The sequence below is a fragment of the Vitiosangium sp. GDMCC 1.1324 genome (assembly GCF_003044305.1).
In the GTDB taxonomy this organism is placed as follows: domain Bacteria; phylum Myxococcota; class Myxococcia; order Myxococcales; family Myxococcaceae; genus Archangium.
The window spans coordinates 115343-172593 of sequence record NZ_PZOX01000007.1; the positions used below are offsets into that span (position 1 = coordinate 115343).

General features: G+C 67.4%; 48 protein-coding genes (1 of these 48 cut by a window edge). 23 read left to right on the forward strand and 25 right to left on the reverse strand.

The features are described from left to right. Positions 1 to 140, forward strand: partial view of a TerB family tellurite resistance protein gene (locus DAT35_RS21605; RefSeq protein WP_108069004.1) — the final stretch only. The gene continues 196 nt to the left of window position 1, outside the view; the window shows 140 of its 336 coding nt (coding positions 197-336); its start codon lies beyond the left edge, outside the window; the stop codon is at positions 138 to 140. Between the two features lie 22 nt (positions 141 to 162). Here the strand turns inward: DAT35_RS21605 and DAT35_RS62115 are convergent, their stop codons facing one another. Continuing rightward, positions 163 to 3972 (reverse strand): DUF2135 domain-containing protein, encoded by a 3810-nt coding sequence (locus tag DAT35_RS62115; RefSeq protein ID WP_304466064.1) that lies wholly within the window; start codon positions 3970 to 3972, stop codon positions 163 to 165. A 375-nt stretch (positions 3973 to 4347) separates the two neighbouring features. Between DAT35_RS62115 and DAT35_RS21615 the strand changes: the two genes are divergently transcribed. The 4 genes from DAT35_RS21615 (at position 4348) to DAT35_RS21630 (ending at position 6761) form a co-directional block, all read left to right on the forward strand. After that, positions 4348 to 4692 carry a hypothetical protein gene (locus DAT35_RS21615; protein WP_108069005.1) on the forward strand — a complete coding sequence of 115 codons (345 nt, stop codon included), beginning with the start codon at positions 4348 to 4350 and terminating at the stop codon, positions 4690 to 4692. A 210-nt stretch (positions 4693 to 4902) separates the two neighbouring features. Beyond that, entirely contained in the window at positions 4903 to 5367 is a 465-nt protein-coding gene (locus DAT35_RS21620; RefSeq protein WP_108069006.1) for a hypothetical protein, read from the forward strand. Then, on the forward strand, positions 5364 to 5849 hold the full coding sequence (locus DAT35_RS21625; RefSeq protein WP_108069007.1) for a hypothetical protein: 486 nt from the start codon (positions 5364 to 5366) through the stop codon (positions 5847 to 5849). Before DAT35_RS21620 ends, DAT35_RS21625 begins: the two co-directional genes overlap by 4 nt. A gap of 315 nt (positions 5850 to 6164) precedes the next feature. Then, complete coding sequence (locus tag DAT35_RS21630; protein WP_233261620.1) at positions 6165 to 6761, forward strand: dihydrofolate reductase family protein; 597 nt, start codon at positions 6165 to 6167, stop codon at positions 6759 to 6761. A gap of 151 nt (positions 6762 to 6912) precedes the next feature. Here DAT35_RS21630 and DAT35_RS21635 read toward each other — a convergent pair whose 3' ends face one another. Beyond that, positions 6913 to 7689, reverse strand: coding sequence for an alpha/beta hydrolase (locus tag DAT35_RS21635; protein ID WP_233261621.1), 777 nt, complete (start codon positions 7687 to 7689; stop codon positions 6913 to 6915). Between the two features lie 231 nt (positions 7690 to 7920). Here DAT35_RS21635 and DAT35_RS21640 point away from each other — a divergent pair, with 231 nt between their 5' ends. Beyond that, positions 7921 to 8652, forward strand: coding sequence for a class I SAM-dependent methyltransferase (locus tag DAT35_RS21640; RefSeq protein ID WP_108069009.1), 732 nt, complete (start codon positions 7921 to 7923; stop codon positions 8650 to 8652). Between the two features lie 64 nt (positions 8653 to 8716). Here the strand turns inward: DAT35_RS21640 and DAT35_RS21645 are convergent, their stop codons facing one another. From DAT35_RS21645 to DAT35_RS21660, 4 genes are all read right to left on the reverse strand, one after another. Continuing rightward, positions 8717 to 8911: a hypothetical protein gene (locus DAT35_RS21645; RefSeq protein ID WP_108069010.1), complete on the reverse strand. Its 195-nt coding sequence runs from the start codon at positions 8909 to 8911 to the stop codon at positions 8717 to 8719. Beyond that, a complete protein-coding gene (locus tag DAT35_RS21650; RefSeq protein ID WP_108069011.1) occupies positions 8880 to 10721 on the reverse strand; it encodes a hypothetical protein in 1842 nt (613 codons plus the stop codon). Before DAT35_RS21650 ends, DAT35_RS21645 begins: the two co-directional genes overlap by 32 nt. Before the next feature lie 21 nt (positions 10722 to 10742). Beyond that, positions 10743 to 11459 carry a class I SAM-dependent methyltransferase gene (locus DAT35_RS21655; protein ID WP_108069012.1) on the reverse strand — a complete coding sequence of 239 codons (717 nt, stop codon included), beginning with the start codon at positions 11457 to 11459 and terminating at the stop codon, positions 10743 to 10745. A gap of 120 nt (positions 11460 to 11579) precedes the next feature. Then, positions 11580 to 13061 carry a UbiA family prenyltransferase gene (locus tag DAT35_RS21660; RefSeq protein WP_369945961.1) on the reverse strand — a complete coding sequence of 494 codons (1482 nt, stop codon included), beginning with the start codon at positions 13059 to 13061 and terminating at the stop codon, positions 11580 to 11582. Positions 13062 to 13305: 244 nt separating this feature from the next. Between DAT35_RS21660 and DAT35_RS21665 the strand changes: the two genes are divergently transcribed. From DAT35_RS21665 to DAT35_RS21675, 3 genes are all read left to right on the forward strand, one after another. After that, complete coding sequence (locus tag DAT35_RS21665) at positions 13306 to 13584, forward strand: hypothetical protein (protein WP_158501817.1); 279 nt, start codon at positions 13306 to 13308, stop codon at positions 13582 to 13584. A 164-nt stretch (positions 13585 to 13748) separates the two neighbouring features. Then, positions 13749 to 15509 (forward strand): DUF4091 domain-containing protein, encoded by a 1761-nt coding sequence (locus DAT35_RS21670; RefSeq protein WP_108069014.1) that lies wholly within the window; start codon positions 13749 to 13751, stop codon positions 15507 to 15509. A 224-nt stretch (positions 15510 to 15733) separates the two neighbouring features. Next, on the forward strand, positions 15734 to 16249 hold the full coding sequence (locus DAT35_RS21675; protein WP_108069015.1) for a VOC family protein: 516 nt from the start codon (positions 15734 to 15736) through the stop codon (positions 16247 to 16249). 119 nt (positions 16250 to 16368) lie between these two features. On the opposite strand, the gene DAT35_RS21680 is transcribed toward DAT35_RS21675, so the two are convergent. Further along, positions 16369 to 16956: a hypothetical protein gene (locus DAT35_RS21680; RefSeq protein ID WP_108069016.1), complete on the reverse strand. Its 588-nt coding sequence runs from the start codon at positions 16954 to 16956 to the stop codon at positions 16369 to 16371. Positions 16957 to 17070: 114 nt separating this feature from the next. Beyond that, positions 17071 to 17676 (reverse strand): glutathione S-transferase family protein, encoded by a 606-nt coding sequence (locus tag DAT35_RS21685; protein WP_108069017.1) that lies wholly within the window; start codon positions 17674 to 17676, stop codon positions 17071 to 17073. A 103-nt stretch (positions 17677 to 17779) separates the two neighbouring features. Here DAT35_RS21685 and DAT35_RS21690 point away from each other — a divergent pair, with 103 nt between their 5' ends. Beyond that, positions 17780 to 18673 (forward strand): LysR family transcriptional regulator, encoded by an 894-nt coding sequence (locus DAT35_RS21690; RefSeq protein ID WP_108069018.1) that lies wholly within the window; start codon positions 17780 to 17782, stop codon positions 18671 to 18673. 3 nt (positions 18674 to 18676) lie between these two features. On the opposite strand, the gene DAT35_RS21695 is transcribed toward DAT35_RS21690, so the two are convergent. From DAT35_RS21695 to DAT35_RS21710, 4 genes are all read right to left on the reverse strand, one after another. Further along, positions 18677 to 19843 carry a serine hydrolase gene (locus DAT35_RS21695; protein WP_108069019.1) on the reverse strand — a complete coding sequence of 389 codons (1167 nt, stop codon included), beginning with the start codon at positions 19841 to 19843 and terminating at the stop codon, positions 18677 to 18679. 140 nt (positions 19844 to 19983) lie between these two features. Continuing rightward, positions 19984 to 20784, reverse strand: coding sequence for a LytTR family DNA-binding domain-containing protein (locus tag DAT35_RS21700; RefSeq protein ID WP_108069020.1), 801 nt, complete (start codon positions 20782 to 20784; stop codon positions 19984 to 19986). Beyond that, positions 20781 to 21920, reverse strand: coding sequence for a sensor histidine kinase (locus tag DAT35_RS21705; protein ID WP_108069021.1), 1140 nt, complete (start codon positions 21918 to 21920; stop codon positions 20781 to 20783). Before DAT35_RS21705 ends, DAT35_RS21700 begins: the two co-directional genes overlap by 4 nt. Positions 21921 to 22031: 111 nt before the next feature. Beyond that, on the reverse strand, positions 22032 to 22559 hold the full coding sequence (locus DAT35_RS21710; RefSeq protein ID WP_146209822.1) for a hypothetical protein: 528 nt from the start codon (positions 22557 to 22559) through the stop codon (positions 22032 to 22034). A gap of 227 nt (positions 22560 to 22786) precedes the next feature. Between DAT35_RS21710 and DAT35_RS21715 the strand changes: the two genes are divergently transcribed. Continuing rightward, on the forward strand, positions 22787 to 24319 hold the full coding sequence (locus tag DAT35_RS21715; protein WP_108069023.1) for a LysM peptidoglycan-binding domain-containing protein: 1533 nt from the start codon (positions 22787 to 22789) through the stop codon (positions 24317 to 24319). Between the two features lie 58 nt (positions 24320 to 24377). Here DAT35_RS21715 and DAT35_RS21720 read toward each other — a convergent pair whose 3' ends face one another. Next, complete coding sequence (locus tag DAT35_RS21720; protein WP_233261622.1) at positions 24378 to 25322, reverse strand: alpha/beta fold hydrolase; 945 nt, start codon at positions 25320 to 25322, stop codon at positions 24378 to 24380. A gap of 167 nt (positions 25323 to 25489) precedes the next feature. Here DAT35_RS21720 and DAT35_RS21725 point away from each other — a divergent pair, with 167 nt between their 5' ends. Continuing rightward, positions 25490 to 26380 (forward strand): helix-turn-helix domain-containing protein, encoded by an 891-nt coding sequence (locus DAT35_RS21725; protein WP_233261623.1) that lies wholly within the window; start codon positions 25490 to 25492, stop codon positions 26378 to 26380. A gap of 50 nt (positions 26381 to 26430) precedes the next feature. On the opposite strand, the gene DAT35_RS21730 is transcribed toward DAT35_RS21725, so the two are convergent. Together DAT35_RS21730 and DAT35_RS21735 are read right to left on the reverse strand one after the other, a co-directional pair. Continuing rightward, positions 26431 to 28704 (reverse strand): CocE/NonD family hydrolase, encoded by a 2274-nt coding sequence (locus tag DAT35_RS21730; protein WP_108069025.1) that lies wholly within the window; start codon positions 28702 to 28704, stop codon positions 26431 to 26433. 276 nt (positions 28705 to 28980) lie between these two features. Next, positions 28981 to 31227, reverse strand: a complete 2247-nt coding sequence (locus DAT35_RS21735; RefSeq protein ID WP_108069026.1) for a DPP IV N-terminal domain-containing protein — start codon at positions 31225 to 31227, stop codon at positions 28981 to 28983. A gap of 76 nt (positions 31228 to 31303) precedes the next feature. Between DAT35_RS21735 and DAT35_RS21740 the strand changes: the two genes are divergently transcribed. Further along, the gene (locus tag DAT35_RS21740) at positions 31304 to 32203 is read left to right on the forward strand and encodes a LysR family transcriptional regulator (RefSeq protein ID WP_108069027.1); all 900 of its coding nucleotides are present in this window, start codon (positions 31304 to 31306) and stop codon (positions 32201 to 32203) included. 47 nt (positions 32204 to 32250) lie between these two features. Here the strand turns inward: DAT35_RS21740 and DAT35_RS21745 are convergent, their stop codons facing one another. After that, the gene (locus DAT35_RS21745; protein ID WP_108069028.1) at positions 32251 to 35193 is read right to left on the reverse strand and encodes a hypothetical protein; all 2943 of its coding nucleotides are present in this window, start codon (positions 35191 to 35193) and stop codon (positions 32251 to 32253) included. A 158-nt stretch (positions 35194 to 35351) separates the two neighbouring features. On the opposite strand from DAT35_RS21745, the gene DAT35_RS21750 reads away from it, so the two are divergent. From DAT35_RS21750 to DAT35_RS21760, 3 genes are read left to right on the forward strand one after another with little or no spacing between them, the layout of a single operon-like run. Continuing rightward, positions 35352 to 36827, forward strand: a complete 1476-nt coding sequence (locus DAT35_RS21750; RefSeq protein ID WP_233261657.1) for a sensor histidine kinase — start codon at positions 35352 to 35354, stop codon at positions 36825 to 36827. A 4-nt stretch (positions 36828 to 36831) separates the two neighbouring features. Continuing rightward, positions 36832 to 37488, forward strand: coding sequence for a response regulator transcription factor (locus tag DAT35_RS21755; protein WP_108069030.1), 657 nt, complete (start codon positions 36832 to 36834; stop codon positions 37486 to 37488). A gap of 60 nt (positions 37489 to 37548) precedes the next feature. Continuing rightward, on the forward strand, positions 37549 to 38643 hold the full coding sequence (locus DAT35_RS21760; protein ID WP_146209824.1) for a pre-peptidase C-terminal domain-containing protein: 1095 nt from the start codon (positions 37549 to 37551) through the stop codon (positions 38641 to 38643). Between the two features lie 46 nt (positions 38644 to 38689). Here the strand turns inward: DAT35_RS21760 and DAT35_RS21765 are convergent, their stop codons facing one another. After that, entirely contained in the window at positions 38690 to 39328 is a 639-nt protein-coding gene (locus DAT35_RS21765; RefSeq protein ID WP_108069032.1) for a hypothetical protein, read from the reverse strand. A 258-nt stretch (positions 39329 to 39586) separates the two neighbouring features. Between DAT35_RS21765 and DAT35_RS21770 the strand changes: the two genes are divergently transcribed. After that, positions 39587 to 40825: a hypothetical protein gene (locus tag DAT35_RS21770; protein WP_158501818.1), complete on the forward strand. Its 1239-nt coding sequence runs from the start codon at positions 39587 to 39589 to the stop codon at positions 40823 to 40825. A 217-nt stretch (positions 40826 to 41042) separates the two neighbouring features. Next, on the forward strand, positions 41043 to 44156 hold the full coding sequence (locus DAT35_RS21775) for a sensor histidine kinase (protein ID WP_108069034.1): 3114 nt from the start codon (positions 41043 to 41045) through the stop codon (positions 44154 to 44156). Between the two features lie 54 nt (positions 44157 to 44210). Here the strand turns inward: DAT35_RS21775 and DAT35_RS59055 are convergent, their stop codons facing one another. After that, the gene (locus DAT35_RS59055) at positions 44211 to 45173 is read right to left on the reverse strand and encodes a lipase family protein (RefSeq protein WP_158501819.1); all 963 of its coding nucleotides are present in this window, start codon (positions 45171 to 45173) and stop codon (positions 44211 to 44213) included. Between the two features lie 297 nt (positions 45174 to 45470). Between DAT35_RS59055 and DAT35_RS59060 the strand changes: the two genes are divergently transcribed. Continuing rightward, complete coding sequence (locus tag DAT35_RS59060; RefSeq protein WP_158501820.1) at positions 45471 to 45755, forward strand: hypothetical protein; 285 nt, start codon at positions 45471 to 45473, stop codon at positions 45753 to 45755. A gap of 158 nt (positions 45756 to 45913) precedes the next feature. Here the strand turns inward: DAT35_RS59060 and DAT35_RS21785 are convergent, their stop codons facing one another. Both DAT35_RS21785 and DAT35_RS21790 read right to left on the reverse strand, forming a co-directional pair. Beyond that, positions 45914 to 47164, reverse strand: coding sequence for a cytochrome c family protein (locus DAT35_RS21785; protein ID WP_108069036.1), 1251 nt, complete (start codon positions 47162 to 47164; stop codon positions 45914 to 45916). Positions 47165 to 47185: 21 nt separating this feature from the next. Continuing rightward, entirely contained in the window at positions 47186 to 47764 is a 579-nt protein-coding gene (locus tag DAT35_RS21790; protein WP_108069037.1) for a hypothetical protein, read from the reverse strand. Between the two features lie 180 nt (positions 47765 to 47944). On the opposite strand from DAT35_RS21790, the gene DAT35_RS21795 reads away from it, so the two are divergent. Both DAT35_RS21795 and DAT35_RS60840 read left to right on the forward strand, forming a co-directional pair. Next, positions 47945 to 49030 carry a PEP/pyruvate-binding domain-containing protein gene (locus DAT35_RS21795; RefSeq protein ID WP_233261624.1) on the forward strand — a complete coding sequence of 362 codons (1086 nt, stop codon included), beginning with the start codon at positions 47945 to 47947 and terminating at the stop codon, positions 49028 to 49030. 27 nt (positions 49031 to 49057) lie between these two features. Further along, complete coding sequence (locus tag DAT35_RS60840; RefSeq protein WP_233261625.1) at positions 49058 to 49198, forward strand: PEP-utilizing enzyme; 141 nt, start codon at positions 49058 to 49060, stop codon at positions 49196 to 49198. A gap of 248 nt (positions 49199 to 49446) precedes the next feature. On the opposite strand, the gene DAT35_RS21800 is transcribed toward DAT35_RS60840, so the two are convergent. The 3 genes from DAT35_RS21800 to DAT35_RS21810 are packed head-to-tail and all read right to left on the reverse strand — an operon-like array spanning position 49447 to position 52244. Beyond that, entirely contained in the window at positions 49447 to 50301 is an 855-nt protein-coding gene (locus DAT35_RS21800; RefSeq protein ID WP_146209825.1) for a hypothetical protein, read from the reverse strand. Between the two features lie 47 nt (positions 50302 to 50348). Beyond that, entirely contained in the window at positions 50349 to 50603 is a 255-nt protein-coding gene (locus DAT35_RS21805) for a hypothetical protein (protein ID WP_108069039.1), read from the reverse strand. 33 nt (positions 50604 to 50636) lie between these two features. Beyond that, positions 50637 to 52244: a phosphatidylserine/phosphatidylglycerophosphate/cardiolipin synthase family protein gene (locus tag DAT35_RS21810; protein WP_158501821.1), complete on the reverse strand. Its 1608-nt coding sequence runs from the start codon at positions 52242 to 52244 to the stop codon at positions 50637 to 50639. A gap of 130 nt (positions 52245 to 52374) precedes the next feature. On the opposite strand from DAT35_RS21810, the gene DAT35_RS21815 reads away from it, so the two are divergent. Beyond that, a complete protein-coding gene (locus DAT35_RS21815) occupies positions 52375 to 53700 on the forward strand; it encodes an NAD(P)/FAD-dependent oxidoreductase (protein WP_108069040.1) in 1326 nt (441 codons plus the stop codon). Positions 53701 to 54012: 312 nt separating this feature from the next. Here the strand turns inward: DAT35_RS21815 and DAT35_RS21820 are convergent, their stop codons facing one another. Then, positions 54013 to 54330, reverse strand: a complete 318-nt coding sequence (locus DAT35_RS21820) for a hypothetical protein (RefSeq protein ID WP_108069041.1) — start codon at positions 54328 to 54330, stop codon at positions 54013 to 54015. Positions 54331 to 54781: 451 nt separating this feature from the next. Between DAT35_RS21820 and DAT35_RS60845 the strand changes: the two genes are divergently transcribed. Next, positions 54782 to 56113: a hypothetical protein gene (locus DAT35_RS60845; protein WP_233261626.1), complete on the forward strand. Its 1332-nt coding sequence runs from the start codon at positions 54782 to 54784 to the stop codon at positions 56111 to 56113. A gap of 400 nt (positions 56114 to 56513) precedes the next feature. On the opposite strand, the gene DAT35_RS21835 is transcribed toward DAT35_RS60845, so the two are convergent. Next, positions 56514 to 56948 (reverse strand): GFA family protein, encoded by a 435-nt coding sequence (locus tag DAT35_RS21835; RefSeq protein WP_108069043.1) that lies wholly within the window; start codon positions 56946 to 56948, stop codon positions 56514 to 56516. Between the last annotated feature and the right edge of the window lie 303 nt (positions 56949 to 57251).

Genomic DNA, 57251 nt, shown 5'->3' on the forward strand with positions numbered 1-57251 from the left:
CGGATCTGGCGCTCCTGCGGGACCGCGCGGACGAGGTCTTCGAGGCGGCCCGGGCGCTCATCGCGTGCGATGGCCAGCTCCGGGCCGCCGAGACGGAGATGCTCGAGGAGCTGCGCATCATCCTGAGCCCCTCGCACTGAGCCGCGGGGGCCCGCGTCACGCTCACTCCTGCGTCTTCGCCACGGGCGTGGGAGCTGGCAACAGCTCCTCGCGCCGCAGCAACAGCCGTGCGTCCTTGTTGGGCAGGATGCGCACCTGGAAGCGCCGTTTGTAGTCGTCCTCCTTGGCGAAGGCGTCCCGGTCCGTCACCAGGAGCAGGGCCGTGGGGACCACGTACCGCTGCGAGTTGTTGCCGTAGTAGTGCACCAGCACGAAGTACGTGCCCGGCGCCGCCCGGCGTGCATGGTACAGCTCCGGCCCCAGTCCATCCGTGATGTCCCAGTGGAGCTGTCCGCCCAGGGACGTCTGCTTGTGCTGGTAGAAGCACTTCTCGCCGTTGGGTTCCATCACCCACAGGTCGATGTCCGTCCCGTCCGAGTTCCAGTGCGTGGTGAGCTGGTAGTCGATGGGACTCAACTTCTCGGCATTCCGCAGCTCGCGCAGCCGGGCCTCCAGCACCGCCGTCTCCTGCGCCAGCCGGGGGTGCTTCTGCAGCGCCGCCAGCATCCGGCCGTAGTGGTACACCGCCACCGTCTTCGTCTGCTCGTCGTGGCGCTTCCACGCGCGGGCCAGGACGATCTCCCAGTTGCGAGCCGCCTCCGCGGGCCGCCCCGCCGCGTCCAGCGCCAGGGCCTCCTCCAGGTAGGCCTGGGGCTCGAAGGGACGGTTGAGCCGCACATGCTCGAAGAGCTCCGTGGCGGCCGGGAACTGGCCGAGCGCCAGCAGCCCATAGCCCACCAGCCGCAGCGCCTCCGCGTCCTTCGGGCGCAGCTCCACCGGGGACGAGAGCGCCCGCACCGCGCCCCACGTGTCTCCCGAGAAGGCCCGCTTGCGCGCCACCGCCTCATACACCATCACGTCATCCTTGTTGGTGCGCCGCGCCTGCCGGTACGCCAGCTCCGCCTGCAGCCGCTCCTCGCCTCCCGCGTAGGGCTCGTCCCGCAGCGCCTGCGCCTTCATCCGCGAGCCCAGCTCCGCCTGCTTCGCTCCCAGTACCCGCAGCACCTCGCGGCCCGTGTCTGGCACGCCCTCCAGTGACAGCCCCAGCAGCTCGTCGCGCCGCTGGTCCTGCTGCTGCCGCCGCAGCGAGTCCAGGTCGGCGAGGTCCATCTGCTCGTCGCGCACCGCGTAGCGCACGTAGTCTCCCTCCGACTCCAGCACCAGCATGGAGGCTCGTGCGTTGGCCAGCCGGTAGTGCTGGCTGAGCGCCACCACCATCCGGTCCAGCTTCACGTCATCCAGCGCCACCAGTCGCGACACGAAGAGCTCCGCCCACGCTCGCGGGGCGAAGGCGCTGTCCTGCTCGCGCGGCAGCGGCACCGTCAGCGTGCGCTCCTCGCCCGCGGCCTGCGTCACCACCTCCAGCTCGGCCTTGCCCTCGCCCACCAATCGTCCGGCCACCTGTAGCTCCTGGCCGGGGAAGACGAGGCGCGGCCGTCCCGCCACCACCAGGTCCTTCACCTGCGCGCCCTTCACCCCCACCCGGGACAGCACCACCGAGGCCGCCCGGTGCGCCCGTGCCGCCGCATCCACCTCGGAGCCGGACAGTACGCTCACCACCCGGCCTCCGCCCGCCCGAGCCAGCGCGTCGAAGAGGTCCAGGTTCACCGCCGCTTCGCCGAAGCGGTAGCTCACCCAGCGCAGTGTCTCCGAGGCCGGGTGGCGCGAGATGAGCGCGTCTACGTTGCTCTGTCCCCACGTGACGTTTCCGTCCGAGAGCAGGAAGGCCGTCACGCGCCCGCCGCCCGCCGCCGGCTTCAGCCAGTCGCGCCCGGCCCGCTCCAGCTCCGTGAGCATGCCGTCCACGTTGGAGGCGCCCTCGAGGAAGACGTGCTCCAGCTCGGCGAATGTCTCCTGGCGGGACTCGGGCGTGTTGCGCCGGAAGCCCGGGCCGTGCAGCCAGCGCGGCCTCACATCGAAGAGGAGCACCGCGTACTCGGTGAGGCTCTCGTCCTTCTCCAGCAGCGCGCGCAGCAGGGACGCCTGAAGGGCCCACGCGTTGCCTTCCTCCACCGACAGCGAGGTGTCCACCACCAGCACCGCGCGCCCCGTGGGCGCTCCCTCGGTGCCGGCGGTGAGCCGCTCTGGCAACCGCACCCGCGTGTAGAAGGCCTGTCCTGGGAGGCCCGCCGGGTCCGTGCCCACCAGCATGTCCGCCTCGGCGCTCCGGGGCTTGAGCGCCACGTCCAGCGCACCGTCCCCTTGCAGCTTCGGCCAGTCCCACGTCTGCCATGTGCCGAGCGTGCGCGACGGGCCCGCCTCGGGACCCACCGTTACCTCGTCCGCCTGCCTCGGATCCACGTGCACGCGCGCCGATACCTTCAGCGTCTTGCCCGCTCCCGGCGGCAGGGGCCACGTGTAGCGCAGGTGCTGGCCGTCGAAGAGGAGCGTCTGCTCGTAGGCGACCACGACCCGCTTGAGGGACTTCGGCGGCAGCGGGAAGACGCGTGCACTGAAGGTCGACGCGCCCGCCCACTCCAGCAACGCCGGATCCACATTGCGGCGCACCACGTCCTCGTACACCTCGCGGGCGCGCTTCTGTTCGACGACGCGGGCCTCCTGAGGCTCGCCCCACGAGCGCTTCGCACCCGGTGGGCTTGGCGGGGCCGCCGCCACCAGTTCCTCCGGTTTCCCCGAGTCCCCCAGAGGGGGCAGCAGCTCCGAGGACTGGAAGAGCGAGGGCGAGTCCACTGCGACCGCTCCCGAATACAGCGCGAAGCCCGCCACCGTCGCTCCGCCCGGCAGTGGATAGTAGAAGGTGCCTTCCAACGCGCGGGAGGTGTTGTTCTCGAAGAGGTAGTCCACCACTGTGCGAGCGCGGGCGCCCTGGATGTACGTCACCACGCGCACGGCGCGGGCCACCAGTGGCTGGTAGCGGCCCTGCTCGTCCTGCACCAGCACCTTGGCCATGCGCGGCGCGGACTCCACCTTGGGCAGCACCGGCCGCGGCGGCTTGTCTGCCTTTGGCTTGTCCTCGGGCTTCTCCGGGGACGCGGCGTCCATCCGCGCGATGCTCTCACCCTGGGGTGGACCGCCCGCGGTGGATCGCTCCGAGGAGTTGCCCTTGATGATCTGGATGATCTCCCGCCGCTTCATCTCCAGCACCCGGGGACGCTCCTCGAGCTCCGTCGGGTCGGGGTCCCCCTGCACGTAGGCCTGGGGCATCACCTTCTTCCGGGGAGAAGGCGCCGCTTCCTTGGGTGCACCATCGTCCAACGAAGTGGCCGCCCCGGAACTGCCCGGTGGTTGCTGGCGGAAGAAGTTGCTTCCGCGCAGCTCATCGAGCTCGGCCTGGGCGAGCGCCTTCGCCGCAGGCGACACGCCCCTGGGGGCGGGTGCAGGCGCGGGAGCGGGTGGAGGCGGGGGAGGAGGAATCTCCGCGGGAGCGGGGGCCGATGTCTCCTGCGCCACGCGGCCCTCCATTTCCTCGGAGCCCAGGGACTCGTCCACCTCCTCCTCCCCGAACGTCCTGAGGTCGGGATGGGCTGGCCGTGGCCCATCGGGCCGCTGTCCTCCTATTGGCTGACCGTTGGGCCAGTTCGCCTGCTGCACGAGCCGGAGCAGCTCGTTCTCGGAGATGGCTTGAGGGTCGGCCACGGCGTCGCGCAACGCCGGGATGTCCACTGTCCCCGGGTCTGGCACGCCCGGTGCGGTGGTGGGGGCGGTGAGCCCGGCGCGGGCGAAGGGGGCCGGGTCTCCCTTGGGGACCTCGGGGGCCTGGGCCTTTTCGTCGGCCGGTGAGCTGCGCTTGCAGCCCGTCACAGTCAGGGCCGCGAGGAGGAGTCCGGTGAACAGGGCACGCGGGAGGGACATGGTGCCGCAGGTTAATTCACTCTCGGTCTGGCTGTGATGAGGGGGGCATCCACCGGCGAGGGATCCAAGGTGCCCCGGACACCAGAGAGGTGTCAGTCGCCGACCGTTCGGGAGTTCTCGTCGAGCACCCATTCATCTGATGTCGGAGGCGCCGGAGATGCCGGGCCTGTCGATGTACGCCGGCTGCCGTGTAGGAATGGTTGTGGGGCAAAGCAGTTGAAGTTGTAAATTCTCGAATTTCTTGAATGTCCGTTGGTTCAAAAAATCCCTTCCCCGGAGGGTTGGATGCGCGATGACGGGAGCGCACCAGATTCCTTCTCGAGCAGGTGAGCATCCGCTCCCCAGCTCACTCCCCCTATTGGAAAGGAATCGGACATGAAGAACGGACTCGGCTTCGCGTGTGTGTGCCTCCTCGGTGCGACGCTTGCGGTTGGATGCGGCGGTGTGCCCTCGGATGTCGAGGAAGAGGTGCAGCCAGATGCGTTGGTGGAGAGCTCGTCCCCCACGCCCGCTGAAGCGGAACCTGGCGAGCAGCAGGAGCCCGCGAATGATGGCACCGTCACGGCAGAGGCCGCGTGCTGCTTCGTCGCCTGCTCCGACGGATGGCACGGCCCATTCACGACTGTTAAGTATGGCAACTGCGGCAACTACGGCAGGTACTACTGTGGCCAGCACAAGAAGCCCTACGTGGGTGCGAAGTTTGCCGATTGTGGCTTGTAAGTGAGGTTCCAGCTTGAGCGAATGGGTGGGGCGGTTTTCTGCCCCCGTTGTGCTGGTTCCGCGGAGTGCTCATCGAAAGCCGGCGGGAGGGTCATCCGATTTTCCTGTAGACATGGCTCGGGTGTTCTCCACTCCGGATCCTGGTAGCGTGGCGGCGCCCGTTCCAACCAGGCCGGAGGTTGGGCCATCCCCGAGAGAAAGAGGGGGTCCATGTCCCGCCGAAAGAACGAGTCGCTCCCGAAGAACCGCGTGTTGCGGAACACCGTCTATCGCCTGCTGCTCGCCGCGCCCGCGCTCCCACTGCTCGCATGCCCCGGTTCAGAGGAGTGCGTGAGCGGGCCCATCACCCTGACGGCCGAGGGCATTCATCGCAATCCGGACGGGAGCCTCTCGTGCGACAACTGCCCCGAGCATCCCCAGGGAGCACCCCTGAGGACCTGCAATGAAGCCACGAGCGATGGGGGCACGAAGGTCGTCTGCACCTACGTCACGTGCTCCAACGATGGCCGGCGGCCGGAGGGACTCCTGGAGCCGAGGCCGGGGGAGGAGCTGGACTCCCTGCTCGGTGCCCTCCATGCCCATGTGGCCTGGCTGGAGGCGGCTTCCGTCCCGGCCTTCCTCCGGCTCGCCGATGAGCTCACCCTCCCCTCCACGGCGCTCCAGAGGCCCTGGTGAAGGCGGCACGCCGCTCGGCCGAGGACGAGGTCCGCCACACCCGCGTGATGCAGGCGCTCGCCCACCGCCACGGGGCTCGCATGCCCGAGGTGGACATCCGTCCCTTCCAGCCCCGCTCCCTGGAGGCCATGGTCACCGAGAACGCCGTCGAGGGCTGTGTGCGCGAGACCTTCGGTGCCCTGGTGACGGCCTGGCAGGCTCGCACCTCAGGGGATGCCGAGGTGCGGCGTGCGCTGGGTCCCATCTCTCAAGACGAGCTGCGCCACGCCGAGCTGGCCTGGGCCATCGATGACTGGGCCTCCGAGCGCCTCAGCCCCTCGGCGCGCGACCTCGTCCTCCAGGCTCGCCGCGAGACCCTGCGCATGTTGGAGCACGAGGTGGGCAGCCAGACACCTCCCGAGCAACTCGTGCGCGAGGCGGGAGTGCCCTCGCGTGAGCAGGCCCTGAACCTGCTCCACGGGCTGGCCGTGCTGGTTGCGTAGGCCGTACACCTCCCCAAAGTGCTGCTTGTCTTTGGACCGAGCCCGTGAGAATGTGCCTCGCGGCGCGGGCAACCGCGTCATCCATGATCTCTCTCCGCTAACACCTCCGCTCCGCGAAGCGACCCTCGAGCACGACGCCGCCCACCACCCTGGTTGGCGCGCTTTGTCCGTGCGTGTCGCCGTGAGCGAGCGGAACACCGTCCCAAAGCCAATCACAGGTCCTCGGGCCACCGGTCCGTGGGCCAGGAGTCTTCTCCCGCCGGGCGTCCTCGCGCTCGGTGGCACCCATTCGTGGCATCGCCAGCGGAGTTCCCTATGCAATCCCAGATGCGCAACCTCAAGTACCACGTCGCCGCGACCCTCGACGGATTCATCGCCCGCGAGGACGACTCCGTCGACTGCTTCCCCATGAATCTCTCGCCAGAGCACATCATGGATTACCTCAACAGCCTGGCGTCGGAATACGACACGGTGCTGATGGGCCGCGGCACCTACGAACCCGGGCTGAAGGTGGGGGTGACGGATCCCTATCCCTCCCTGGAGACGTATGTCTTCTCGCGCACCATGAAGGAGAGTCCGGACCCGCGCGTGCACCTCGTTCGGGAGGACGCCGTCGGCTTCGTGCGGGAGCTCAAGACGCGCCCTGGCAAGCAGACCGACATGAGCACCGTCATCCGGGCCGCCAAGATGACTGTCCCCAAGGATATCTACCTGGCGGGTGGTGGGCCCTTGGCGAAGTCCCTCTTCGACGCGGGCCTCATCGACGAGGTGATCGTCAAGTTGAACCCGGTGCTGATTGGCTCGGGCAAGACGCTCGCGCCGCAGCTGCCCCGGCAGGTCGAGCTCGAGCTCATCTCCACCAAGGCGTACCGAAACGGAATCGTGCTCCTGCAATACGCGGTCAAGCGCTGAGGCACGCGCCCGCCAGGGCATCCAGGAGCAGTCTGCCCTGGCACGCGGTCCCGGAGAAGCCGCGAGGTCCCGCCACCTGGCGATAGAGCCAGAAGTGTTTCAATGCATCCGAGAGGTTGCGACTGGCTGGCTGACAACGCCTGAGCTCGCGTTACCTCCCTGCCGGAGGGATGAACCATTCCAGCGCCTCGCGGGCGACGTCTGTCGGAACCGTGTGGACGCCATCGAACTCGCGGTAGCGCACCGCGTAACCTTCGTCCCGCATCTGCGCGCTGATGCTTCGGCCGCAGTTCTCGATGGGCAGCACCGGGTCCTTCACCCCGTGGGAGATGAAGAGCGCGGGTGTCCCGCGCAGCGCGGCGGGATCCAGGAAACCCGGCGAGAAGGCCACGACATGGGTGAACAGGTCTCCATTGGTGAGCCCCAGCGACAGCGCATATGAGGCCCCGTCGGAGAAACCCACGAGCGCGATGGACTTCGGGTCCACCGCGTAGTGCTCGAAGACGTACGCCAGTGCCTTGTCGATGAAGGCCACGTCCGCTTTGTACTTCCCCTCGGTGATGAGCTCCCACGTCCGGTCGCGCGAGTCCGGTGCGAGCAGCAGCAGCCCCGCCTCGTCCGCCCATCGCTCCCAGAGCTCGAGCGCATGGGATGCGTTGCTTCTCGAGCCATGCAACATCACCACCAGGGGCGCGGGCCGATCCGCCCGGTAGCCCCTGGGGACGTAGAGCAGCCCGTCACGCGTGCCGCCGAATCCGAGGGGCCGCGAGCCTCGCTCCGGCGGCAGCTCTCGATTGGGGCGCTGTGGACGTGCGTACAGCCGCCCATCCTTTTCTGCGTCGTGCGGCAGCGGCTCCTGCTTCGCTCGAAGGGCTCCAACCGTGAGGAGCGACGCGGACACGAGTCCCACGGCGAGCAGGACGAGCACGGGTCCACGCCCTCTCCAAGTGAGGCCGATAGGGGAGCGCATGGCAGCACTCTGCCCCAGGTGTCAGACGAGTCGTAGGGGATCGGAACGAATCCTCTGACACCTTTCGTGGACGCGGGGCCGGAATCCCCGCCGATTCCGCCTGAATCCCCGCTCTCCCGCGCGCGGCGCCTCCGACGCATCTTCCGGCAAGACAGTCGCCCACCCCTTCCGGGCGGGCCGGAGATGCCCATGCATTCACACGAGAATCATTCCCACGAGAATCATTCCCACGCGGCGCCCCAGCGCAATTTCGGACCCGAGCGAGCCGCCCAGTACGACACCCAGGCCACGACCTGGTTTATCGGCACCCAGGCGATGCACGAGGCGATCGCCTCGGTGCTGGCTGCCCTGTTGGACGGCCAGGACACGGCCTCGGTGCTGTCCGTGGGCGTGGGAACGGGACTGGAGCTGTTGCCGTATGTGAAGCAGGGCGCTCCGGGCTGGCGTTTCACGGGCGTGGACCCTTCTCCCGACATGCTGGCCGTAGCGCGCACCCGGCTCGCCACCGCCGGCCTCCTGGAGCGCACCCACCTGCATGTCGGCACCCTGGACTCCCTGCCCGAGGGTCCTCGGTTCGACGGGGCGCAGATGATCGGGGTCCTGCACCATGTGGGGGACGAGGAGGGCCGTCTGGCGCTGCTGCGCGAGGTGGTGCGGAGGCTCAAGCCCGGGGCACCCTTCGTCTTTGGCTGCCGCGTGGGAATGGACCCCGTGCTCACGGCCGTGGAGGCGCATCGGCTGCGGTGGGCCGGGGCTCCGGCCGAGTTCACGACGCACATGGCCCAGGGACTCGCGAGCCTGAAGGTGCCCGAGTCCGAGGCGGCGATCGCCTCGCTGCTCGCCCGGGCGGGACTGGAGCCCCCTCGTCAGTTCTTCGCCGCGATGCAGTTCAGGGTGTACCTGACGCGTTCAGCGTCTTGAGCAACCGGCGTTCGTGGATTCCCCCTCGGACATGCGCCATCCCCTGGCGGGGGGGATGTTGGGTCTACAGCCCCAGCACCGCGCACCACCAGTCGAGGATGGTCCTCACACCCTGGTTGCGGTCCTCGGTCCAGGAGGCGATGGCGTAGGTGACGCTGCCAGCCAGCACGAGGCCGGACCAGAGCCAGGGGAGCCAGCGCGGGGTCTCCGCGGCCTGGTCCGTGTCGTCAGCGGAGGATTCTGCGAAGCTCGAGTCCATCTTCCGTCTCCTCCTTGGCGAGGGTTTGCGAGGCGATGCCCGCCAGCTCCTTGTTCAGGGTCGCTGACTTGCCGACCACCAGGGTGGGCCGCAGGCGCTGCACGGCTTGCAGGAGGCTCTCCTGATTGGCGCTGTGCCCCATGACGCGGTTGCTCAGGTTTGGCTTCCACAGCGAGGCCACGAAGGCCACCCCCGAGGTGTACAGCACGACGTCATCGTCCTGGAACCGGGAGGACAGGTTGCTGAGGAACTCGCCCTGGAACGGGGGCTGGGAGCTCGGGGTGTGCAGGGTCGCGAGCTGGCGCGCCTCCTCTGGCTTCATGTACGCGAAGCTCGCGGTGCTGAACACGCACCAGGCCAGGCTCGCCACCCAGAGGACTCCCGCGGTGGCGCGCGCGGCGCGGGGCAGGCGCCAGAGCAGCGCCCCCAGGGCGACCGCGGCGAGCATCGGCACGTGCAGCGAGTAGCGCTCGTATTGGCGGCCGGGGTCCAGCACGTGCAGCCCCACCACCAGCAGGACGAACCATGTCAGGGGCGTGAGGCGGCGGGCCCGGTAGGACTCGACGGCGCCGAGCACCCCGGCGGTGAGCAGCGAGGGCAGCAGCAGGGCCAGCCACAGCGGGCCGAAGCCGGCGAAGTTGGTGTCGAAGTTGTAGAGCGGCCCGCCGAACCACGTCTTGGCTTCGAGCCACGCATAAAGCCAGCGCTGCACGGGCGTGAAGTCACTCGGCGGGCCGTGCCACGTGGTGACGATGGCGGGATCGAGCCGGCCGGGCAGTTGGAGGGGGCCCACCTTGAGGATGAAGGGCCAGAGCGGGTTGCCGTACAGGAAGATGTTGCGGACGAACCAGTGGCCGCCCAGCAGCAGCAGGGCCGCGCCCACCACCGCCGCCAGCCCCACCACCTGACCCTTGCGGAGCTTCTGGCGCCAGGCGAACAGCGCCGTGGCCGCGGCTGGCATCGTGGCCCCCATGTAGGGCCCCGTCAGCTTGCAGCCGGCCAGGATGCCGCCGATCACCACGGTGATGAAGAGGCCGGAGCGGGAGCCCTTCGCGGCCAGGAAGATGCCGGCGAAGACCATGCAGACCAGCGACGCGTTCGCCACGTCGATGTACGCGGTCTTGAGCTGGCAGATGACCATGGGCACCTGGAACGGGATGAGCGCCAGGGTGGCGGCCGGCTCGCGGGCCACGCCCAACCGGCGGCCCAACAGGTAGAGCGCGACGCACGTGCCGGGCAGGAACAGCGGCTGCACCAACTCCACCCATTGAATCGACCCGGTGAGGATGACGAAGGTGGTGCCGACGATCTCCAGCGATTTGGGGTAGGCGTTGATGTAGTCGATTTTGTCCGCCACCGGGAAGGGCCCCAGGTCTCCCGTCTGGAAGGCGTGGACCATGAAGGGCAGGTGGTAGAAGTAGTCGTCCCACCCGAAGGACGGGAGCTGGGCGGCCAGCAGCGTCCATCCCATCAGCAGCGCGGCCACCACCGCCGAGATGCGGAAGAGCGGGCTCCGGGGCCACTCGATGGCCCGGAGGGCGCGCAGGTCCTCACGCAGCTCCGCCAGGGCCCCGTGCCGGGCGAGGGCCGCGGCGGCGAGGGCGAGCGCCGAGCCGAGCAGCACCGGCTTGCGCAGCAGCCCCACGGCGCCGAGCACCGTCGGCAGGGCCACCGCCAGCCCGAGCAGGGCCGACCAGATGAGGAGCAGGCGCTCGGCCCCGCGAGGCTCGGGAGCGACCCAGAGGCTGATGCGACGGGCCGCTAGGAACAGGGCGGCCAGGTAGAGACCGATGAGTAGCAAGGAGAGCATGGCGAAGCGGAGAGGCCAGGCTCAGGGCCGACGCGTGCAGATGAGCAGGACGTGGGGGTAGGGCAGATAGTCGTCCAGGTGGCGGATGCGGACGTCGAAGCCCACCTCGCGCAGCAGGGTCGCCCAGTCCTCGTGGTGGCGGTAGCTGAGCTGATCCTCGGGAGCCATCACCCGGTCCAGCAGCCAGGTGAAGCCCAGCTTGTGCGCGGGGAAGGTGGTGATGTCCTTGACGAGCAGGGTCGCTCCCGGCTTCAGCCGCCGGTGGAGATCCTCGAGCACGGTGCGGTGGGCGTCATACGGGACGTGGTGCAGCACATCGAGCGCGTAGGCGGCGTCGAACGTCTGGGTCTCCGGCAGCTCGCGCACGTCCGCGACCTCGAAGCGGGCGGGCAGGTCCATCCGGCTGGCCATGTCGCGCGCCATCTGGATGCGCTTCTCGTTGCGGTCCACGCCGAAGAGGGTCCGCTCCCGCGAGCTCGCGGCGAAGTAGCCGGCGAAGAGGCCGAAGCCGCACCCCAGCTCGAGGATGCTGCCGCGCTCGGGCAGCAGCACGTCCATCACGCCCAGGATGCGCGCCCGGATGATGGTGAAGCGCAGCAGGCTGTAGACGCGGGGCACGGGTGGGTAGCAGGCCGCGATGCGTGCCAGCAGCCCGGTACGCTCCTCGTACTCGCGGCGGTTGGTCCGCTCGTCCGGTGCTTCGGGGGGGGTGGGGCGCACGGCTCTGGCTGGATTCATGCTCGCATCCTGCTGGGTGACGCACGGGGCGACGCCGGTTCCTTCGGGGACGTGGCGGGCTCTGCTAACTACTGGACGTTCCTGGGAATTACCAGCCCCCCGCCCCTTGCTTGGCCCTGCTTAGTAGGCAGCCGCCAGGAGCACTCCCGCGGCGAGGAGCCCCACCGCGTAGCTCACCTTGTCCTTGAGGGCGAAGATGACGGGGTCCTCGTTCACCTGGCCGCGGTGGGCCAGCAGCCACACGCGCCCCACCCAGTACATCATCACCGGGCACAGCAGCCACAGCCGCTCCGGGTGGAGGTAGAGCACCGTCACTTCCTTGCTGGTGATGTAGAGGGCGAGCACCAGCACGGACAGGTAGCCGCTGGACACGCCCAGCATGGCCAGCTGCTCGTAGTCCCCGGCCACGTACCCGCGCCCTGGCGCCCCCGCCTCGTTGGCCAGCCGCAGCCGCCGCACCTCGCTCAGCCGCTTCACCAGCGCCAGCGACAGGAAGAGGAACATGGAGAAGGTGAGGAGCCAGCTCGAGGTCGGCACACCCACCGCCAGCGAGCCGCCGAAGATGCGCACGGTGTACAGCCCCGCCAGCAGCAGCACGTCCAGCATCACCACCTGCTTGAGGTGGAACGAGTACGCCACGGTGATGACGTAGTAGGTGGCCAGGAGCGCCAGGCAGGCCCGGGGCAGCAGCAGGGCCACCGCCACTCCGGAGCCCAGCAGCACCGGCGCCAGCAACAGCCCCGTCCGCACCGAGAGGGCTCCCGAGGCGAAGGGCCGCCGGCGCTTGGTGGGGTGCTTGCGGTCCGAGTCCAGGTCCAGCAGGTCGTTCAGCACGTACACGCTGGAGGCGCACAGGCTGAAGGAGATGAAGCCCAGCACGGCTTGCAGGAGCATCGGCAGGGATTGCGCCTTGTGGGCGGCCAGCAGGGACACGAAGACGAGCACGTTCTTGGCCCACTGGTGCACCCGCAGCGCCTTGATGAGCGCGCGCGGCCCCAACACGGAGGTGCCGCTGGGGCGGGCCTCCTCGAAACCCTCTCCCCCCGCCTCGCGCAGCCGGGCCTCGCGGCGTGCCCCGGAGAGCACCTGCGTCCCGTCGCTGCCGTGCACCGCATCGAAGAGGCCCAGGTGCGCGGCCACCGCCTCCGCGACCCGCTGATCGGCGACCGTGGCCAGCACCAACCGGCGCCCGCGGGCCTTCTCCTCGCGCAGGTGCGCGACGAGCGCCTCGTCATAGGGTAGCCGCGTCACGTCGAGCTCCACCCGCCGCGCCACCTCGGCGCGCAGGAAGGCGGGGCCCTTGAACATCCACCCGAGGACCGCGAACGCCAGCAGCGGGTGGCGCTTCAGCAGCCGCAGGAGTCCCTCGTGCAGCGTGTTCGTGCGCGCCAGGACGCCCTCCAACTCGACGGCGAGCGGGGGATGGGCCTGCTGGGACTCGGGGGCGGCGAGAGAGGGAGAAGACACGATGGGCGGGCCGATGTGGAGCGCGAGAAGCGGCGCAAGATAGCGCAGCCGGTAGTGCCCTGGCGATACTGTGGGAGCAAGCGCCCAGGCGAGAAGCTCGCGCGCCTGGTGCGCATGGGAAGGACGGGGCCGCACGGACTCGGCTCCCGTGGGCTTGAAGCCGGTGCACTGAAATCCACACGCCCCGTTCGCTCACCCGCTCGCGCGAACCTGCTCCGCGCGGGCCCGGCGCTCAGGGAAACCACCTAGGCCCGAGAGGCCCGTGCTCTGACTCCTCGGAGGGGGCGGGGTCGATCTGCCCTGTGGGGAGGGGGGCGTCTTCCCCTCGCTCACCGTGGACCATGATGTCAGAGTCACGCTGGAGGTCGAGAGCCGCACGGTGTCCGGGAGCATCCTGCTCAATGGCGCGCCCATCATCGGCGCCACCTGCGAGGCCATGCGCCCGACCGTCCTCTTCCGGGACACCTCGACGGGCAAGGAGGTCTTCATTCCCAGCTCGTGCGACCCCAACGTCGAGTTGAGCTTCAGTGGACGGGTGTATGTGGGCACATACGAGGTCTGGAGCAAAGACGGCCTGACCGCTGGCGAATCGCTCCTCCTGCCGTCGCTCCAAGTGACGTCCGACATCTCCGACCTCACCCTGGACGTCCAGAAGTAGGCCCCCCTTTCGCATTTCGGGGTTCGAGCCAGGCGATGCTCCAGGCTGCCCGGAGAAGGGGCGGCCGGGGTCGCGGTTGCTCGCCTCGCCGTCACTCCCTCTGTTCACATTGCACCCATGGGCAGGACGACGCGGGCCGAAATCATTCCCATGGTGAACACATCATGAGAGCCTTCGCGTGTGTTCTAGGTGTGTGGGTATTGGCGCTCGGACTGCCCGCCAGGGCTGGCCCCGATCCATCCGTGTGGGGTGTGAGCGCCATGGAGAAGGTGCAGCCCCAGACGGCACCGGGGAGCAGCTCGAGCGTGCGCCTGTTCGCCGCGCGCAACGAGTTCGTCTCCTTCCAGGTGGGACTGCACGGAGGGGACTCGGGGTGGAGCGGGGTGAGTGCGAGCCTTCCCGCGCTGGAGGGCCCCATGCGCATCGAGGGGGCCGACATCGTCCTCTACCGGGAGACGTTGCTGCACGTCACCCATCCCACCATGCCGTATTCGAAGGTGGGGTGGTGGCCGGACGGACTGGTTCCGGACGTCGACGAGACGGTGGGCGAGAAGCGCCAGGCCTTTCCCATGGACGTTCCCGCGAATGAGTCGCGCGCCCTCTGGGTGGACGTGCACGTGCCGATGGACGCGCCCCCGGGCGAGTACTACGGCACGGTCGAGGTGGTGGGGGCGAACGGGTACCGCCTCCAGGTGGACGTGGCCCTCACCGTGGTGGACTGGGTGATGCCGAGCACGTCGTCTCTCCGGACGAGCTTCCTCGTGTGGACGCCCAGCGTGTGCCAGGCCTTCACCGGACAGAGGGAGTGCTCGCGAGAGGATCAGCTCCGGTTGCTGTCGTACTTCCAGAAACTGGGGCTCGAGCACCGCATCACGTTCGTCAGCCGTTTCGATCCCCAGGACATTCCGGACTGGCCCACCTTCGAGCAGTGGTGGGGTCCATTTCTCTCGGGGACCGCGCCCCTGCGCCTGCCCGGTGCGAAGATGACATGCGTGGAGTACGCGGGCCCCCCCACTCCCGAGCAGCTCAAGGAATTCGAAGCCGAGACGGGAGCTCGCGGCTTGCAATCCCTTTCCTTCTTCCCCGTGGGCGACGAGCCCCCCTGGAACAGCACATACGACGAGGTGCTCGCCCACGCCAGGTTGTCGCGGCAGGTGGCGCCGAATCTGCGCACGATGCTCACCATCTGGTCGATCGATGAGCTGGATCGGCGGGGACTGACCGACCTCATCGACATCGGCGTGGTGATCGTTGACTACCTCTACAAGTCGCCGGGGAAGCCCGAGGCGGAGGGGAGGGGCCTCTCCCGCTATGAAGCCTTCCTCCGCCGGCCCAACCGGGAGCTGTGGATCTACCAGAGCTGTGGCACCCACGGTTGTGGCGGTGTCAGGTCGGAGAACGTGCCGGGGCAGGGCTGGCCGTCGTACATGGTGGACGTCTCACCCGCGAAGGCACGTGCCCTGGAGTGGATCTCCTTCCAGGTGGGCGCGACGGGCGAGCACTATTACCAGGTGGCGGAGATGCTCTCCTCGGCGTGGACGGACCAGTACAAGTATGGGGGCAATGGCGACGGGACGCTCGTGTACCCGGGAACGGTCTCCGTCATCGGTGGAACCACCAGTGTGCCGTTGCCTTCTCTGCGGCTGAAGCTCATCCGCCAGGGCATGCAGGACTACGAGTGGCTGAAGCAGGTGCGTGACTCGGGGGATCCGGCGTTCGCGCAGGCCGTGGCGCGAGATCTCGTCCGCGCTCCCTGGCTCGTGCCCGACGACGGCGACTCCTTCGAGCGGGCCCGAGTGCTCCTCATCCAGCGCTACCTCATGCTCATCGGCGCCGAGATCCCCGAGTCCGTGGACGCCTATCTCTCCGAGCACCCCGGCAGGCCTCCGCGTGACGAGATCGCGCCCGTGCGTCTGGGTGAATGATGCGCGGTGGGCATCGCCTCCCTCCCGTGGCCTGCTGCCCCCAGGGACGGGGCAGCCGGGTTGGGAGGCTGCCTGTCCAGTAGGCGGGCCGTTGGTTCGGCTCGCTTATCAGCTCCCCATGCATGGGGAGCTGGCGCGGATGGACGGCATGCCGTTCGGCAGCGAGCGCCCCATCCATAGCCGTGACGGGTTCAAATCCTGCCCACTGCGAAGGAGTGAGAGAGATGTCGAAGATCACCCCCTGCCTCTGGTTCGACGGCAAGGCCGAGGAGGCCGCGAAGTTCTACGTCTCGCTGCTGCCCAATTCCCGGATCGACAAGGTGATGCGCTCGCCCGCCGACAACCCGAGCACGCCTGCGGGGGCGGTGCTGACGGTCGAGTTCACGCTCGCTGGGCAGCCGTTCATGGGCCTCAACGGCGGCCCCGAGTTCCATTTCACCGAAGCGGTGTCCTTCACCATCGAATGCGAGGACCAGGCCGAGGTGGACCGGCTGTGGGAGGGGCTGGTGCAAGGCGGCGGCTCGCCCGGGCCCTGCGGCTGGCTCAAGGACCGGTTCGGCCTCTCGTGGCAGATCGTCCCGCGGGTCCTCCCCCAGATGATGAGCGATCCCAATCGCGAGGCCGCGGCCCGCGTCATGCAGGCCATGATGAAGATGGGCAAGCTCGACATCGCGGCCCTCATGCGCGCCTATGAGGGCCAGGCCGGTGAGGCCTACGGCGCCCAGCCCGAGTTCCATTAGCCCTCTGCGTCTTGCTCGCATCGAACTCGGTGGCTTCCAGCCGCCTGGTGAACGGGATGGCTGAAGCTGGCGCCAACCTCCCCCCTCCCGCCGGGAGGGGGACAGGGGGAGGGTACACGTCACCATGTTCCATCATCCGGTCGCAGTCTCGCGCCGAAGGAGAGCAGGAGGTTGTACACCGCCGAGTACAGCTTCGCACTGGTGTACCCTGAAATCATGTGAAGCCACGGGGGCTGCGGGTCCAGCACCACGGTCTGCGCGTCAGGGGCCGTGGTCATGAGCTCGAACCACGGCTCGTAGGGACTCGGAGGTCCGATGTCGCGTCCGCCCAGCCGGAGGAGCTGCTCGTGAACTTCGAGCGGAGCGGGGGTGTTTCCCTCGAATTCGAAGCGCTGCCTGAACCTCATCCGATCCAGCGGCTCAACGGGGGTCTGCTTTCCGCCCAGCTCCGTCAGGGCGCGACACAGACGCAGGTAGGCCGGATGTTCATAGCGGGGGTCCTCGGGGTCCACGATGAGCTCGCGGACCTCGAGCACGCGCTCGCCCGGCACGATGCTGATCATCAGCCTTGGCTTGACCTCGACATGAAACCCGGCGGGGTGCTCGACCAACGACACCGGGCAACCGAGCTTTTCGGTCAACCTGTCCCGGACGAGCGTCATGGGTGGCACTTCCGCGAGGGAGACGTAGTCGAGGCAGATGCCCATCGATGGTCCTCGGCGAGCAGCGTCCTGACTCGCAGCCCTTGCCCATGGCAGCAGAATGCCTGGGCCGTCATGAGGCATGCATCATAGGGCGCAGGCTACCTCGGATGCCACTGCTCACCCCGACACAGCTCTGCGCACCGCCGGACGTTGCGTGTGGCGCCTGACGTACTCCACCAACCGCGGATGCCCGTCGAGCAACCTCAGCGTGTTCGCGAGATGGAGGATGGACGCCATCACCACATCGGCGGCGGTGAACGTCCCTCCCACGAGGAATTCACGGCCGCCGAGTCCCCCGTCGATGACGTCGAGCACGGCCTTGAGCCGGGTCTCGTGCTTCGCGCCCCCTTCATCCGCGTGCGCGTGCTCCCCGGGCTGCTGCGCGCGCCAGTAGAACTCCATCACCGCGGGATCGAGGCTCATCTCGGCGAAGGTCATCCATTTGTAATAGGGACCACGCTCCGCGGTTCCCACCGGCGGCGCCAATTGCTTCTCCGGGAAGCGGTCGGCCAGGTGCAGGCAGATGGCCAGGGACTCGAGCAGCGTGACATCCCCATCCACCAGGGCGGGGACTTCGCCCAGCGGATGCACCGCGAGGTATTCGGGGGTGGTGTTCTCCTGTCGGGCGAGGTCGAGCTTGACCAGCTCGTAGGGCACTCCGAGCTCCTCCAGCAGCCAGCGTGGACGGATCGCTCGGGTCCTGGGGGCGAAGTAGAGCTTCATGGGTGGCACTCCTGAACGTCGAAGGAGGCCTCAAGATGCGGCGGCCAGGGCGCCCGAACAATGGGCCACGGACGAACTCATTGTCAGGCTAGGCTTGACGGTCATGATTCCACCTGCCGACATGGTTCTCTTCGCGACGGTCGTCCGAGAGGAGAGCTTCACCCGGGCGGCACTCAAGCTCGGCATCACCAAGCAGACCATCAGCGAGCGCATCCGCCATCTGGAGGAGCGGCTCGGGGTGCGGCTCCTCGAGCGGACCACGCGGCGCCTGCGAGTGACGGGGGCCGGAGTGACGTACTACGAGCGCTGCTCCGCCATCGCCGCGCTCATCGACGAAGCGAACAGCGAGGTGCAACAGGGACAGGCGGATCCCACCGGCCTGCTGCGGGTCTCGTCGCCGGTACTCTACGGCCGGCGATACCTGACCCCCGTCATTTCGAAGTACCTCGACCGCTATCCCCAGGCGCAGGTGGAGCTGGTGCTGGCGAACCGCCGTCCCCACCTCATCGAAGAGGGACTGGATGTCGCGATCCACATCGGCCCCCTCGACGACTCGTCGCTCGTGGCCCGAAAGCTCGGAGAGAGCTCGGTCCATTTCGTCGCGAGCCCCCGCTTCCTGTCGAAGCACGGCACGCCGAACGCCAGGGAGCTCCGCTCGGCACGCTGCATTGGCTTCAGTGCGTTCGAGACGTGGGAGGCCGAGGGGGTGAAGTCCCGAATCGATCCGGTCCTGACGGTGAATGACCTTGAGCTCGCGTGCGAGGCGGCCATTGCCGGGGTCGGCATCGCGCGCGTCCCGGACATCCTCTGCCGCGATGCAATCCGAGATGGCCGGCTGAAGGTCCTCTTCGGCCCCAGGCCCGCGATGCTGCGGCCCATCCACGTCGTCTATCCCAGCCGGCTGAACCTTCCGCCCAAGGTCCGGCTCTTCGTGGATGCCATGGCCACGCTCGCAGAGCCGGCGCCACAGCGGCACCGCGGCCGGAAGCGGAAGTGAGGCTCACCTGGGCGCGGTCATGAAGAGCTCTCCCAGCTGAGCGGCCTGCTCCTCGGCGAAGTCCGCGTACGTGTTGCCCAACAGGGCGACGACGAGCTGCGAGTCCGGGAAGAGCATCAGCATGGCGCGCCCGCCCTCGATGGCGCCCCGGTGGTGGAGGATGCGCCGGCCCTGAGAGGAGACACCGATGCGCCAGCCAATGCCCACGCCCGTCTCCTTGCCGGACTTGAGTTTCTGCGAGGTGAAGAGGAGGGCTAGGGTCTCCTTGCGGAGGAAGCCGGGCTGGAGGTGGGCGGAGCCGAAGGTGACGAGGTCCTCGGCGGTGGAGAGGAAGCCACCACCGGGCCACTTGTAGCTGTTGTCCACGTGGGCGGCGTGTTGGTGGCTGCCCCCGGCGCCATTCGCATAGAAGCGCGTGCGGTGGGGAATCAGTTGGTGGGGATGGTCCGCCCCGGTGTGGCGCATGCCCAGGGGCTCGAAGACAGCGCGCTGCATGTAGCGGAGGAACTCCTCGTGGGCGGCGCCTTCCACCACGGCGCCCACCAGGTTCCAGCCATAGCTGGAATACGCATAGCTCGTTCCGGGCTCGGACAGCAGCGGGTCCTCCTGGAAGAGGCTCAGCGCCTGGGTGACGCTGCTGAAGTGCTTCGCCTCCCTGAAGATGGCCTCATCCTTGTCCAGGTAGTGACGGATGCCCGCCAGGTGCCCGGTGAGCTGACGGGTGGTGATGGGCCAGGGCTTCACGGGGAATGACGGTACGTATTTCTGGATGGGGGCATCCAGGTCCAAGCGCCCCTCCTCCACCAGACGGACCACGGCGGCGGCGGTGAGGACCTTGGACACGCTGCCCACGCGGAAGCGGGTCAGCGGAGTGACCAGGATGCCCTGCTCCAGGTCCGCGAAGCCAAAGCCTTCTGACCAGATGATCCGCCCGTGCTGCGCGACGGCCACGGAGAGGCCCGGCAGTTGGAAGTCCGCGAGCAGCTTTTGAGCGAAGGCGCGCGCCTGCTGGATTTGTGATTCATGGCGCGAAGAACCGGGCGGGAGCGGATACGAATCGTTCGTCGCGGCGCTCGCGGGTGTTACCGCGAGCAGCGTGCCCAGGACGAGGGCGGACAAACGGAAGGCGCGCTGGCGCGGGGATGAAGCCAGGGCGGATGATGCGGGCATGGAGTGCCTCCGTGGGTGGCGGGTGGACGGAAGGCACCGTGCCCGAGCGAGCGCCGCACGGGGAGAGTGTTCAGCCGGTGGGGACGGAGCTGCGGCGAACCGGTCCGCGCGTGCCGTGAACGGGCCGCGAGCCGCGCGGCTCAGCGCAAGTGCTGGAACTTCTCGCGGTGGCTGCGGGCGACGCGCAGCTCCGCGCCGGAGGTGAGCACCACGACGAGGTCCCTGCGGCCCTCGCTGCGCAGCTCGCGGATGCGGCGCGAGTTGACGATGGCCGAGCGGTGGATGCGCATGAAGCGCTCCGGCTCCAGGCGCGACTCAAGGCTCTGCATCGTCTCGCGGTGGAGGTATGCCTTCCCACCCGCGTGGATCTGCACGTAGTAGTCGGCGGCCTCGATGTATTCGATTTCGTCCACGTCGAGGAACACCACGCGGCCCGCGTCGCGGATGGCCAGCCGGCGTACCCACGGCTCGGGGGACGCGGGCGCCGGGGCGGGAGCGCCGTCGCGCTCGCCGTAGGTGGAGAGCACGGACATCAGCCGCTGGCCGAGGTCGGACATCCGAGCCAGGCGGATCTGTGCCTTGGCCCGGCCGATGGCGTCGTGGAAGCGGTCGTCGCGGAAGGGTTTGAGGAGGTAGTCGAGCGCGTGGATGTCGAAGGCGCGCAGGGCGTACTGGTCGTACGCGGTGACGAAGATGACGGCGGGCACCTCGCCAGGGCCCAGCCGGGCGAGCACCTCGAAGCCATTGAGCTCCGGCATCTGGACGTCCAGCAGGACGAGGTCCGGCCGCTGCTCGCGAATGAGGCGCACGGCCTCCGGTCCGTTGCCGGCCTCGCCCACCACCCGGACCTCGGAGTCCGTGGCCAGCAGCAGGCGCAGGCCCTCGCGAGCCAGGGGCTCGTCATCCACGACGAGCGTGCGGATGGTGGCGGCCGTGTTCATGCCCCGAGCGCCTCCGGCACGGCGGCCTGGAAGGGCAGCTCCAGGCGGGCGCGCACGCCGCCCCCGGCGCGGTTCTCCAGCGTGAAGGCGTGGTGGTCGCCATAGAGTTGGTGCAGGCGGGCGCGCACATTGGCCACGCCGATGCGGCCGTCATGGCGGTCCCAGCCGGGAGCGAGCCCGGGGCCGTCGTCGAGCACCTCCAGTACCAGCCGCGCCCCCTCGCGCGAGGCGCGCAGTTCCACGCGTCCCGCGCCGGAGCGGGTGGCGACGCCGTGCTTGATGGCGTTCTCCACCAGGGGCTGGAGGATGAGGCTGGGCACGAGCGCGCCGAGAGTGGCCGGGTCGATGGCGCGGACCACCTGGAGCCGGTCCTGGAAGCGGGTCTGCTCGATGTCGAGATAGCGCTCCAGGAAGTCGACGTCCTCGTGGAAGGGGACGTGCTGGCGCCCCGTGGTGTGGAGGGCCATGCGCAGCAGCTCGCTGACACCGGTGAGCATGCGGATGGAGCCGGCGGTGTCCTGCTTGCGCACGAGCACGGAGAGGGCGTTGAGCGTGTTGAAGAGGAAGTGCGGGTGGAGCTGAGCGCGCAGGGCGTCGAGCTGCGCGTGGGCCAGGCGCGTCTCCAGCTGGGCCTGGGCCAGCTCTCCCTCGCGGAAGCGGCGGTGGTACTCGACGGCGTAGCCGATGGAGAGGATGCCGCCGTAGATGAGCAGGGACTGGACGATGTACTTGGCCATCATCAAGGGCAGCATCCGCCCCAGGGAACTTTGGAGGAGCCACGTCTCTCCCGCGGCCCGGGCGACGAAGTAGATGATCGTCACGTAGGGGACCATGAGCGCGACGAGGGCGGACAGGAGGACCGCGAGGCTCCGGGGCCAGACGCCGCGCTCCAGGCGGAAGCGCCGTCCGAGCGCGAGGACGAACGGCGTGGCGAACGCCCAGTACTGCCAGGGCGGCACCTGCACCAGCAGCGCCCGGCCGAGGGAGTAGGTGGGGTCCCTGGCCTGGGCATAGACCCAGGTGTGGAGCGCGGTGACGATGCCGGGCACGGCGAAGAGGAGCATCAGCACCGGCAGGCGGCGCGCCAGCGGGAGCAGCTCGGACGGCGCCGACGCGGAGGGGGAAATGGATTCCACGGCCGATGGATTCTACCCCCGAACCCGCGCCACTTCCGGACGGGTGCAGCCAACGGGCTCCGGGGTGCAGCGAACGGGACGACGGCTCCTGCGGAAAAGGAACGGCCTGGCTCAAAAGCTCAGTGTCTTGTCGAAGGCCCCCTCCAGGATGGGCTGCTTGCCTGGCACATCCGCCAGCTTCACCTTGGGCTGGGTCGACGGGTTGGAGGGGTACTTCTTCCCGTTGTACTTCATGAGGTGGTCACCTCTGGACTGGATGACGAGGTCCCTCCATCCATGGGTGGTGTGGCTGGATGCCTGGAGCGGAAGGTCTTTTACCAGCGTCATGCGGCTATTCAGGGTGAAGTCGGGATTGAGGATGAGCAGCGTACATCCGCCGGAGCCACAGAAGTATGAACTGATGAGGATGACAAAGATTTCTTTCCGGCCGTCGTTGTTCAGGTCGAAGGTGTCATAGCTGTACTTGCGGTCCTCCGCGGACATGATCCTCAGGTCGTCCCGGAGGTACTTCTTGAGGTAGCTCTCGATTCCGGAGCGCACCTCGGCCGCAGAGGGCTCGGTAGGGGCCTCGGCAGCGGCCCGGTTTCCGTAAGCACAAAAGAGGGAGATGCAGAGGAGGGCAAGGGCTGGAGTCTTCATGGGAGCCATCGTACTGCCCGGAGCTTCAAGAGCGGAGGCGGCTGGAATCCGCACGGAAGGTCTGGACGTCTCACACGGGCACCGAAGCGCGCAGGTGACCCAAGCGCGGAACGAAAAAATTCGTCATCTACGCAACTCCCGCGCGCGCATCGCGATAATCTCCCGATAGTGAAAATTGGAGCGACCCGCCGAGAGGTAGCTCCCAATGGGTTCGTGAGGGCACGAGGATGAGCGACTACCGGGTTCGCAGGGGCGACACGCTGAGCCAGATCGCCCGCCGGAACAATACGTCCGTGGATGCGCTGGCCAGGGCCAACAACATCAGCGATCCGAACAAGCTCCGCGAGGGGCAGGCCCTGGTGGTCCCCGGCGGGCAGACCCGCCCCGAGGCGCGCCCGTCCCAGCCCCGCCCCGAGGCGCGGCCGGCCAGCTCGCCCGTGACGGCCGAGCGGCAGCGGGACTCCTTCGCCCCCGTCGAGGCTCCGCGCACCGAGGGCGGCACCCGCACCTGGACCGATCCGGCCAACTCGGACCGGTCCTTCTCCAGCCGGGACGGGGTACCCAGGTTCAACCAGGCAGACGCGGCCTGGGCCAGCCGCCGGCTGGGCGGTACGGGCGAGGTGGGCAGCGCGAGCCGCGACAGCATCCGGGCCAAGGGCTGCGCCATCACCGCCAGCGCCATGGCGGTCAGCGCGCTGAGCGGCCGCACCATCACCCCGCGCGAGATGGATGCCCACCTCGACCGGAACGGGGGCTACAGCGGCAACGCCGTGAACTTCGGCCAGGTGGGCGGCGTCACCGGGGGCGAGCCCCGCATCACCGCCACCCGCATGCGGGGCAACCTCACCGCCGACGGCATCGACCAGCAGCTCGACGCCGGCCGCCCGGTGCTCGTCGGGGTGAACTGGCGCACCAACAACACCGCCACTCCCGACCACTGGGTTACGATCACCGGCCGCAACGCGGATGGCAGCTACCGGGCCAATGACCCGAACGGCGGCCGGGAGATCACCCTGCGCCGGGACGGCAATGGGCTGGTGTCGACCCGGGCCGATGGCGCGCCCCACGACTACCGCTTCAGCGGCCAGGGCGTGACGTTCGCTGGCGGCAGGCCGGTGCGCCCCCAGGGCAACGGCCAGGACGATTTCACCACGGCCCCCGCTCAGCGCGCCCAGGCCGCCGCAGGTCCCGCCGCCACGGGCAGCAACGCCATCCTCAACGACCTCCAGACCCAGGGCGCCTCGGCCGCGACCGCCGGGCAGGATCGAGCACCGGCGGGGGTGGCAGGCTCGCAACAGATGGCCGAAACGGATCGCGCGCGCCTGGAGCGCTACCAGGACGTCTTCCGGCAGGTGGGCGCCCAGTACAACCTCCCGCCCGCGCTCCTGGCGGCCATTGCCAGCCGGGAGTCGCGCGGCGGCGCGGCCCTCCTCGAGAACGGCAACGCCCGCTTCGACCCGAACGGCTACGGCCTGATGCAGATCGACCGGCTGCACAACCCCGGCCTCATCCAGGGTGGACCCTACAGCACCGAGCACGTCGCTGCCGCGGCCGGGCTGCTCCAGCGCAACCTGGAAACCGTCCGCCAGGCGCACCCAACCTGGAGTGCGGCCGAGCAGCTCCGGGGCGCGGTGGCCGCGTACAACGCGGGCCCTGGCAACGTGCGGACCCTCGAGCGCATGGACGTCGGCACGACCGGCAATGACTACTCGGGCGACGTGTGGGCCCGTGCTCAATACCTAGCCTCGCGGGGTTTCTAGCACCCACGGCCCGCCGAGGAGATAGCGCAGTCGCCGGCCGAAGGGCGCCAGGGCCCCATCAGCCGGCACGCCAGAGCCGCTGCGCCTCCTCGGCGATGATGTCCGGGAACTCCTCCTGAAAGAACAGCTTCGCTCCGGGCACGCGGCGGATGCCTTGGGAGCGAGGGAACGTTCGGTCGAGGTAGTCGGCGTCCGCTTGCGAGAAGATGTCGTCGCTCGCACCCCAGACGATCCGCACCGGAACCGTGCTGCGCTTGAGCGCCGCTTCGATGCCTGCCAGCGGGTTGGGCTCCAGGGCGAGGTGGTACGCGTGGTATTGCGCCCTGCGCAGCGGCGAGCTCACCAGCGGCGTGACATAGTACTCGATGGTCTCGTCCGCGAAGCGGCTGGGATCGCGATAGACGGCCGCACCAAAGGTCGAGCGAGCCAGCACCTTGTCCGTGAGCCATCGGGCCGTCGCATCCGCGAGGGTTCCGGCGTGCGCCATCTCGATCGCCACCTGGACCTTGGGAGGAGGGCTATCGGGCTCGACGTCGCAATTCGTCAGCAGCAGCGTCCGGACACGCTCGGGATGACGGACCATGAACAGCTGCGCCACCGCGCCGCCGCTATCGCTGGCGACGATATCGACCTGGGAGATGGCGAGTGCGTCGAGCAAGGCCACGAGCATCTCGGCCTGGGCGTCGGCCGCCAGCGATTGGCGCTCGGGAACCTCGGAGTATCCGAGGCCCATGAAGTCGGGGGCGACGCATCGGCGGTGCGCGGACAACCGATCGATCGCGCCTCGCCACTGAAAGCCATTGAGCGGAGCGCCATGCAGGAACAGCGCTGCATCGCCCGAGCCACGCTCGACATAGGCGATCCGGCCGAACGGGAGATCGGCGAATCGCCGCGCCGCGCGAAACGCCTCCGCGTCTGTCGGCTGTAGAGGGCCCGCGTGCTCGACGCCGCGGTGGGTGTCCACTCGCGAGACACACGCGCCGACGGCGCCGGCCGCGAGCATGACTCCGGTCCATTCCAGGAACTGTCTCCGTCTCATCGGAGTCCTCCATGCAACGAGTGCTTGTTCATGCGCGCATGGTGGCTCTATCGCCCCGGGCGCGCGCGCACAGGCGGCCGTCGCCGGACACGGATGGATGATTTTCCTCGACGCTTGCCCGGAGCCGGGGCGTGTTGAACGATCAGGAGATGAGCGACAGACCCTCGTGCTACCCCGGCCCTCCGGCCGCGCTGATGTCGAGCGTCGGCCAGAACCGCTTGCCGCTGCTCGACGTGCTCACCTCACCCGTTCCATCCGGGGTGTTCCAGTCCCCGGTGGATCGCCGTCATGTTCTCTGCCTCCACCTCGGTGATGCGGTTCCGGTCTCCTACCGCGTGGGCAACCACGAGCGGGAGGGGGTTCGGCTTCATGGCCAGTTCTGCGTCGTGCCCGCGGGCTCGAGCACTCGCTGGATTCTGTCGGGGCCCGCGCGGTCGCTGCTGCTCCGGCTGACGCCCACGCTCTTGCAGGAGAGCGCGGATGCCATGGGCCTGGGCTCGGGAGGCGCCGAGCTCGCGCCCTCGATTCACATCCGAGATCCCCAGATCGAGCGCATCGGCTGGATGATGCAAGCCGAGGAGCATGACAGGTATCCGGGTGGCCGCTTGTTCGCGGACAGCCTCGCCTCCGCGCTGGCCGCGCGGCTCCTCGCTCTCCAATCGCGCGGCGGCGCCTCGAGCTCCAGGCCAGGGCGCGCGCTGCCGGCATGGCGACTGCGCCAGGTGCTCGAGTACATCGAGGCGCACCTCGATGAGGACCTCACACTCGCCGAGCTCGCGAGCGTGGCGGGATTCAGCCTGTCGCACTTCAAGCCGCTGTTCAAAAGCGCCATGGGTGTGCCGGTCCATCGTTTCGTCCTCCAGCGGCGCGTCGAGCGCGCGCGGAGGCGGCTGCTCGAAGGAGGCAGGAGCATGACGGAGATCGCGCTGGAGGCGGGCTTCTCGCACCCGAGCCACATGGCCCGCTCCATGCGTCGCGTGTTGGGGCTGAGCCCCTCGCAGATCGCGGCTTCGGCTCAATGAAGCGTCGGGCCTGGGCGCGTGTCTGGCAGGTCCGGGAGCTGATGCGCCCTCTATCTCCAGATCGGGATATCGACGAAGCTGTCGCCATACCACTGGAGCTGTAGTGGCACCTTGCCATCCTCGAGGGTCTCGTCGCTGACGTCCTGCCCGGAGCCGTAGTTGATCTGGGCCCCGGGCTGCTTGATGACGCCGAGCACCACGACCAGCCGACTGCCCGGCTGAAACTTCCGGCTGGTCAAGCGCCCGCTCTTGAAGTCCAATTGCATGCGCTGTCCCGGCTTCAACAATTGGCGATGGTTGCGATCCAGGACATGGCTGGCGCGAGCCATGTAGTACGAGAGTTCAAAGTACTCACCCTTGGGGGTCAGCTCATAGAGCCCGATGCTGAAGTCCAGGTCCTTCCGATTGGCGATGAAGTCGAGTCGCCCGGAAAACAGGCCACTCAGCTCGGTCGGCTTCCGGAGCGGCTCGCTCACGAAGGCGATGCCGTTCCAGGTATCCAGATTCTTGTCGACGATGCCATTGCTGGGTGAGACGCGATCGACGTCAGTGCGATCAGCGAGGTCGACCATCTGCGTGATGAAGGTGTCGCCCGCGGGCTTCCGCGCGCTGAGCCGGTAGGCGTCTCCGGCTCGCACCGCACTCAAGTGGAATCTCAGCGTCTGATTGCCCATCGCGGCGAGCGAAGGGGCATGCTTCCACTTGTTCGCCCCCATCACCTGGTAGTTCACCTTGTCCTTGAGCAGGGCAGGCTTTGGGCTGCCTTTGAAGATGGAGTCGAACCATTGGTAGCGAAGCTCTCCGACGTCGAGCTGTGCCACCGGGTCCGTCTCGTATCCCCTCAGGTAATTCAGAGCGTCGCCCAGGCGGGAGAGCGTCCCACGCTGCCCTCGGATATGATCATAGGGTCCGATGACCAGGTAATGCTCGGCACCCGGAGCTTGTTGGTGGTGCTCGATGAAGTAATAGAGGGCACCTATCTGAGCGTCGTCGTAATAGCCCGTGGTGGTCAGGACCGGAATGTTGATCCGGGCGAACTCCTGTCTGTAGGGGATCATGTCCTGCCAGTAGGAGTCATAGCTCGGATGGTCGAGCCACCGGTTGAAGAACGGATTGGGCGTTCCGTCGATTTTGTCCAACGAGCGGTAGGAGCGACCGCTGGCATACCACTCGTGGTTCAGTCGGCCCCAACGCGCCCGGTCGCGGATGGCCGCCTCATCCAGGGTCTTCCCTGTCGTCGTATAGAAGGGCCAGTAGTACACGAAGCTCTGGAACACATTGCCTTCCATCGGTACGTCGATACCGGGAGCGGCCGTTACCGATGGCATCAACGCCTTCAGCGCCTTCGGCATGTGCTTGGCCGCGGCCCATTGGGTGAAGCCCTCGTAACTGCCCCCGTACATGCCCACCCGGCCGTCGCTCCACGGCTGCGTGCTGATCCAATCGATCACGGCGGCGGCGTCGGAGCCGTCGTGCTCATAGGGGACGGGGTCGTCGGGGCTGCATCCCTTGCCGCGCGTCAGGCCCTCGACGCCGACATAGCCGTTGGATGCCGTCCGACGAGCCTCGCTCAGAAGGTTGTTGGGGTCCGCGTAGATGGTGAAGTTGAGCAGTGTTGGCAGCTGGCCCGAAGCCGACCGTGGGCGAACCACCAGGGCACAGACCGTCGCGCCATCCGGTGTCCTGACCGGAACGTCCTTCTCGATGATGTAGCGTCGAAGATCGTCCTCGGCGATCAGGGGGGCGGTAAGCGGAGCGAGGAGCTGATGGACTTGATGGATCTGGTAGGCCCGGATCAGGCTCAGCGCTTCGGCGAGCGAGAGGGTGGTTTTGCCTTTCCGCTGCTTCAGCGCTTCGTTCAAGGTTTGCTGGAGTGCGGACGGATCGACGCCGAGGGCGCGGATCACCAGCGCCGCGGTCCGATCGTCCAGCGAGCCGAAGACTTCACGGAACGATTGGTGAAGCGCCTCCTCGAAAGGCGCTTCACCTTCGCTCTGCCTGGCCCTGGCGAAGATTTCGTACTGAACATTGATCGACCGGGTCTGAGGCGAAGCGCTGCCCGCCCGCAGTGCGCGCAGCGACGTCAGGGTCTTGTTCGCGTCCGCGTACCTGGCCGCGACCATCTGCAATCGGAACAGGTTGTCGAGATAGGTACGGCGGTCTCCTTCCCGGTAGACGGCGATCACTTCCTTCGCCAACTCGGGCATCGCCTTGGCGAGTGCGGCTTCATTGTCGACGGCAGCCGCGGGAAGGTCGAACTGCTGCGCGGATGCCACGGGAACGGCAACAAGCCAGAGCGAGGCGAGGCACAGCCACTTCAGCATGGAGAGGGCTCCTCAAAACAGGTGCGGTCAACCGTATGGCGTGACTACATTTGTAGTCAAGCATGGCACACGGCGGTGGAGGCGGGGTCGCACGCCTACGCCGATAGCGCCCCCGTTCCCCAACGCTTCGTCACGCCGGACGGCACGCCCGTCTTCACCGGCGAGGACGTGCTGGCCGTGGCCCGGGGATTCCGAGCGGCAGGGTTTGGGGCAGGACCCGGAGCCCCCGGGCTCTCGACTCACGGGAGAGTTGCTGAGAGCCGATACCCACTCACATCACCGAGGCAGCGGAACCCCGAGCGTCCGGACGAAGAACAGGGCCACGTCGTCCCGGTAGTAGCGGTTCGCCGGTGGCCGTGGGCCGTGCGGCTCGCCCGGCATGATGAGCAACTCGAAGTGCTTGCCTGCCTGGATGAGCGCGTTCGCCATGCGCATCGTCGTGGACAGCGTGGCATTCACGTCGCTCGTCCCGTGCATCAGCTTCAGGTGCCCTTTCAGATGGCCAGCCAGCGCGAGGTTGGAACCCGTCGCGTAACCCTGGGGATTCGCTCCCGGCAGGCCGAGGTAGGGCTCGTTGATGAGTGCCTCCTCCTCGAACGCTCCCGGCGCTCCCGCGTAGCCCGCCTTGAAGAAGTCCGGCGCGGTGAGCATGCCCCGCAGCGCGAAGTACCCGCCCCACGAGTGTCCGTGGATGCCCACGCGCTCCAGGTCCATCCACGGGCGAGTGGCTGCCGCCTGCCTCAGGCCCTCCACGTAGTCGGGAATCTCCGTCTGGCCCACGCGGCCGTAGTTCGCATCCTGGAAGGCCTTGCTACGTCCAGGGCCGCCTCTCGGGTCCAACAGCACCACGACGAAGCCCACCTGCGCCAGCGCGATGCTGTTCAACGATGCCGTGTTTCCGATGTAATTCCATGGCACGGAGCTGATGAACGGCCCCGCGTAGATAAAGGCAATGACGGGGTAGCGTCGCGCCGGGTCGAAGTCGCGCGGCTTGTAGAGCACCCCGTACAGCGGCGTCACCCCGTCGGCGGCCTTCACGGTGAGCGCCTCCGGCGGCGTGTAGCCGAGGGCCTCGGCCTCGCTCGCGTCCGCCGTGGTGAGCCGCACGCTCCCGCCCGCGGCACCCGTGGCCGTGGAAGCGAGCTCCCGGAACCGGGGCTGCGTGCGAGAGGACCCGGCGTCGACGTAGTACCGGGCCGAGGGTGACAGGGTGATGCGATGCATGCCCGAGCCCGAGGACAGCCGCTTCAGCGGGCCCCCCTTCAGACTGCCCCGGTAGAGGAGCTGCTCGTAGGGCGCGCCGCTGTCCGCGGAGGCCAGCACGTAGATGGCATCCCCTCCAGGTTCCACGCCCACCACCTCATGCACCGGGAAGGAGCCCTTCGTGAGCTGGCGCACGCGCTTGCCGGTCCGGTCATGCAGGTACACGTGGCGCCAGCCGTCCCGCTCGGACATCCAGAGGTAGCCCCTGCCTCCAGGCAGCACCGTCACCTGCTTCGCGAAGCCACCCACCTCCATGTCCAACCCCGCCACGAAGGTCTCCGGTCTCTCCTCGCGCAACACCCGCCGACGCTTGCCGGACCCGGGCTCTACCGCCGTGAGGTCCAGTTGCTTGCCGTCGCGCGAGAGATGCAGGCACAGCGCCTCGGTCCCCTCGGGGTTCCAGCCAGCATAGGCATCGTGCGTCTCCCCCTCCGTGGGCTCCGCCTTCGTCACCTTCCCCGTTGCCGCCTCCACCACGTGCAACTCCGCTCGCGGCAGCGGCGTCCCCGACTTCGCGTAGGGCACCCACGTCACCTTCTCCAGCGCGGTGGAGTAGTCCACCACGGGCACCTTGTGGACGTTCCTCGCGTCGTGGCGCCACACCACCAGGTACCGGCCATCCGGGGACCAGGGGTTCTCCGGGATGCGCCAGCTGACGTGGTCCTCCTCCTCGCTGCGCTCCACCACCGGTCTTCCATCGGCTCCGAGCACCGCGAAGCCGTTCCCCCGCTGCACGGCGACCGCGCCTCCCTCCGGTGCGAGGAAATGCTCTCGCGAGAGCATCAGCGCGGCCCGGTCGCCCTCCGGCAACAGCGTGACGCGGCCTCCCGACAGGCCCAGGCCGAAGGTCCTTCCCTCCAGACGGAACACGATGCCCCGCTGGTCCGGCGCGATGGCGACCTCGAAGAACCGGGGCGCGGTGATGGGCTTGCCCAGGAGCGCTGTGAGCTGCTCCCTCAGCTGCTCCCCGGACACGAGCGGCTTCAGCGCGCCCGTCCTCGCGTCCGCGAGCACCCACGTTCCTCCGTCCTTGCCCTCGCGCGCCCAGAAGATCAGCCGGTCCCCCTCGCGCAGCCACTTCGGCGCGACGAGGCTATCGCGGATGAGCCCCGGCATCCCGCCCAGCTGGTCCGCGAGGTCCAGTCGTGCCTGGAGTTGCGGGTCCGGCGTGGGGTCCGACGCGGAGTCAGGCCCCCACTCCCCGAGCGCCACAGCGGGTGCGCTCGCGAGCGTCAACAGCAGAACGAGGAGGTGTCTCATGCGCCGATGGTAGGAAGCGACATCCTTCACGACCAATATATCTTTTGATGCCCATCGAGACGGATATCGTCTGGATATGGAATTCCGTCAGCTCCAGCTCTTCGTCGCCGTGGCGGAGGAGCTGCACTTCGGTCGCGCCGCGGCGCGCGTGGGCATGGCCCAGCCGCCCTTCAGCCAGCAGATTCGTCGGCTGGAGGGTGAGCTGGGAGTCGAGCTGCTCGCGCGCACGAGCCGGCGCGTGGCGCTGACTCCCGCGGGCGCGCGGCTGCTGGAGGAGGCTCGAGAGCTGCTGGCCCGTCGCGCCGACGTCGTCAGCAACGTGCAGCGGGCCGCGCAGGGAATGACGGGCACCTTGCGCGTGGGCTTCGCCGCGTCCTCCGCGTTCGGCGTGCTGCCCGACATCGTGCTGCGCTTCCGCGCCCGCTTTCCCGAGGTGAAGCTGGAGCTGGATGACCGCGAGGCACTGAACGTCGGCGCCGCGCTGATCTCCGGCGAGCTGGACCTGGCCATCGTCCGCGCCCCCTTCCGGTACGAGGGGCTCACCGTCGAGCGGCTGCTGCGGGAGCGCTTCGTGCTCGCTCTCCCGGCCCGACATCCACGGACCCGTCAGCGCCTGGTCGCGCTGTCCTCGCTCGCGGGCGAGCCGTTCGTCCTGTTTCCCCGGCGGTCGGCGCCGGGCCTGCACGACACCGTGACGAGCATGTGTCTGGCCGCGGGCTTCTCCCCGAACATCGTCCAGGAGGCGAGCTCGTGGCCCTCCGTCATCGGCATGGTGGAGGCGGGCCTGGGGCTCACCCTCGCGCCGAAGTCCGCGCAGGCGCTCAAGCCCCAGGGCGTCGTGTTCCGCCCCCTGAGCGGAGCGCCGGGCTATGCCGAGCTGGTGGTCGCGTTTCCCGGGCAGCGTCCCTCCCCCGCGGCACAGCACTTCCGCGCGCTTGCACACGAGGCCATGTCCGCGCGGTCCGACTCGAGCTGAAACAGGACTCATGGCCAGGGGCTCGGGAGCGCTTGGGCTCATCACTCCTAGTCGAAGCTCAGCCCGAACGTGTGCAATGGCTTCAGCCCGTCATCGAACCGGTGTGCGAACTGGTAATAGAAGCTGAGCGGGAAGTATCCGCCGATGTTGAGGCGGAAGAACGCGGCCCCGCCGGCAACGCGGTGCCAGCGTCTTTCGGTGTTGTCGGCGGTCAGGGCGGCCTGGGCGAAGCCTTCCAGGTCCAGCTCACGGAAGTGCACCGATGGAAAGAGGTACACCAGTGAGGACCATCCCTGGTCGATGATCAGCGGCACCCTGTAGCGCACTCCACCGACTGCCACGTGATTGACGAACAGGGAGAAGTCTTCGTAGCCGCGAAGCGGCTCCTTGAAGGTCGCACCTGGTGGAAGAAAGATGTCCCGTGGCTCCTGAGGCGCGGCGGCCCCGATGTTGACCAGGCTCATTCCCTGGGCGAACCCCCCGAGCTGAAGCAGCTCCTGACTCGAGCCCGGCATGGCTCGTGCCGCCACCGAGAGCTGCAACTCGTCGCGCCGCAGGAGGGGAAGTGGCAGGAAGACGGTCATCTCCCCGCGTAGATCGAACAGGCCCTCCGTGCTCACCCGGGCAGGGAACGCCGCACCGGACACGGAGAGGATGAGTCCGCGGCGATTCACATACGTGGTCGAATCCACCGCCGTATAGCCCGCCGAGAGCCGGGGCCCGACCAGACGCACGTGCCGGGAGGGTGCACTCTCCGTCGCGTCGAGTGTCCGGTCGAGGAACTCCCCCCCGAACTGCACGTTGATGGAGTTCCACCAGGACCTCGAAGCGGAGATGCTCGCCGTCCAGTCGAGCAGGGGGCCATCGGTGTTTCGGCCGCCGCTCACGTCCAGGTACCACGGCGCGAGCTGGTAGTTGCCATAGCTCAGCGACAGGCCCGTCCGCGTGTTCTCCGAGTCGAAGGTGAACTGGGCGAGGTAGTTGTGGATTCCGAGCCGGTCCGCCCCCTGAAGCCGTGCCATGCCAACGACGCGGTTCCACCGCACTGACCCGTCTGGCGCCCGCGTGTTCCACAGGCCGATGAGGGGCAGGCGTACCGTTGGGCGGAACAGCCCGTCCAGCGGCCAGTACGGCTCGTCGGAGAGGACCTCCACCTCAGGATGCGTGTCGCTCGGCATGGCGCCACTCGCGCCGAGCACCATGGACAACACCGTGGCACGGATGCTCCCCGGGCCCGAGACCGCCGGGGGCGGAGTCGGGGGCGTGGAGGAGGGAAGGGCGATCTCGTCCAGAGACCAGCCCAGGCCCTCCCGGTTCAGGAGGAGCACTCGGGACCCATCGAGCGGCGAGGGATCCAGCGCGATCCAGGGCGCGTCGCTGAGTCTCTGGATGTGCCGGTCCTCGAGATCGAGCAGATGGACCTGGGAGAGCTCCTCGTGCTCGCGGAGGAACACCAGCCGGTGCTCATCCACCCAGCGCGCCCCGAGGTTGAAGCGGCCGTCGAAGGTGAGCTGCTCGAGCGCGCCGTCCGGTCCGCGGACGAAGAGGTCGAAGCCACGCCCCGTCCAGCGGGAGAAGGAGATGCGGTCGCCCGTGGGCGAATACGCTGGCGCCGCGAGCGACTCCGTCCCGGTGAAGTTCGTCAGGGACGTGTGCGCCCCGGTCGCGAGCTCCAGCTTCACGAGGTTGGCGGTGTCTCCCTTCACCTCGACGTAGACGTACGACGAGCCATCCGGGTGGACCGTGCCACCGACGCCCTCGATTCCGTCCCAGACCTGGGCCACCTCTCCGGTCCTCGTGTCCACCTTCCAGAGCCGGGCGGTGAAGTCCCCCAGCTCGGAGAAGTCGGCGCTGACGAAGAACAGCCAGCGGCCATCGGCGGTGAAGGTCATGCCGCTCGTCGCCGTGGGCCCGGCGGCAATCCAACGGCGCCCGGGAAGAACGGGCGTCAGGGTCCGCTCGAAGCGGACGGCCCCCGACCGCTCACGGATGCGCAGGGTGGCCGGCGCGTCCAGGTCGGAGCGGATGATCGCCACCGCGCCATCCGCGGGCGACACGGCGATCCGGGCTTCACTTCCGAGCGAGGCCTCCAGCACGCGCTGCTCCGCGGGGCGTGTGCGCGGGTGGAAGGTCTCGGCGAGCTCCTGGTTGTAATCCTCGAGGAGCGCTTCGATGGTCTTGCCGTACACCGTCGAGAACCGCAGCGTCACCCCGAGGATGGAGAAGATGGAGTGACCCTGGAGATCGATCAGCTCCCAGAGTTTCTCCTCGCCGTACTTCCGGGCGAGGAAGTCGATGAAGTAGCTCCCGGCGAGGTAGGGCCCGTTGGGAACGTCGCGGGCCCCGAGCAGGTCTCCGGCGCTGATGCGGCCTCCGCGCTGCTGGAGGAAGGATCGGTACCACCCGCGCCACATCGGGCTGTTCGGACGCCCCAGTCCCTCCGCGAAGGAAGCTTCGTACCAGGTGGCCAGTCCCTCGCTGAACCAGGCGTCCAGCGCGGCATTGGGTGACCAGACGTTGCCGGCGACCGAGTTGACCACGCTCCACAGTCCGTTCGTCTGCTGCAGGTGCACGTAGTGAACCGCCTCGTGGCAGGCGACTGCCTCCATGTGCGTCAACGGGACGCCGAGGAGCGTGATCTGCTCCGCATTCACGGATGTGCCCAGCACCATGTGTTCGAACAACCCGAGCGCGGCCGGTTGCACGTACGCGTTGTTGAGCACGGCGGGAGTCAGGTAGATCACGGGCTTGGCTCTCCCGGACCCGCTCCGGGCATGCGCCTGCAAGGGCTTCAGGCACCGCTCCAGCCTCGCCACGAGCCGGTAGGCATTCTCCTTCTGGCTCGCCACGTAGTACACGTCGAGATCCGGGGTCTCGAGCTTGCGAACGTCCTCGTGTGCGAAGCGGGTCGCCACGTGCTGCTGGAATCTGGGCCCGGCGCAGCCGAGCGCGCCGAGGAACAGGAGACTGGTGAAAAGCAATCGGTTCATGGGGAGCTGACCTCTTCCGGCCTGCTGCGCACCCTGCCAGTGCCGGTGAGGCCGCACATCGGGCCCGGGCCGGGCCGCCACTCCGTCTGGAGGCGGAGTGCCGCATCCGCCCGGAGACCGTGGGCGGCCCGGCGCTCGCGTGGCAAGCTCCCGCCGTGATGCATTCCGTCCGTCCATGGCACCGCCTCCAATGGAGGCTGACGCTCGCCTATGCAGGGGCGACGCTCGGGGCCACGGTGCTGATCTTCTTCGTGCTGCTCATGGGGCTGGGCTACCTCCTGCTCCACACCGATCTCCCGGTCATCGGGATGGCGGAGGAAGCGCAGAAGATCGCGTCGCGGCTGGCACCAGCGCTGGAGTCGCGCCCTCCCGATGTGGCGACCCTGGAGGGCCAGATCGCGAAGGAGTTCGCTCGGGCCCGGTCCACCGACCTTCCTCAGGGTCCACTCGAGGTGAAGCTGGAAGTCGCGGGTCCTCGCCAGGGCGTCGCGCGCGTGGTCGACTCCGCCGGTGGCGAGGTGCTGACGCTCTCGGTCGAGCCGGAGGGCCTCGTCCGGAGCGCGGCGTTGGCGCGCACCGCCGAGGAAACGGTCCTGCTCGAGCGGGCCTTGAGCGGAGCGAGCGAGCCCGAGCGTCTGGCTTCCCGTGGCGAGGACGGCGACAGCTGCTTCGCCGCCCCCATCCGGAGCCAGGACGGCCGGGTGCTCGGGGCCGTGGTGGTGCGGCTCGATGCTCCCTTTGGGATGGGCGACTTCGCCGCGGCCGCGGTGAGGGTGATCGCCTCCAGCGGGGTGATGCTCGCCCTGCTCAGCGGGCTGGCCAGCCTGCTGTTCGGCGCGTTCATCACGCGCCGGCTCGTCCGCCGTCTTCAGCCGATGATCGACGCGACCGGCGCCTGGGCTCGAGGGGATTTCGAGGCGGTGGCCCGGGTGCCGGGAGGGGACGAGCTCGCGGCGTTGGCCGAGCATCTCAACCAGATGGCTGGCGAGCTGAGGACCCTGGTGGCGTTGCGCCAGGAGCTTGCCGCGAGCGAAGAGCGCAACCGCCTCGCGCGCGACCTCCATGACACGGTGAAACAGCGGCTGTTCGCCACCGCCATGCAGCTCGGCGCCGCCCGGACGCTGCTCCCGCGCAACCTGGAGAAGGCCGAGGCCCACCTGGCGCAGGCCAGCGAGCTGGTGGGAGGGTCGCAGCGCGACTTGATGGCCATCCTGCGGCAGCTTCGACCTTCTGCTCAACGGGAGTCCTGGACGGTGCAGCTGTCCCGCGAGGTGGAGACCTGGTCCAGGCGCACCGGCATCAGTGCCGAGACGCGCCTGTCCGAAGACGCCTTGCCCGCGCCTGTCGCCGAGGCCCTCACCCGGATCGTCCAGGAGGGCCTGGCCAACATCGCGCGCCACAGTGGGGCATCGCTCGCGCGGGTGTCGCTCGAGCGCGCCGGTGCGTCGCGGTACACCCTCGAAATCGAGGACAATGGCCGGGGGTTGCCGGCCACCCGCTCGGGCGGCATGGGCCTGGACATCATGCGTGAGCGGGCCGAGGCGCTTCCGGGGGGAAGTTTCTCACTCGGGTCCGGGGAGCGAAAGGGCGTCCGGCTCCAGGTGACCTTCAAGGCCCAGGCAGACGGGAGCTGAACCCATGTCCTCTTCGATCACCGTCCTCATCATCGATGACCACACTGTCGTCCGGCAGGGCGTGCGCGCACTGCTCGGGGCGCAGGAGGACATCGAGGTCGTGGGCGAGGCGAGCTCCGGCGAACAGGCCCTCGAGCTGGCGCGCGAGCATGCACCCGACGTGGCATTGATGGACCTGCTGATGCCCGGCATCGGCGGCATCGAAGCGACACGGCGGCTGAAGGAGGTGAGCCCGCGCACCCAGATCCTGATGCTGACCTCGTACCACGAGGACGAACACATCCTCCCGGCACTCCGGGCCGGAGCGCTCTCGTACCTCCTCAAGGACGCGAGCGCCGACGAGCTGGTCCAGGCGGTACGCAAGGCTGCCAGCGGCGAGGCCACCCTCTCTCCGCAGGTCGCGAGCCAGGTCGTTCGCTCGCTGCGCCAGCCCACCCGGGAACGGGAGATCCTCCCTCTTCATTCCGAGCTGAGCGAGCGGGAGCGGGAGGTGCTGCTGCTCGTCGCGGACGGCCTCACCAACACGGACATCGCCCGGCGGCTGGGCATCAGCGAGAAGACGGTGAAGTCCCACGTGAGCAACATCCTCGGAAAGCTCCAGGTGGAAGACCGCACCCAGGCCGCCGCCTTCGCCTGGCGCGAAGGTCTCAAGCAGCGCTGACTTCCCGGGATGAACGAGTCGTTTGATACCTTGATGAGAACGAAGGGGGGACCCTCTCACATGAAGCCAGCTCGATACCTTCTCGTCGCACTCGCGGTGTTTCTCCAGGTCGGTTGCATTCCGGAACCGTCCCCAGTCGATCCTCAGCCAGCGCCGGACGCGGGCTCGACGCAGCCAGACGCGGGCTCGACGCAGCCAGACGCGGGCTCGACGCAGCCGGACGCGGGCTCGACGGACGCGCACGGCAACACGCTCGAGACGGCCTTCCCCCTCGAGTTCGGCACGCTCGTGCAGGGGGAACTCTACACGGGGGACTTCGACTACTTCCGCTTCGAGGCGCAAGCCGGTCACCGCTACCGTGCCCGCGTCGGGGACGGCTCGGCGCGCTACTACAACATCCGGGTGCTGAACCCGGCGCTCGACTGGGTGTGCGACAGCCCGCCCCCCATGTGCACGTTCCAGGCCGCCCAGAGCGGCGTCCATTACATCTATCTCGCGGGTGGAGACGGTACGTACTTCCTTCGGCTCGAGGACGTCACTGACGACACGCACGGTGACACCCGCGAGACCGCCACCGAGGTGGTCGTGGACGAGCCGTTTTCCGGTCAGTTCGACGGGCACTACGACTACGACTACTTCCGCTTCGAAGCCGTGGCGGGACACCGTTATGTCTACAATCCATTGAGCGGCACGTCGACCTCGCACAGCATGTGGCCCCTCTACATCAAACCGGTGACGAGCGGGACGCAGTACATCGAGCTGTTCTCGCTTACGCCCTCGGGAACCTATGTGGTGCGGGTGGAGGACCACGGCTTGGATGACTACGGGGACGGGTACTCCGAGGCCACGCGGGTCGCCCTGGAGACGGATGTCCCGGGCGCCTTCCAGGGCCGCTGGGACACGGACTACTTCTCCTTCACGGCCCAGGCGAAGCACAGCTATCGCATCCGCATCGCGGATGGCAGCTCCACGGGGCACGAGTTCCGGGTCATGCGGCCGGACCCCACCCCTGTCTCCTCGAGCACGACGTATGGGTCGAGCAGCTCGGGCTCGCTGATGCTCACGCTTCCGTACGACAACACGTATTACATCGAGGCCCGTGCCGGCGACGTGGGCGGTACCTACGTCCTCCACATCACCGACCTCGGGCCCTGACACGGCCCGGGCCACGACTCGCGGGCCCGGACAGCGCGCCCCTCCCTCAGTTCTCCAGGAAGACGGTGTTGGGACCGAGCATGGTTCCCCCAATCACCGTTCCCGAGGGGACATTGTCGACTTTCTGGTACGCGCTGAACGGCACGTAGGGCCCGTTCGAGTAGCACGCCATCCTCGTGTTGTCGCAGGTGGCCAGGTTACCGGCATCCACCCCCGACCAGAGGCTCTTGACGGCGCCCGTCCAGAAATAGATGCGCTGAATCGGATAGGTCGGGGCGATGTACCGGATGACGGTCCCCAGGTCGATGAAGGCATACGTTTCGCTGGGGTTCTTGTAGAGGCACAGCTGCCGGCCCGTGAAGCCCACCTGGTCGAACAGCCAGAGGCTCGAGCCGGCGCACCCGCTGTCGATGATCAGATTGGCCATGAGCTGGCGTGGCGTTCCACTCTGGAGCTGCCGGAGGTACTCCTCCCGGGCCTCCATCTGGGCCTGCTGCTCCTCCCGGGTGATGTACACCGTCTCCTGAGTGAGGGCCCCGTCCGGCTGCTGCCGGATGATGGTCTGGGAGATGAGCCCCTCCGAGTCCGCCGGGGGCTCGTCCTGGGACACGTCCTCCTGCGGCCCTCCACAACCCCAGCCCAGACCGACGGCACTCAGCAGCAACCACGCACCTGAACGCATCATGCAAGCTCTCCTGTCTCTCGAGGTGCCCGGGCAACGAACGAGCGGGCGGGCCGGGATTTTGCGTAGACCTGTCATTCAATTGCAAACGTTCCGGACCTTCATTTGAAGGCGGACCCGCGTAGCGCGAATTTTCGGTGGCCATGGGAACGAGCGTTGCAGCGCACCCGCTCGGCACGGAGTGGACTCGAGCCCCTCGCCTGAGCGCCCAGGTCCCGGTGGAACGGAACATTCCGACATCCGTGAATACGGAGAGGGCGGGTGCGTCCCCTTCGCATGCTCAAGACACTGCGAGGTTTTCTGGGGGTGGCCCTGGCCGCCTGGGGGTCGGCGTCTGCCTTGGCGCAGGAGCCGACTGCTGCTGCTCTACCCATGCCGTTGATTGCCATTGATAGCGGGGGCTCGAAAGTCGTCCTCGTCGACCAGGAGGGCTCGCGCGTCCTCGTGGACTGTGAGTACGCCGAGGACCGCCGGATGCTGGGCGGGCCGGATCGGGGGAAGATCTACCGCAAGACGGAGGGGTGCTCGCTCTGGTCTCTCGCCGTGCATCCGCCGACGGGAAGGTGGATGGTGGCGGCCTCGGTGCCGGGGGACGGCCAATTTGGGAGCCGGATGGTGCGCTTCACCGTGGCGGGCCGCGACATCGCCACCCCGAAGACGAAGGACGGGAAGGCCATGGGCGGGACTCTGCTCATCATGGGGGACCTGGAGGGCGTCGTGGCCACGACCTCGGGGATTGCGGAGACGTGGAACACCCAGCAGCTCCTGTTCGCCCAGATGCCCACGCTGTTCACGGAGGACGGCTCGCGCGTCCTCGTCGATATTGGCAATTCCTCCCTGCACGAGTTCTGGAGCTGGAGCTTCTCCCGTCAGCCCGAGGCGGTTCGAGTGCTGCCTCGAGGGATTACCGACACGGCGGGGGCGCCGCTCACCCGTGGGGTGCAGCGCGTCCTGGTGAGGCACCCGCGCGCGGGAGTACGTCTGGCGACGATGGACCCGTCGGGGACAAAGCCGTGGAAGCTGGGACCCGTGATGCGACAGGAGCGGCGTGGGCTGCTCACGCCCTACGTGCTGGGGGACACGCTCGTCTTCTACCGGGAGGGGCAGACTCACGAGGGAGGCTGTGACGAGGACAATCCCGGCACCTATCGGCGGCTCGACCTGAAGACGGGCGAGGAGCGGGTGTGGCGCCGCCACGACGCGTGGTGCTCGAATGACCTCGTCGGGGTCAGTCCCCGGCGGCGGACCGTGTATTTCATCGAAGGGAACTCCTATTGGAATCCCAATCCCCGCCTGTATGAGTACGACGTCGGCCGCGATGCGGTCCGCGAGCTACCCGTCGAGGGGGTGACCAATGTGTACGACGTGAGCTCGGACGGGAGGTTCCTCGCGGTGAAAGGGGGCCCGGGACTCATCGTCCATGACGTTGACACCGGGACGTCCGTCCCCGTGAAGGACATGCTCGGAGCCAAGTCCGCACAGTTCATCGACCCGCGGTGAGCGGAGGGGCCTGCCTCGGGACTTCCGCTTCCGGGGTGCCCCTGGCTATCGGCCGGGCATTCGCTCGGTGGGTGGCTCGTGGTACCCACAGGCATCGCGAGCAGAATCGAGAGGGGATGGTGCGCCAAGGCTCGTGGCTGACGCTGGCGGTGCTGCTTCTGGGGCGCATACTGTCGGGAGCCCCACCGGTTCACCCCCGAGCCCGAAGCAGTCCCCAATGAGTCGAGCCGCCACGTTCCTGCTGCACTTCGCCCTGATGACGGCGTGCCTGTTGCCCTGCACATCGGTCCTCGCCGCCGAGGCGCCGCCGCCCGAGGCCCAATCCCTGGAGCACATGCATCACACGGCGTGGACCGAGCGCGACGGCGCGCCGGGCGATGCCCTGGGCCTCGCGCAGACGCCGGATGGCACGCTGTGGGTCGGCTCTTCGCTCGGCCTGTTCCGCTTCGACGGCGTACGCTTCGAGCTCTACACTGAACCCGACACGGGCCGCCTGCTCACCAACGAAGTGCACCGCCTCTACGTCGGCCGTTCGGGTGAGCTGTGGATCGGCCTGCTCCTGGGCGGCATCTACGAGCTGCGCGAGGGGGTGCTCACGCGCTACGGCCAGAAGGCCGGCCTCTCCCCGAGCACCGTGACCGACTTCGCGCAGGACCTGGATGGCAACGTGTGGGCCTCCACCTCGGGCGGCCTGTACCGCTTCGACGGCCAGCGCTGGCAGATCTTCGAGGAAGGCGGGCTGAAACAGGACAGCAACGTGCAGACCGTGACGGTGGACCCGCGCGGCACGGTGTGGGCGGTCACCTCGCACCAGATTTTCGCGCGGCCGCGCGGCACGGCGCATTTCGCGCCGGTGCCGCTGCCACGCGATGCCGCCAGCGGCGAGCGCAGCATGAAGGGCGGCATCAACGTTTGCGTGGATGGCGCGGGTGAGCCCTGGGTCGCCATCGTGACCGGGGGCCTCATGCCGCTGGCCGACCGCCAGCGATGGTTCGACGGCAAGAGCTTCGGCAGCGCGAGCGCAGAGACGCAGGGCGTGTGCCTGTTCGACCGCCAGGGTGGCGTGTGGATCGCGCTGGAGGAAGGCCTGGCGCGGCTGCCGTCGACGCGCGCGCTGGCCGGGGCGCCAGGGGTCGGGTCGTTCGCGGACGTGCAGCGCACCGGCGCCGCCGTGCGCCTGAGCGGGAGCAGCGTGAACAGCCTGCTCGAAGACCGCGAAGGCAACGTCTGGGTGCTCACCAACGGCGGTATGGACCGCTTCCGCAGGAACAAGGTGGTGCCCGCGCTGCCCGAAGGCCCGCAGTGGCCCAACGTCGCGCTCGCCCCCGCCGCCGACGGCGGGCTGTGGATTGGCACAGCCCACCACGGCCTCTTCCTGCGCGACGCCTCGGGGCAGTTGCTGGGCCCGCTGGACGGCCCGGCGCCGCACACGTCGATCACCGTGCTGCACCGCGACCGTGCGGGCGACCTGTGGATCGGCAAGCTCGGAGAGCTGTGGCGCCTGGCCGGCGGCCAGCCGAAGGGCCGTCTGGAGCGCATCGAGTTGCCCGTCGACCCCGGCAAGCGCCGCGGCGGCGTGCAGGCCATCGCCGAGGACAGCGAGGGCGGCCTGTGGATGTCTTTGCGCGGCCTGGGCGTGCACCGCTGGAAGGACGGCCAATGGAGCGCCAAGGGCGGCGTGGCCGAGCTGCCCAAGGACACGGCGGTGAGCATCGGGGCGGATCCTGCCGGGCGCGTTTGGATCGGCTATTTCGACAACCAGCTCGCCCGCGTGGAGCACGGTCACGCGCAGATGCTGGGTCCGTCCGAGGGCCTGAAGGTCGGCAACGTCGCCGCGCTGCGGCCCTGGGGCGATCGGCTGTGGGTGGGCGGCAACGCGGGCGTGGCACTCCATGCGCAAGGCAGCTTCCGCACCCTGGTGCCTGCGAGCGGCCCCGCCTTGCGCGGCGTGTCCGGCCTCGCGCAGACGGCCGAGGGTGAGCTGTGGATCCACGGTGCGGGAGGCGCGGTGCGCGTGCCGCGCGAGGAGGTGGAGGCCTTCGCGCGCGATCCCACGCATGCCGTGCAGGTGGAGCGCTTCACGGCGGACGACGGGCTGGAGGGCTCACCCGAGCCGCTCGGTCCCATTCCCAGCCTGCTGCAGGGCGAGGACGGCCAACTGTGGCTGCCCACCACCACCAATGTCTTTCGCATCGACCCGCGGCGCATCACGCGCAATTCGCTCGCGCCTGGCGTGCGCATCGGCGCGGTGGCGGCAGCGGGCACGGTCTATGCGGCCAGCGAGGGCCTGCGGCTGCCGGCACGCACCACCGCTTTCGAGATCGACTACACCGCGTTCAGCCTCACCATGCCCGAGCGCGTGCGCTTTCGCTACCAGCTCGAGGGCGTGGACGTGGGCTGGCAGGATGCCGGCAACCGGCGGCGCGCGTTCTACACCAACGTGGGGCCGGGCTCGTACCGCTTCCGCGTGACGGCCGCCAACAACGACGGCGTGTGGAACGACACCGGCGCCGTCTTCACCTTCACGGTGCTGCCCGCCTTCCACCAGACCGTGTGGTTCTACGCGCTGTGCGCGCTGGCCGCCGCGGTGCTGCTGTGGGGCGTCTACCAGCTGCGGCTGCGCCAGGTGGCCGCGCAGTTGCGCGCGCGGCTGGAGGCGCGCGCGCAGGAGCGCGAGCGCATCGCGCGCGAGCTGCACGACACGCTGCTGCAGAGCACGCAGGGCCTCATCCTCGGCATCCAGGGCCTGGCCGCTGAGCTGCCCGAGGCACACCCCACGCGCGGCAAGATCGAGGCGGCGCTGGACCGCGCCGACCAGGTCATGGAGGAAGCGCGTGACCGCGTGCGCGACCTGCGCGCCGAATACACCGCCGACCAGGATCTATCGCAGGTCTTCGCTCAGCTGGGCGAGGAGCTTGCGCGCGAGCGCTCCACGCGCTTCTGCGTGCTCGTCAAAGGCACGCCGCGCGACATGCCGGGCGCCGTGAGCGACGAGGCCTACCGCATCGGACGCGAGGCGCTCCTCAATGCCTTCGCGCATGCGCGGGCCCAGGCCGTCGAGGTGGAGCTCATCTACGAGCCAGGTGCCTTCCTGCTGCGCGTGCGTGACGACGGCACGGGCATCGCCGAGGAGGTATTGGAGCAGGGCTCGCGGCCCGGGCACTGGGGCATCGTGGGCATGCGCGAGCGCGCGCAGCGCCTGGGCGGGCAACTGGAGCTGTGGAGCCGGGCGGGCGCGGGCACCGAGGTGCAGCTGCGCCTGCAGGCGGTGATCGCCTATGCGGCGATGGCAAGGCGCAAGCCTCGGTGGTGGCGCTTCGGCGCGGCGTGAGCGTCGCGCCTCACGCCGGTGAAACGCCCGCCTCTACCTGGAGTCCAGTGTGAGTCACCCCGCCGAGCGCGCTGGCGACTGGGTCCCCGGAGGCGCCCACGTCGCGTTGAGCGCCTGGATGGTGGAGACGGGGATGCCCAGCAGGTACATGTAGTAGAGCGCGCGGTGCTGGTCGTTGACCTCGTCCTCGAAGGCGCCCAGCATGCCCGTCGAGTAGAGCTGTCCGTCCAGCTCGGTGCTGGCGGCGGGCTGCTGGTAGGTGAGGTCGTTGCTCTGGAGCGTGCTCAGGGCCCAGTGGACGGCGGCCTTGCACAGCGGTCCGCACTGAGGCCCGCCCGGATACAGGGACAGGATGGAGGTCAGTCCCTCCTCCGTCCACGCGCGGGGCACCACGTCGAGCGAGTTGTAGTAGCGCGTGGCGCTCGGGAAGGCGGAGTCGAACGAGGTGGCGAAGGAGGGATTGCCGGCGGTGGGCGCGGCGAAGGTGATGGGGAGGACCGTCACGTTGGTGAGCGTGCTCTGGAACCACGCGGCGAGCACGGTGGCTATCTGCCCGCCGAGGCTGTGGCCCGTGACGAGGAGCTGGGTGCCACTCGGGAGTCCCTGGAGGAAGTCGAGCAGGGCACCGCTGCCGGGGCCCACGGAGGAGGACATCGCGTCGATGTTCTTCCACACCTCCAGCGCGCCCTTGGAAATGGCGGCGCCTGAGAAGGACGGCGCGGTGAAGGGCAGGGGCTCCTGCGCACTGACGCTCTTGTCCTGGATGAGGTCCTCGATGCGGTTGAACAGCGTGCCCCGCACCACCACCGCGTACTGCCCCGCCGTGTTGGAGGCGACGTAGACGAGGTCTTCCCCCTTCGTCGCCGGGCCCCACGCCACCTGCCAGCCGCCCTGGAGGGTGTCCGTCATGGCCTGGTTCATCACGGTGAGCCGCCTCGAGTTCGGGTCGAACTGCCCCAGGTACGAGATGGCCGACAGGGTGATGGCGAGCTGTGCTGTGTCGTTCGAGGATGCCATGGGTGCTTCCTTTCGAGGAGAGAAGGTTGCGTCACCCATCGTGCATCGTTTGTGCCCGCCGCGTCTCGCTCCGGGCGCGCCGGGCGCCGTTTCCGGGAGCCCGGGTCGACGCCACCCTCGACGTGTCGGGCCCGACAAGCGGGCACCCTCCGGTACAGGAGCAGGTGGCTCCGTGCCTCCCGCGCGAAGGGGGTTCTCGTGTCGTATGTGACAGAAGCAACAACGATTGCAATTGATGCATGGCGGGTTCGTTATGTCTCGTCGACCCGCACTGACGCGGGCGACCTGGGAGACACGATGAAGAACCTGCGAGGGCTGTTGTGCATGGTGGCGCTGTCTGTTGTCGGCTGCGGAGGCGCTCCGGTGGAGATGGAGGAGGAGACCTCCACGGAGAGCCCGGCGGCGGTGGCACCCGAGGGCGAGGTGTCGCAGGCCGCCTTGACGTGCACGGAGACCTACGGCGAGTGTCGCGTGGGGCAGTGCGAACTGGGCCCGGCCGACCATTTCCAGATCTACACCAAGACGTGTTGCAACGCCGCGGGTGCCTGCACGACCCAGCGCATCCGTCTCTGCGGTTGCTAGAGGCACCATGCTTCGCGACTCACGGAACTGCTGCTCCGTGAGTCGCGGGGATGGCGTGACGGCTCGGCATCCATCCAGATGTAGCGGGAGCCCCGGCTACACAGTAGCCACGGGAACGGGATTGCCAGTCCCAGACATGAGCACAGAGGGGTTTCCGCCTACTCGGGGGCGCCCTGCTCGATCCATGTATGGATCAGATCGATCTCCTCGTCGGGAATGGGCGGGAAGCCCAGGGGCATGCCCATCACCGCCGAGTCATAGTGCCCGTCCAGCTCGGCGTGACGGGCGAGGAGGCTGGCGATCAGCCGGGGCGTCCCGTCCTCCAGCCGATCCGGGAACCCGCGGAACTGTCCATCACGCTTGACTCCACGGAGGATACCCTCCCGCGTGGCGAGATCGAGCAAGACGCCGTTGTAGCCAAATCCGCCTGTGTTGCCTGGACCTTTGTCACCCGGCCGGTTCCTGTCGGAGTGGCAGTGAAAGCAGAGGTGGCGCGAGAGCTTCTGCGCGACCTCCGGGTAATGCACCTCGCGCTCGAGCAGTCGTGGCTTGTACGCGGGACGCGGCACGGCAACATGCTCGGGCAGCGGCTCACTCAGGAAGGCGACCAGATCCTCAACCTCCTTCGGAGTGAATTGAAAGGAGGGCATCTCGGTATCGGGGAGGATCCGTTGCGGATCGACCAGCCAGCTCCGCAGTTGCGAGAGTGACATGCGGCTGCGCACATACCGCAGATCAGGGGCTCGCCTCCGGGCCGAGGGGCTGCGGAACTCCGGAGCACCGTAGCGCAGGGCCGCGAGCGGAGAGTCTCCGCGGTAGTGACACCTCGCGCACTGGCTCCTCTCGTAGAGCGCTCGCCCGGCCACCGCATCACCTCGCGGGGGCTCCCCGGACTCCTCCTCGGTCACCGCGAAGAAATCAGCGATGAGCGCGGCCTCCCGCGGACCGATCTTCAGCTTGGGCATGGTGGCCCCATAGAGGGGCCTCACCGCATGCGGCGCCTGGAGCCAACCCATGAGCCAGCTCCTCTTGACCCGCTGGCCGAGCGAGCCGAGGTCAGGGGTCCGCACCAGGTGCGTGAGGTGCTGCTTCCACTGCTCGACGTGCGCTTCCTGATACCAGAAATCGAGCCGCCCGGCGGTGATGGCCTGGTGGCAGGTGACACAGTTCTCGCTCAGGGGCGCCGATGTCGGCTCGATGCCGGGCACCACGTGGCACCGATTGCACTGGAAGTGCTCCACGGCGTCCCGCGCCCCCTCGATCGAGCGCTTCGTAGGCGCGAGGAGCCTCGTGGGCAGGCGCAGGGCCAGCACATCGGCATCGCGGGCCAGCACGAAGCCGACACCGGCCGTCACCATCAGGAGCGCGGAGCCGGCCAGGTAAGCGAGCGAGAGGGAGCGAGAGGCCATGAGAGAACTTTCGGAAGCAGCTCAGTCGTACGGGTCGCCTCCGAACTCGATGCCCGAGGGCCCACAGAGTGCGGGGAGAACCACCAACTCACGGGCCAGATCTACCCCTCCCGCCAGAACCACCGACGTGAACACCAGCGCCGCGAGGGCGACCGTCCTATCGCCGTCAAACAACTTCTGGTCCCACTTCCGGAAGAGCACGGCCTGCAGGACGAAGACCACCGTGGGACTGGCCATCAACACCCAGAGCATCGAGCGGTTCGTCAAACACTCGGACATGGCGTGCGCGCTGAGGTTGAGGACGGGACCACCGGCTGTGACCGTGGCCAACAGCAGGAGCAGACACGCGCCGACGAGCAAGAAGAAGAACCGGCGGGCCCATGACGATCCGGCCGGCGACGCGGTGGCGGGGCCCCACACGTTCGCGATGACCACGCGGTTCAAGAACACCGCGCCCATGGTCCAGAGAAACAAGTCGAGCCAGAAGGTGTTCGAGGTGAAGATAGCGCTGGAGTCCATCGAGTTGCTGCAGGCCAGCGCATGCAACGGCCAGAGGGCCGAGGCGAACAGCACGACAAGGACGAGAGCGCGGGAAATCATCGCCAAAGTCTAGCAGGCATTCCCTGCTGCTGGAAGCGGAACGCTCTCGAGGAACTTCTGCCCTCCCATGGGGTGAGCTCGATGCCGAGACTCGCGTTATAGTGGCGCCCTTCGGCAAGGGGACGTGATGATCCCTCAAAGCAAACAAGCGGCCTTCGCCCGGTCAAAGGAGGTAAACAGATGAGTTCCTATGTGCTTGGTTTTCGGGACATCGACAAAACAAAAATCTCGGTGATTGGGGGGAAGGGCGCGAACCTGGGAGAAATCTCCAAGATTGAAGGCCTGTGCGTGCCAGATGGCTTTTGTATTTCGACTGACGCCTTCAAAAGAATCATGGGGGAAAGGTCGTCGATCGACGAATTAATGGATCAGTTGTCGCTTCTCGAGGTGGAAGACCGGGAACGAATCAGTGAACTCAGCGGTGAGATTCGCCGGATCATCGAAGGGATGGCCATCCCTGGAGACATTCAGGACGAGCTCACCCGCCAGCTCTCCAGGCTGGGAGAAGACAATGCCTATGCAGTCCGCTCCAGCGCGACGGCGGAGGATTTGCCGACGGCCTCCTTTGCAGGCCAGCAGGACACGTATTTGAACGTGATTGGAAAGACGGCCATCCTCGAGCACGTCAGCAAGTGCTGGGCATCGTTGTTTACCGAGCGGGCAGTCACCTACCGCCTTCAAAACGGCTTCGACCACCGCAAAGTCCACATGGCTGTGGTGGTTCAGAAGATGATTTTCCCGCAGGCGAAAGATGACAGCTCTTTGGATGAGTTGGTCGAGCTCGAAGGTGGACAGGAAGTTCGAGACGCCATCTATGCTTATCTCGACAAATACGGAATGCGATGTGCCGGAGAAATCGATATTACTCGAACTCGCTGGAGCGAAAAGCCAACGACACTCGTTCCCTTGATTCTCAGTAACATCAAGAACTTCGAGCCTCATGCCGGCAGTCGGAGATTCGAACAAGGGCGACAGGAAGCCTTGAAAAAAGAACAAGAGTTGTTGGCTCGACTGAGGCAATTGCCGGATGGCGAGCAAAAAGCCGAAGAAACCAAACAAAAGATCAGCCTCATCCGGAATTTCAGCGGCTATCGCGAATATCCCAAATACGGGATCGTCAATCGCTACTTCGTCTACAAGCAGGCTTTGCTGAAAGAAGCCGAACGACTCGTCCAAGCCAACGTGATTCGTGAACAAGAAGATGTCTACTACCTCAGTTTTGAGGAAATTCACGAAGTCGTTCGCACGCATGAGCTGGATGGCTAGATCATCAGCGATCGAAAGAACGAGTAGATGACCCATGGCGCAGTCATCGCACGCGAATATGGCTTACCAGCAGTTGTCGGAGTGGAGAACGCCACCAATCTGATCAAGGATGGGCAACGAATTCGCGTACATGGAACAGAAGGGTACGTGGAAATCCTTCCAGGATGAAGAGGGGATGGCCCGGACGAAGGGGTTCTCGACCGACAAACACAACCTCCATCTCACCGCGAAGGACTCAGGGACGCTGCGTGAGCACAGAGCGTGAGCTGTCCCGCCGGGGAGGCGGGCCATGACCTCGCGGTCCGCGTTGGATGCAAGCTCTCGTCGGGCGGGAGGACAGGCGCCTGGGCGGCGGGAGCCGGAAGGGGGGGCCGAGCCCCATGGCTGGGCCCCTTTCTTCCGAGGCTGGACTGGGTCTACAGCCCCCAGCGCGACTTGCCCTGGGTGGTGCTCTCGGCGAGGGCCGCCGCGACCTCTTTCTCGTCGGAGGACAGGTAGAGGGTAGCGGTGACCTCGGAGGCGATGTGGGGGCTCTGTGTGCGCTGACCGTCGAGGTTGAACAGCGCGCTATAGGCCGCGTTGTCCACGTAGCTGCGGCTGCTGGGGAAGGCGAGCCGCAGCGCCTGGATGAACTCCGAAAGCTTCCACGTCACCCGCCCCCGCTCGATCCACCGGGCCAGGCTGAAGCGGCCAACCCAGCTCTGCAGGAGGGTGACTTGCGCCTCGCCATTCCCTGAAACCACCCGCTCGATCAAAAACCGGTGGCTCGTGCCGACCGACACTACCGCGTGAACGTGTGGCAGTTCCTTGAACTCCAGCGCTTCGATGAGCTGCTCGAGATCGTGCGGACCGAGCTCATTGCCCCCGAGGATGGCGCTCAGCTTGTTGGCCGTCTCTCCGCAGATTCCCGTCTGGGGAATGTTGGAGCGGGTCAGTGTGAACTCCAGGAGATCGGGGGCCACGAGCGTGAGGACCTGCAGGTAGGTCGTCGCTCCCCGCTCGTAATCATCTGACGCGGAGCTCCCGATGCTCAAGGCAATCTCCTGGACGTTGTTCTTGACGATGAATCCCCCTACTTCGTCGATCAGCTCCTTCGGCAGGGGCTCTGCTTGCGCCTGGGGAAGGCCGAGCAGGTGCAGGGCGCCAGGCGCGGAGGGGACATAGGAGCCGCGCAGGGTCACTGGATCCGTGGTGACGATGAGCTCCCACTTCGGCAGCTTCTTGTTGTCTTGGATGAAATCCAGAATCAATTCCAGCAGTGTCTTCATCATCGGCTCCCGTCAGGAGATATCCGGCTCTTGCGAGCGGTGAGCGCTGTTCAGATACCGCTCGACGGGGAGGAGGAGAGGCTCTCCGCCCAGCCCTGGAACGCGGATTTGAGATCTCCCTGGGCCTGCTGGATGAGCTGGCTCGGCGAGCTGCTCGAGACGCTGCTGGAGATGACGAGGCTGGTCGAGGGCTTGTCGTCGATGAGCAGGATGAACGAGAACTCGCCACTCAGGCCCTTGGAGGAGTCGGAGGGCGTGCCGGGGTTGAACGAGGCGCTGGAGAGGACCACGGAGAATTTGCTCATGATACAGCTTCCTTTCGTCTTGGAGGGAGACTGCTAGTGCATGGTGAAGTTGAGCTGCTTGTAATCGGGGACCGTCTTGTCGAAGTCCCCGATGTCCAGCGGGATGACGCGGGTACCGGGCGCCAGGGTGTGATTGCCGAGCGCCACGCGGTTGGCCTGTGCGGTCCCGTCCCAGGCGGCGGGTGCCCCCATGTTCCAGTGGGCGAAGAGCGCGTTGCGGATCTGCTGCACGCGCGTCGGGTTGCGGATGAACGCGGCGATCTCCCCGTCGTACACCATGCTGCGGTAATTGAAATTGGCCGAGCCAATCACCGCCACTTCGTCGTCGATGAGCGCCAGCTTGGAATGGATATAGAGGGCGGAGGACCCGCCAGCGGCCACCCGCAGGGGTGAGTACATGCGGATGCCTCCGTTGAAACCGATGATATCCAGCAGCCGGCAGGATTGGGTGCCCGCGCCCGGGGTGAGCGCGTCACGCCACTGGATGCGGTCGTTCTCCATCCACTGGTTGTAGAAGGTGGAGGAAATGCTGCGCAGCGTGCTCCAGGCGTTGTAGCTCTGGCTGAGCTGCCACAGCGAGCTGCCGGCTCGGGAGATCGTCCTGGTGCTCACGGGCAGCAGGCTTTCCTGTGGTCCTGGCACGACGACGCTGGTGCAACTCTGGAATGCCAGCTTGGCGTACGTGATGTAGTGGAGGTACGAGTACACGCCCCCTTGCGGGAAGGGCACGAGCAGGATGACCCGTGGAGGCGCGGGCTGGCTGAGCCGGGTTGCGATCGCGGCGACGATGGTGGGGTCGGTGATGGCGTAGTTCTCGAGGTAGATGTATTGGTTGGCGGCGGCGATCCGCTCGCACAGCAGGGACTGGATGTCCGCCTTGCGCCACCACCCCTCGGCATTCGTCGTGGCAATGGTCACGTTCACGGAGTGACCGCCGATGGGGGGCCGCAGCGCCTGCACTGCGGTGTTGCGCCGCAGCGGCAGGCCGGACCTTTCCCAGCGCCGCACCCACTCCTGTTCGACCGCGTCCGTTGCCGGCCCCTCCACGTGGATGGCGGTGTCGTGGATGGAGCCGCCATATCCACCCATGCCACCCGGATGGGCGGGAGTATCCCAATACCAGTCGTCCAGGTTCAGGCCACCCACCAGCACCCGCCGCTGGCCATTCACCGAGGTGATGACGATCTTCTGGTGGTTGGAGGCCCCGGGGACGTACCGGTTCACCCGCTCCAGATAAACGGAGATGTTTCCATTCGCCTTGCCATCGAGCGCCGTGCGGAAGGCGTCCGAGGCAGCATGGTGTCCGGCGCCCATCTCCGGATGCGCCCACTGCTCGATCAGGCCTGGGTCCCACAGGATGACCTTGACATCATGCCCCGCGTTGCCCACGGCCAGCAGGCGCTGCTCGAGCGTGGTGTGTGGCATTGGCGCGAGGGCGTTCAGGCGCAGGTTCGGGCTAGCGGCCCAGAATGCCATGCGCACATAGGTGTCATCGCTGGGAGCCGCGTTCTGCACCTGCAGGAGCATCTGGTCGAGCAGGGAGAAGAACTGGCTGCCGTCCATGGTGAATTGAACGTCGTTCCCGTTCGAACTCGGTGGCATCTTGAAATCCTTGAAGAGGCGCTGCGTGGCCAGTTCCATGGACGTTTCATGAGCAGGGCTGTGAAACGGCCGGGCCTCTTTCACAGGTAGGCGTGTCGCGCCGTCCAGGGTGCTGGAGGGTGGCGAGGAGCCCGGACGGGCCCGCCACCGTGCCGGGAGGAGGCGAGACATGGCATTGAATATTGTCGTGATCGGCGCTGGAGCCGCGGGGCTCAAGGCCGCGAGGGATCTGGCACGCAAGGGAGCGACGGTGACGGTGCTCGAGGCGCGCAACCGGGTGGGGGGCCGAGCCTGGACGGACACCTCCCTGGGGACGCCCGTCGACCTGGGCTGTCGGTGGCTCCACGGAGTGATTTCCAAGGACCTGACCAACCCTCGCTCGAACCCATGGGCGCGGATCGCGAGGCAACTCGGCACCGAGGCCTACGAGGAGCCTGAAATCGAGAACCACCTCTTCCATGGCACGACGGAGGGGGAGATGGAGATGCTCTGGAACGTCTATGACGAGCTCGAGCGTTCCATCGTCGAGGCCGGAGAGCAGGGCCAGGACCGGGCGGCGAGTGAGGTCGTGCCACTGCCAGGCGCCCGTCCCGTCGCGCTCGTGGCCCGCACCATGCTCGGCCCGCTCGAGGAGAGTACGGAGCTCGACAATTTCTCAACCCTCGACAAGGCGCGGGTTTCGGATGAAGGGAGCAACTTCCTCTGGAGCAAGGGGTATGGAGAGCTCATCAAGAGCTATGGGAAACGGGTGTGCGAGGGTTACGATAAACTCAAAATCCACTTCTCCCACGTAGTCAAACGCATCCTCTGGGACGGGCCCACGGTGCGAGTGAAGGTAGAGGTAGAGGGTAAGGACGTGCTTTTCGAGGCGGATGCGGTCGTGGTGACGGTGCCGACCGCCTGCATCAATGACGAGGATGGGTTGAAATTCGAACCGCCCCTGCCCACGCAGACACGCACGGCCCTGACGAACCTGCCGCTGGGGCACTACCTCAAGGTGGCCCTGAAGTTCAAAGACAAGCTGATGGAGCAGCCCAGGAACAACTGCACGCTCTACCAGAGCGGGGGTGATACGCCCTTTCGCAAGTTCACGCTCAACCTCGACGGTTCCACCATCGCGGTGGCGTACGCCGGTGGTCAACGGGCGGCGGAGTTGGCCATGCATCCCCCGGAGGACGTGGCCCGGCTCGCGCTCGAGGCGCTCGAGCTTACGCTCGGCGACAAGCTCGGCGACAAGCTCGCCGACCCGCCCAATCAGCTCGTCTATAATTGGACGACGGATCCATTCTCACGCGGCGCCTATTCCTACATGAGACCGGGTGGTGGCGATGCGCGCAAGGTGCTCGCCACGCCCATCGACGGGAGGCTCTACTTCGCCGGAGAGGCGTGCTGGGTCACGGCCTACGGGACTGCCCACGGGGCGTACTGGTCCGGAAAGCAGGCGGCACTCAACGTGCTCAGGGACTGGAGCAGCAAGCTGACTTCGACCCAATGACGTAGCGCTCCCGCCGCTCGGGGTGACTGGGCGGGTGGTCTGGGGCCCAAGAGTGTTCATGGGGCGGCATGCCAGGGCACCAGAAGTCCGTGCCCGGACAGGATGCGCATAGAGGTCCGTTCCATAGGAAGAAGCTCCCATCCCGGGGGCCTGAAGGCTTCTTCCTCAGGCACCCAAGCATGGACAACTCCAATGACAGGCGAGGCACACTCCGGCCCGGGTGCTCCTCGAACCCTCGCGCAGCCGCGCAGGTGCCCTCTCGACCTGCGCGACCCTCGGGAAGGGGGCGCCCGAGGCCCACGGCGAGTCGGGTCAGTGGGCGATATAGCTGGAGAACTCGCCCGGCTTGAAGGTGCGGAGCGTGCCCAGGCCGACAGCCGTGCCGGTGCAGTCTCCGCTCCGGTACGCGACGACCTGCTCGATGTTGCTCCATCCCACGAGCGAATCGGCCTCGGCGGGGAACGGCGTGCAGGTCCCATCCGGATGGGGAACGTTCGCGACCAGCGTGGCGAAGTACCCGGCGTAGAACGAGAGTCCAGTGGTGGGCGCGGCCGCCGAGGTCTGTGCCGCGGTCGCAGTGAAGGCGGCGCAGGCGAGCGTCACGGCGGCGAGAACGAGCTTCGAACGCATATCGGATTCTCCAGGAAAGCATGCGAAACGTCGCACCGCATCCTGGCCCAGCGGGAAAGCCGATTCAATCGATAAAGGCGGCCATGGGGCGGTCGCTCGCGAAGCATAGGAAGGAGTGAAGGCCTGTTGAGAGGAGCGGACTGGAAAGGAAGATTTCAACCGCATCAACATTCCTATCGCGGCTCGTCGCCGTGGTCGAAGTGGGGCTCGGAGAGGTCTCTCCCCGCCAGTTCCATCTGCAATCGTTCCTGAAGCCGCCGCGGCGCGGGACATCGACGCGCCGGGGATGAGGGCCGATGTCGATGATCGCGATTCTCACTTTTTCGTCACAAAAACATTCAGAAGCGATGCCTGAACAAGCATGTCTTGATCTTTTTTCCTGGCCTCCTCTATACCAGCTGGCCTCCTCTATACCAGCGCGCCGCATCTTTGAGAGGAGATTGTATTGAGATTGCTTGCCTTGAAGAGTGCTCGGACGGCTCTGACATTGCTGCTTCTGTCGTCGTACCCCGCGATTGCAGCCACTCCGGAACGCGTGGATGCATCGCTGCAGCGTGCCAAGGAACTGGAACCTGCCGCCTCCGTCACAGCCACCGCAGGTCATAAGAAAGAGCCGGAAATCCATGGCCGGGTCGACCAGCAACGGCTGACGAACCGGGCGACGGCAGGGGGCGCCACCCCGCTCGCGGGTAACAACACGCCGGGGACCGCGCAGTACCTCGACCTGAACACCCAGGTGAGCGCCCCCCTGGCCACACCGGGCGAGCAAGCCTGGTACTATGTCTACGTGCCGGCCAACGGCAAGGTCACGGCCTTCCTCCAGACGGTGAACAACGCCAGTCTGGATTATGATCTGTACCTCTACAAATACAACCCGGTGGACGGCTCGCTCGCGCTGCAGGCCCAGTCGTTCTATGCGCCCACGCACTACGAGCAGGCCAGCACCTCCGCGGCTGCTGGTGACTTCTATTTCATCCTGGTTCATGCCTACCAGGGGGCGGACCCTGTCAATCCGTACACGCTGGCCGTCCTGTTCTCATCCCTTCCTGACGTGGATGAGCCCAATGACAATCCCTGGCAGGCCAAGAGCGCCATCGATGGGGTCGCGGTGGTTCGCAAGCTGGACAACGGCTTCGACGAGGACTGGACCCGCCTCACCCTCACCCAGGAGAACACCTTCGTATTTTCGCTGAGCACGGCGGCAACGGGGACCTACCAGCTTCACCTGTTCGGTACCAACATCCACGGCGCGCCGCTCGCCACCATCAATAAGAACACCCAGGCCGCCGTCACGCTGCCTCCGGGCACCTGGTACGTGCGCGTGCTCTCACTCGACTCAGTCATGCCCGCCGAACCTTATACCCTCCGCGTGGCCGTGGCGGCCGGCTCGCTGACGGACATCAAGATCCTCAACCACGCTGGGGTTGAAGATTATATCAACTATGGACAGGGCCCCTCCTGGCGCATCCAGACGAGCGCCACCTTCCAAGGTGTCTTGAAGGACCGGTACGGCCGCGTGCTGCCGAACACCCCGGTGAACCTCGCCGTCTACACGCCGAAAACCTACCGGAAGGAGACCTTTGCCACCGGCCTGTCGGATTCCAATGGGGCATTCAGCATCCCGGTGGAGCTGCCTGCGGCTCTCGGCACAATGGCGTATGACTTCGTGTTTGGGGCGGAGTATTACGATCTCGCGACCTTCAGCCTGTCCGCAGACGGCGTCTCGGTAGGTCGGCACCTCTATCACTACGCCTATACGCGGTGGTACCCGGTCGGTCTCTAGGAAGCACCCTTTTCACGGTGCCGGTGGCGGCTCCAAGCAGGGAAGGGGGTCGTCACCGGCGTCTGGACATGTGGAGGCGGGTCGCTTCTGAGGTCCGCGGGTACTCCGCCTCTCAATGCCTGGGCTCGGCGGCGTCTTCTCCCGCCTCGCTGCTGCCTGGGGCGCCTCGCTCGCCTCCTCCGCTCCCGCTCGGGGGAGCGATCGGACTCGACGACGGCGCCCAGGTGATGCTCCACGCTGACGGAATCACGCTCGTGGCCCGACTCGCGGACTCCACCCAGGCCACCTGCTCCGACGGGCTGATCCACCACCAGCTGTAGCCCAGGAGCACACGCTCACCCGAGGTGGCCCCGCGCTGGGGCCACCTCTCCTGCGAGCGGAATGGCACCTGCACGCCGGGTCATTCCTCCACGCTGATGCCCGAGCCACCCATTTCCTTCGGGACGTCCTTCATTTTCGGCAATCCATCCTTCATTCGGAGCTTCGACTCCTGATAGTGGACATGGATGCCGGGCCGGAATGGGAGGTCTGGAATCACTGCCGCATACACGTCGGTGAGTCCCATGCCGGGGTGCTCCGTGAAGATGTGGCCTCCACAGGTCTTGCACCATTTGCGATAGCTGTGCGGCGTCTTGTTGTAGGTGCCGATGTTGTCCGCCCCCTGAGTAATACGCACCGCCTCGGGCTTCCACAACGTGAAGGCGTTGACCGGCCCCGCCGACCAGCTTCGGCAGGACTCGCAATGGCAATAACCCATCGCGGCCGGCTCACCGCTGACCGTGAACTGAACCGCGCCGCAGAAGCAGCTCCCGTTGTAGACCTTCCCATTGCTCATGATGCATCTCCTTCCTTCGAGAGAGTCAGCAAACCACGAGGGTTAGTGTGTTGCCGCGGCTCGATGTTTGTGCGGCGGTCCGGGCCCCCTGGGAGTGTGGCCTGGCGGACGTGCGCCCACCAAGGCCCACGCCAGCCGGCGCCGCAGTGCATCCAAATTCGAGCACTAACCAACGTGAAGCACCCACGCGTCAGGTGTTTGCAGCTCCCAGAATCTGTTGCGCCCCCTGCCCGGTGGAGAGCCGCCATCGGGCTTCTTTTGTCCTCTGGGGTACGATCCAAGCCTGCACCGCGCCCGACCCCG

Coding starts and splice junctions, on each gene's coding strand:
- DAT35_RS62115 (WP_304466064.1), bottom strand. CDS start 3,972: ATGTCCCTCCCGCGTGCCCTGTTCACCGGACTCCTCCTCGCGGCCCTG.
- DAT35_RS21615 (WP_108069005.1), top strand. CDS start 4,348: ATGAAGAACGGACTCGGCTTCGCGTGTGTGTGCCTCCTCGGTGCGACG.
- DAT35_RS21620 (WP_108069006.1), top strand. CDS start 4,903: ATGTCCCGCCGAAAGAACGAGTCGCTCCCGAAGAACCGCGTGTTGCGG.
- DAT35_RS21630 (WP_233261620.1), top strand. CDS start 6,165: ATGCAATCCCAGATGCGCAACCTCAAGTACCACGTCGCCGCGACCCTC.
- DAT35_RS21640 (WP_108069009.1), top strand. CDS start 7,921: ATGCATTCACACGAGAATCATTCCCACGAGAATCATTCCCACGCGGCG.
- DAT35_RS21645 (WP_108069010.1), bottom strand. CDS start 8,911: ATGGACTCGAGCTTCGCAGAATCCTCCGCTGACGACACGGACCAGGCC.
- DAT35_RS21650 (WP_108069011.1), bottom strand. CDS start 10,721: ATGCTCTCCTTGCTACTCATCGGTCTCTACCTGGCCGCCCTGTTCCTA.
- DAT35_RS21655 (WP_108069012.1), bottom strand. CDS start 11,459: ATGAATCCAGCCAGAGCCGTGCGCCCCACCCCCCCCGAAGCACCGGAC.
- DAT35_RS21670 (WP_108069014.1), top strand. CDS start 13,749: ATGAGAGCCTTCGCGTGTGTTCTAGGTGTGTGGGTATTGGCGCTCGGA.
- DAT35_RS21675 (WP_108069015.1), top strand. CDS start 15,734: ATGTCGAAGATCACCCCCTGCCTCTGGTTCGACGGCAAGGCCGAGGAG.
- DAT35_RS21680 (WP_108069016.1), bottom strand. CDS start 16,956: ATGGGCATCTGCCTCGACTACGTCTCCCTCGCGGAAGTGCCACCCATG.
- DAT35_RS21685 (WP_108069017.1), bottom strand. CDS start 17,676: ATGAAGCTCTACTTCGCCCCCAGGACCCGAGCGATCCGTCCACGCTGG.
- DAT35_RS21690 (WP_108069018.1), top strand. CDS start 17,780: ATGATTCCACCTGCCGACATGGTTCTCTTCGCGACGGTCGTCCGAGAG.
- DAT35_RS21695 (WP_108069019.1), bottom strand. CDS start 19,843: ATGCCCGCATCATCCGCCCTGGCTTCATCCCCGCGCCAGCGCGCCTTC.
- DAT35_RS21700 (WP_108069020.1), bottom strand. CDS start 20,784: ATGAACACGGCCGCCACCATCCGCACGCTCGTCGTGGATGACGAGCCC.
- DAT35_RS21710 (WP_146209822.1), bottom strand. CDS start 22,559: ATGAAGACTCCAGCCCTTGCCCTCCTCTGCATCTCCCTCTTTTGTGCT.
- DAT35_RS21715 (WP_108069023.1), top strand. CDS start 22,787: ATGAGCGACTACCGGGTTCGCAGGGGCGACACGCTGAGCCAGATCGCC.
- DAT35_RS21720 (WP_233261622.1), bottom strand. CDS start 25,322: ATGCTCGCGGCCGGCGCCGTCGGCGCGTGTGTCTCGCGAGTGGACACC.
- DAT35_RS21730 (WP_108069025.1), bottom strand. CDS start 28,704: ATGCTGAAGTGGCTGTGCCTCGCCTCGCTCTGGCTTGTTGCCGTTCCC.
- DAT35_RS21735 (WP_108069026.1), bottom strand. CDS start 31,227: ATGAGACACCTCCTCGTTCTGCTGTTGACGCTCGCGAGCGCACCCGCT.
- DAT35_RS21740 (WP_108069027.1), top strand. CDS start 31,304: ATGGAATTCCGTCAGCTCCAGCTCTTCGTCGCCGTGGCGGAGGAGCTG.
- DAT35_RS21745 (WP_108069028.1), bottom strand. CDS start 35,193: ATGAACCGATTGCTTTTCACCAGTCTCCTGTTCCTCGGCGCGCTCGGC.
- DAT35_RS21750 (WP_233261657.1), top strand. CDS start 35,352: ATGCATTCCGTCCGTCCATGGCACCGCCTCCAATGGAGGCTGACGCTC.
- DAT35_RS21755 (WP_108069030.1), top strand. CDS start 36,832: ATGTCCTCTTCGATCACCGTCCTCATCATCGATGACCACACTGTCGTC.
- DAT35_RS21760 (WP_146209824.1), top strand. CDS start 37,549: ATGAAGCCAGCTCGATACCTTCTCGTCGCACTCGCGGTGTTTCTCCAG.
- DAT35_RS21765 (WP_108069032.1), bottom strand. CDS start 39,328: ATGATGCGTTCAGGTGCGTGGTTGCTGCTGAGTGCCGTCGGTCTGGGC.
- DAT35_RS21775 (WP_108069034.1), top strand. CDS start 41,043: ATGAGTCGAGCCGCCACGTTCCTGCTGCACTTCGCCCTGATGACGGCG.
- DAT35_RS59055 (WP_158501819.1), bottom strand. CDS start 45,173: ATGGCATCCTCGAACGACACAGCACAGCTCGCCATCACCCTGTCGGCC.
- DAT35_RS59060 (WP_158501820.1), top strand. CDS start 45,471: ATGAAGAACCTGCGAGGGCTGTTGTGCATGGTGGCGCTGTCTGTTGTC.
- DAT35_RS21785 (WP_108069036.1), bottom strand. CDS start 47,164: ATGGCCTCTCGCTCCCTCTCGCTCGCTTACCTGGCCGGCTCCGCGCTC.
- DAT35_RS21790 (WP_108069037.1), bottom strand. CDS start 47,764: ATGATTTCCCGCGCTCTCGTCCTTGTCGTGCTGTTCGCCTCGGCCCTC.
- DAT35_RS21795 (WP_233261624.1), top strand. CDS start 47,945: ATGAGTTCCTATGTGCTTGGTTTTCGGGACATCGACAAAACAAAAATC.
- DAT35_RS60840 (WP_233261625.1), top strand. CDS start 49,058: ATGACCCATGGCGCAGTCATCGCACGCGAATATGGCTTACCAGCAGTT.
- DAT35_RS21800 (WP_146209825.1), bottom strand. CDS start 50,301: ATGATGAAGACACTGCTGGAATTGATTCTGGATTTCATCCAAGACAAC.
- DAT35_RS21805 (WP_108069039.1), bottom strand. CDS start 50,603: ATGAGCAAATTCTCCGTGGTCCTCTCCAGCGCCTCGTTCAACCCCGGC.
- DAT35_RS21810 (WP_158501821.1), bottom strand. CDS start 52,244: ATGGAACTGGCCACGCAGCGCCTCTTCAAGGATTTCAAGATGCCACCG.
- DAT35_RS21815 (WP_108069040.1), top strand. CDS start 52,375: ATGGCATTGAATATTGTCGTGATCGGCGCTGGAGCCGCGGGGCTCAAG.
- DAT35_RS21820 (WP_108069041.1), bottom strand. CDS start 54,330: ATGCGTTCGAAGCTCGTTCTCGCCGCCGTGACGCTCGCCTGCGCCGCC.
- DAT35_RS21835 (WP_108069043.1), bottom strand. CDS start 56,948: ATGAGCAATGGGAAGGTCTACAACGGGAGCTGCTTCTGCGGCGCGGTT.